The organism is Helicobacter sp. MIT 03-1616 (assembly GCF_000765685.2).
Taxonomy (GTDB): Bacteria; Campylobacterota; Campylobacteria; order Campylobacterales; family Helicobacteraceae; genus Helicobacter_C; species Helicobacter_C typhlonius.
Genome location: NZ_JROY02000004.1, coordinates 115,343 through 173,013, shown reverse-complemented (window position 1 = coordinate 173,013; position 57,671 = coordinate 115,343). Strand labels below are relative to the sequence as shown.

The 57,671-nt window shown below is 38.1% G+C and carries 52 protein-coding genes (1 of these 52 cut by a window edge); 12 read left to right on the top strand and 40 right to left on the bottom strand.

Going from position 1 to position 57,671, the window contains the following annotated elements; genetic code table 11:
• Positions 1-432: 432 nt before the first annotated feature.
• The 14 genes from LS67_RS04390 to LS67_RS04325 all read right to left on the bottom strand — a co-directional run bounded on the left by LS67_RS04390 (position 433) and on the right by LS67_RS04325 (position 11,865).
• Positions 433-762, bottom strand: a complete 330-nt coding sequence (locus LS67_RS04390) for a YraN family protein (RefSeq protein WP_034327209.1) — start codon at positions 760-762, stop codon at positions 433-435.
• 111 nt (positions 763-873) lie between these two features.
• A complete protein-coding gene (locus LS67_RS04385) occupies positions 874-1,464 on the bottom strand; it encodes an outer membrane beta-barrel protein (protein WP_034327208.1) in 591 nt (196 codons plus the stop codon).
• 244 nt (positions 1,465-1,708) lie between these two features.
• On the bottom strand, positions 1,709-3,001 hold the full coding sequence (locus LS67_RS04380) for a homoserine dehydrogenase (RefSeq protein WP_173644093.1): 1,293 nt from the start codon (positions 2,999-3,001) through the stop codon (positions 1,709-1,711).
• A 7-nt stretch (positions 3,002-3,008) separates the two neighbouring features.
• The gene (locus LS67_RS04375) at positions 3,009-4,217 is read right to left on the bottom strand and encodes an LL-diaminopimelate aminotransferase (RefSeq protein WP_034327206.1); all 1,209 of its coding nucleotides are present in this window, start codon (positions 4,215-4,217) and stop codon (positions 3,009-3,011) included.
• Positions 4,218-4,236: 19 nt separating this feature from the next.
• A complete protein-coding gene (locus LS67_RS04370; RefSeq protein WP_034327205.1) occupies positions 4,237-5,049 on the bottom strand; it encodes a hypothetical protein in 813 nt (270 codons plus the stop codon).
• Positions 5,043-6,161, bottom strand: coding sequence for a hypothetical protein (locus LS67_RS04365; protein ID WP_034327204.1), 1,119 nt, complete (start codon positions 6,159-6,161; stop codon positions 5,043-5,045). Before LS67_RS04365 ends, LS67_RS04370 begins: the two co-directional genes overlap by 7 nt.
• Entirely contained in the window at positions 6,145-6,837 is a 693-nt protein-coding gene (gene rlmB / locus LS67_RS04360; protein ID WP_034327203.1) for a 23S rRNA (guanosine(2251)-2'-O)-methyltransferase RlmB, read from the bottom strand. Before rlmB ends, LS67_RS04365 begins: the two co-directional genes overlap by 17 nt.
• Positions 6,834-7,703: a 16S rRNA (cytidine(1402)-2'-O)-methyltransferase gene (gene rsmI, locus LS67_RS04355; protein ID WP_034327202.1), complete on the bottom strand. Its 870-nt coding sequence runs from the start codon at positions 7,701-7,703 to the stop codon at positions 6,834-6,836. The genes rlmB and rsmI overlap by 4 nt, the downstream gene beginning before the upstream one ends.
• Positions 7,704-7,707: 4 nt before the next feature.
• Positions 7,708-7,911 (bottom strand): 50S ribosomal protein L31, encoded by a 204-nt coding sequence (gene rpmE, locus LS67_RS04350; RefSeq protein WP_034327201.1) that lies wholly within the window; start codon positions 7,909-7,911, stop codon positions 7,708-7,710.
• Between the two features lie 271 nt (positions 7,912-8,182).
• Positions 8,183-8,539 carry a hypothetical protein gene (locus LS67_RS04345; protein WP_231944855.1) on the bottom strand — a complete coding sequence of 119 codons (357 nt, stop codon included), beginning with the start codon at positions 8,537-8,539 and terminating at the stop codon, positions 8,183-8,185.
• A gap of 137 nt (positions 8,540-8,676) precedes the next feature.
• Positions 8,677-9,696 (bottom strand): uroporphyrinogen decarboxylase, encoded by a 1,020-nt coding sequence (gene hemE, locus LS67_RS04340; protein WP_034325771.1) that lies wholly within the window; start codon positions 9,694-9,696, stop codon positions 8,677-8,679.
• 24 nt (positions 9,697-9,720) lie between these two features.
• A complete protein-coding gene (locus tag LS67_RS04335; protein WP_034325773.1) occupies positions 9,721-10,755 on the bottom strand; it encodes an aspartate-semialdehyde dehydrogenase in 1,035 nt (344 codons plus the stop codon).
• A gap of 65 nt (positions 10,756-10,820) precedes the next feature.
• Complete coding sequence (locus LS67_RS04330; RefSeq protein ID WP_034325774.1) at positions 10,821-11,402, bottom strand: YigZ family protein; 582 nt, start codon at positions 11,400-11,402, stop codon at positions 10,821-10,823.
• 1 nt (position 11,403) lies between these two features.
• Entirely contained in the window at positions 11,404-11,865 is a 462-nt protein-coding gene (locus tag LS67_RS04325) for an META domain-containing protein (RefSeq protein ID WP_034325775.1), read from the bottom strand.
• 173 nt (positions 11,866-12,038) lie between these two features.
• Here LS67_RS04325 and LS67_RS04320 point away from each other — a divergent pair, with 173 nt between their 5' ends.
• On the top strand, positions 12,039-12,827 hold the full coding sequence (locus tag LS67_RS04320; RefSeq protein ID WP_034325776.1) for a histidinol-phosphatase: 789 nt from the start codon (positions 12,039-12,041) through the stop codon (positions 12,825-12,827).
• A 488-nt stretch (positions 12,828-13,315) separates the two neighbouring features.
• On the opposite strand, the gene LS67_RS04315 is transcribed toward LS67_RS04320, so the two are convergent.
• A complete protein-coding gene (locus LS67_RS04315) occupies positions 13,316-13,888 on the bottom strand; it encodes an adenylate kinase (RefSeq protein ID WP_034325777.1) in 573 nt (190 codons plus the stop codon).
• A gap of 334 nt (positions 13,889-14,222) precedes the next feature.
• Between LS67_RS04315 and LS67_RS04310 the strand changes: the two genes are divergently transcribed.
• Both LS67_RS04310 and LS67_RS04305 read left to right on the top strand, forming a co-directional pair.
• On the top strand, positions 14,223-14,933 hold the full coding sequence (locus tag LS67_RS04310) for a DUF3943 domain-containing protein (protein ID WP_231944854.1): 711 nt from the start codon (positions 14,223-14,225) through the stop codon (positions 14,931-14,933).
• Between the two features lie 145 nt (positions 14,934-15,078).
• Positions 15,079-17,109 (top strand): ankyrin repeat domain-containing protein, encoded by a 2,031-nt coding sequence (locus tag LS67_RS04305; protein ID WP_034325778.1) that lies wholly within the window; start codon positions 15,079-15,081, stop codon positions 17,107-17,109.
• Positions 17,110-17,271: 162 nt separating this feature from the next.
• Here the strand turns inward: LS67_RS04305 and LS67_RS04300 are convergent, their stop codons facing one another.
• The 9 genes from LS67_RS04300 to LS67_RS04240 all read right to left on the bottom strand — a co-directional run bounded on the left by LS67_RS04300 (position 17,272) and on the right by LS67_RS04240 (position 28,321).
• Positions 17,272-18,129 (bottom strand): DNA methyltransferase, encoded by an 858-nt coding sequence (locus tag LS67_RS04300; RefSeq protein WP_201274017.1) that lies wholly within the window; start codon positions 18,127-18,129, stop codon positions 17,272-17,274.
• Entirely contained in the window at positions 18,122-18,976 is an 855-nt protein-coding gene (locus tag LS67_RS04295) for a DNA adenine methylase (RefSeq protein ID WP_034325779.1), read from the bottom strand. The genes LS67_RS04300 and LS67_RS04295 overlap by 8 nt, the downstream gene beginning before the upstream one ends.
• Positions 18,966-20,051, bottom strand: a complete 1,086-nt coding sequence (locus LS67_RS04290; protein ID WP_052099813.1) for a hypothetical protein — start codon at positions 20,049-20,051, stop codon at positions 18,966-18,968. The genes LS67_RS04295 and LS67_RS04290 overlap by 11 nt, the downstream gene beginning before the upstream one ends.
• A gap of 48 nt (positions 20,052-20,099) precedes the next feature.
• Positions 20,100-20,762, bottom strand: a complete 663-nt coding sequence (locus LS67_RS04285) for a TIR domain-containing protein (protein ID WP_052099814.1) — start codon at positions 20,760-20,762, stop codon at positions 20,100-20,102.
• A gap of 58 nt (positions 20,763-20,820) precedes the next feature.
• Positions 20,821-21,738, bottom strand: coding sequence for a DNA-methyltransferase (locus tag LS67_RS04280; protein ID WP_081953899.1), 918 nt, complete (start codon positions 21,736-21,738; stop codon positions 20,821-20,823).
• Positions 21,735-22,565: a type II restriction endonuclease gene (locus LS67_RS04275; protein WP_034325780.1), complete on the bottom strand. Its 831-nt coding sequence runs from the start codon at positions 22,563-22,565 to the stop codon at positions 21,735-21,737. The genes LS67_RS04280 and LS67_RS04275 overlap by 4 nt, the downstream gene beginning before the upstream one ends.
• 5 nt (positions 22,566-22,570) lie before the next feature.
• Entirely contained in the window at positions 22,571-26,731 is a 4,161-nt protein-coding gene (guaA, locus tag LS67_RS09900) for a glutamine-hydrolyzing GMP synthase (RefSeq protein ID WP_236096342.1), read from the bottom strand.
• 213 nt (positions 26,732-26,944) lie between these two features.
• The gene (locus LS67_RS04245) at positions 26,945-27,334 is read right to left on the bottom strand and encodes an MmcQ/YjbR family DNA-binding protein (protein ID WP_052099815.1); all 390 of its coding nucleotides are present in this window, start codon (positions 27,332-27,334) and stop codon (positions 26,945-26,947) included.
• 183 nt (positions 27,335-27,517) lie between these two features.
• Positions 27,518-28,321, bottom strand: coding sequence for a hypothetical protein (locus LS67_RS04240; RefSeq protein WP_034325782.1), 804 nt, complete (start codon positions 28,319-28,321; stop codon positions 27,518-27,520).
• 174 nt (positions 28,322-28,495) lie between these two features.
• On the opposite strand from LS67_RS04240, the gene LS67_RS04235 reads away from it, so the two are divergent.
• Positions 28,496-28,852 carry a methionine-R-sulfoxide reductase gene (locus tag LS67_RS04235; protein WP_034325826.1) on the top strand — a complete coding sequence of 119 codons (357 nt, stop codon included), beginning with the start codon at positions 28,496-28,498 and terminating at the stop codon, positions 28,850-28,852.
• Positions 28,853-28,873: 21 nt separating this feature from the next.
• Here LS67_RS04235 and LS67_RS04230 read toward each other — a convergent pair whose 3' ends face one another.
• Positions 28,874-31,792: a DUF2339 domain-containing protein gene (locus LS67_RS04230; RefSeq protein WP_034325783.1), complete on the bottom strand. Its 2,919-nt coding sequence runs from the start codon at positions 31,790-31,792 to the stop codon at positions 28,874-28,876.
• Positions 31,793-31,795: 3 nt separating this feature from the next.
• A complete protein-coding gene (trpA, locus tag LS67_RS04225; protein ID WP_034325784.1) occupies positions 31,796-32,611 on the bottom strand; it encodes a tryptophan synthase subunit alpha in 816 nt (271 codons plus the stop codon).
• A gap of 125 nt (positions 32,612-32,736) precedes the next feature.
• Between trpA and trpB the strand changes: the two genes are divergently transcribed.
• Entirely contained in the window at positions 32,737-33,996 is a 1,260-nt protein-coding gene (gene trpB / locus LS67_RS04220) for a tryptophan synthase subunit beta (protein ID WP_034325786.1), read from the top strand.
• Positions 33,997-34,301: 305 nt separating this feature from the next.
• Here trpB and LS67_RS04215 read toward each other — a convergent pair whose 3' ends face one another.
• The 5 genes from LS67_RS04215 to xseA are packed head-to-tail and all read right to left on the bottom strand — an operon-like array spanning position 34,302 to position 39,609.
• Positions 34,302-35,570, bottom strand: coding sequence for a CCA tRNA nucleotidyltransferase (locus LS67_RS04215; protein WP_052082132.1), 1,269 nt, complete (start codon positions 35,568-35,570; stop codon positions 34,302-34,304).
• Positions 35,570-36,388 (bottom strand): outer membrane beta-barrel protein, encoded by an 819-nt coding sequence (locus LS67_RS04210; RefSeq protein ID WP_034325787.1) that lies wholly within the window; start codon positions 36,386-36,388, stop codon positions 35,570-35,572. The genes LS67_RS04215 and LS67_RS04210 overlap by 1 nt, the downstream gene beginning before the upstream one ends.
• Positions 36,389-36,397: 9 nt before the next feature.
• On the bottom strand, positions 36,398-37,081 hold the full coding sequence (locus LS67_RS04205) for an outer membrane beta-barrel protein (protein WP_034325789.1): 684 nt from the start codon (positions 37,079-37,081) through the stop codon (positions 36,398-36,400).
• A gap of 45 nt (positions 37,082-37,126) precedes the next feature.
• Complete coding sequence (locus LS67_RS04200; protein WP_052099816.1) at positions 37,127-38,302, bottom strand: FAD-binding protein; 1,176 nt, start codon at positions 38,300-38,302, stop codon at positions 37,127-37,129.
• Positions 38,303-38,304: 2 nt separating this feature from the next.
• Positions 38,305-39,609: an exodeoxyribonuclease VII large subunit gene (xseA, locus tag LS67_RS04195; protein WP_034325791.1), complete on the bottom strand. Its 1,305-nt coding sequence runs from the start codon at positions 39,607-39,609 to the stop codon at positions 38,305-38,307.
• A gap of 114 nt (positions 39,610-39,723) precedes the next feature.
• Here xseA and LS67_RS04190 point away from each other — a divergent pair, with 114 nt between their 5' ends.
• The 3 genes from LS67_RS04190 (at position 39,724) to LS67_RS04180 (ending at position 42,176) form a co-directional block, all read left to right on the top strand.
• A complete protein-coding gene (locus LS67_RS04190) occupies positions 39,724-40,575 on the top strand; it encodes a biotin synthase (protein WP_034325792.1) in 852 nt (283 codons plus the stop codon).
• A gap of 8 nt (positions 40,576-40,583) precedes the next feature.
• On the top strand, positions 40,584-41,471 hold the full coding sequence (locus tag LS67_RS04185) for a YihY family inner membrane protein (protein ID WP_034343003.1): 888 nt from the start codon (positions 40,584-40,586) through the stop codon (positions 41,469-41,471).
• Between the two features lie 243 nt (positions 41,472-41,714).
• Entirely contained in the window at positions 41,715-42,176 is a 462-nt protein-coding gene (locus LS67_RS04180; RefSeq protein ID WP_034325793.1) for an acyl-CoA thioesterase, read from the top strand.
• Between the two features lie 289 nt (positions 42,177-42,465).
• Here LS67_RS04180 and LS67_RS04175 read toward each other — a convergent pair whose 3' ends face one another.
• From LS67_RS04175 to LS67_RS04135, 9 genes are all read right to left on the bottom strand, one after another.
• A complete protein-coding gene (locus tag LS67_RS04175) occupies positions 42,466-44,499 on the bottom strand; it encodes a hypothetical protein (RefSeq protein WP_034325795.1) in 2,034 nt (677 codons plus the stop codon).
• Positions 44,500-44,508: 9 nt separating this feature from the next.
• Positions 44,509-45,198 (bottom strand): hypothetical protein, encoded by a 690-nt coding sequence (locus tag LS67_RS04170; RefSeq protein ID WP_034325796.1) that lies wholly within the window; start codon positions 45,196-45,198, stop codon positions 44,509-44,511.
• A 17-nt stretch (positions 45,199-45,215) separates the two neighbouring features.
• Positions 45,216-45,554 carry a DUF6394 family protein gene (locus tag LS67_RS04165; protein WP_034325797.1) on the bottom strand — a complete coding sequence of 113 codons (339 nt, stop codon included), beginning with the start codon at positions 45,552-45,554 and terminating at the stop codon, positions 45,216-45,218.
• Between the two features lie 10 nt (positions 45,555-45,564).
• Positions 45,565-46,536: a protein translocase subunit SecF gene (secF, locus tag LS67_RS04160; RefSeq protein WP_034325798.1), complete on the bottom strand. Its 972-nt coding sequence runs from the start codon at positions 46,534-46,536 to the stop codon at positions 45,565-45,567.
• Entirely contained in the window at positions 46,536-48,227 is a 1,692-nt protein-coding gene (gene secD / locus LS67_RS04155) for a protein translocase subunit SecD (RefSeq protein ID WP_407081056.1), read from the bottom strand. Before secD ends, secF begins: the two co-directional genes overlap by 1 nt.
• A 130-nt stretch (positions 48,228-48,357) precedes the next feature.
• On the bottom strand, positions 48,358-48,657 hold the full coding sequence (gene yajC / locus LS67_RS04150; RefSeq protein ID WP_034325801.1) for a preprotein translocase subunit YajC: 300 nt from the start codon (positions 48,655-48,657) through the stop codon (positions 48,358-48,360).
• A gap of 46 nt (positions 48,658-48,703) precedes the next feature.
• A complete protein-coding gene (gene nhaA / locus LS67_RS04145; protein ID WP_034325802.1) occupies positions 48,704-50,029 on the bottom strand; it encodes a sodium/proton antiporter NhaA in 1,326 nt (441 codons plus the stop codon).
• Positions 50,030-50,049: 20 nt separating this feature from the next.
• The gene (nhaA, locus tag LS67_RS04140; protein ID WP_034325804.1) at positions 50,050-51,579 is read right to left on the bottom strand and encodes a Na+/H+ antiporter NhaA; all 1,530 of its coding nucleotides are present in this window, start codon (positions 51,577-51,579) and stop codon (positions 50,050-50,052) included.
• A gap of 266 nt (positions 51,580-51,845) precedes the next feature.
• The gene (locus tag LS67_RS04135) at positions 51,846-54,797 is read right to left on the bottom strand and encodes a RecB-like helicase (protein WP_236096341.1); all 2,952 of its coding nucleotides are present in this window, start codon (positions 54,795-54,797) and stop codon (positions 51,846-51,848) included.
• A 161-nt stretch (positions 54,798-54,958) separates the two neighbouring features.
• On the opposite strand from LS67_RS04135, the gene LS67_RS04130 reads away from it, so the two are divergent.
• The 4 genes in view from LS67_RS04130 to LS67_RS04115 are tightly spaced (at most 9 nt apart) and all read left to right on the top strand, a layout consistent with a single transcriptional unit that may run on beyond the window.
• Positions 54,959-55,846: a DnaJ family protein gene (locus LS67_RS04130; protein WP_034325805.1), complete on the top strand. Its 888-nt coding sequence runs from the start codon at positions 54,959-54,961 to the stop codon at positions 55,844-55,846.
• A 9-nt stretch (positions 55,847-55,855) separates the two neighbouring features.
• Positions 55,856-56,218 (top strand): heat shock protein transcriptional repressor HspR, encoded by a 363-nt coding sequence (locus tag LS67_RS04125; RefSeq protein WP_034325806.1) that lies wholly within the window; start codon positions 55,856-55,858, stop codon positions 56,216-56,218.
• 9 nt (positions 56,219-56,227) lie between these two features.
• A complete protein-coding gene (locus tag LS67_RS04120) occupies positions 56,228-57,472 on the top strand; it encodes a replication-associated recombination protein A (protein ID WP_034325807.1) in 1,245 nt (414 codons plus the stop codon).
• Positions 57,462-57,671: the beginning of a hypothetical protein gene (locus LS67_RS04115; protein WP_052082144.1), read on the top strand. It continues 675 nt past the right edge of the window; only the first 210 of its 885 coding nucleotides appear in the window; it begins with the start codon at positions 57,462-57,464; its stop codon lies off the right edge, out of view. Before LS67_RS04120 ends, LS67_RS04115 begins: the two co-directional genes overlap by 11 nt.

Here is a 57,671-nt window from a genome sequence, read left to right as displayed (position 1 = left end):
TACTTAAAACTTATAAATTCTATTTTGTAAGCTTTTTTAAACCTCTATTGCAAAAAACCTTTTAGTTTTTACTTTATAAAAGAGGGTTAAAATGTAGCAAAATCAGCCATTACATCTTACTCCTCCCCCTTATTAAATGAGGTCGTGCCCTCTTGATGCCTTCAAGGAATTTGCGCTTTGTATATTGATTGTGGATAGAGATATGCCCTATCCCAACAGAGACTTCATTCGCTTCTCACAAAAATAGTTATTTTATTTTGTGAGTTTTAAACTTGATTCTAAGAATTGAAACTCATTATCTTTAAATAGTTTTGCGTGGAACTTAGGCTAGGAATTTCTCAAAATGATAATGACTAGCCTAATGAATGCAATCTTTTAGAAGAATAGGCGAGACTAAAGCACAAAAAGATTCCATTCTATAAATTTTAATTTTTAACACAAGGTAATATTTTCTAAAAACTCTATCTCCTCACCCTTAATAATCAGCGCATCAAGGCAATAGGCTTTTGTGATATTATGCGTGGAGAGATACAGCCCTATGGCTTTTTGAAGCTTTTCAAGCTTATTTTGCGTAATGTTATAAATAGGTTCAAAGTTCTTGCCACTTTTGACTTCTATGAAATGCAAGATAGAATCTTTATTGGCAATAATATCAATCTCGCCATATCGTGCAAAAAAATTCCGCTCTATAATCTCAAAACCTCTCTCTTGCAAAAATACACAAGCTCTCTCCTCCGCCCGAGTACCCTTCTCCCTACTCATAACGCTCCTTTAGCCTTGTGAATTTGTGCTGATTCTAATATGATATTTTTAACATATGCTCGGCTTGCTAGATTCAAAAAAACAAAAGGAGCGTCCTCAAAAAATTAAGACTTAGAAACTCAAAATATAACGTGCACCAACATTATAGATATGCGAGCCTGTTTGTTCTTCACCTGTTATCCTATTATTTTCCAATTTCGTATCTACAAAAGGCACACGAGCAACAATCTCTATGCCGTGATGTTTGCCAAATTGAGTTCTTAAGCCGGCATTTAAGGCAGCACTAAAGCCTGTTTTTGCTTTGAAATCTTCATTATTTTTTGCAGCCCAAGTATTTGCACCAGCTCCTACACCCACAAATACACCAAAATTTGCATTTGCATTTGCAATCACATTATAAAGTGCATCAATATTTAACCCATAATTCATTATAATTTTTGGCTTTAAGTCATTTTCTGCTTCCGCATTTGCATAAGCAAAGTTTATGTAATAGCGCAAACCAAAAGCAGGAGTAAAAAATGATTTATATCCAACAATAGTTTCAAAACTTACACCATCAAGTTTTTGTTTTGTGCTATCAGTTTTGATTTCACTTTGCCCATAACCTGTCCCAATACCTACAAACAATCCACTTTCTTCAGCCATTAAAGCGGAGCTTGTAAGGACTAAAGCTGCAACAGAACTTACCAAAATCTTTTTCATTGTGAACCACCTTTATTATTATTTTGCGTCAAATGCGCTCCCGAGATTGTAGCCGCCCCCCCCTCCTTTTGCTTAAAAGTAAAAGAAATTTAGAATATTAATATACATTTATACACAAAAGGTAACAATTTTTGTGTATAAAGAGATGATGCTAGTTGTGTATTTTCAAATGATAAAAACTCATTAGAATCTAACTTTGGGCTATCTTTGAAGTATTGTGTTTATAAGTTTCTATGTAAAGTTTTTATTCCAAGCGCATTTTATAGGGCTTTTGCACAATATTTTCTATCTCGCCTAGCTCTGCAAACGCGCTATTAATATCTCTTTCATAGCAATGATGTGTAGAGAAAAGCATTTTTGCGACATTTTTAGAATCTGTCTCTTTTTGCAAAAATGCTTTAATAGAAATATGATGCTTCCCTAAAATCTGCGAGACCTGCCCTAAAACGCCGGGCTTGTCGCTCACATACAATCGTATATAATAACGCGCAAAAATCTCATCTCTATGCTTAAGTCTAATGTGCTTATCGTCTAATGTGCGCTCAAAGCCAAGCATTGCGGCACTCTCACCTCGAGCAATCGCGATAATATCACTTATCACGGAGCTTGCAGTCGCGTCCCCTCCAGCCCCTGCGCCATAATACATACTCTCGCCCAAGCAATCTCCTACCACGCTAATGCCATTCATCACGCCATCAACCTTACTTATCATCGCTTCTTTTTTAATCATACAAGGATGAACACGCAACTCCACCTCGTTGCCCTGCTTCTTAGCGATACCCAGCAGTTTAATCACATAGCCAAACTCATCAGCAAACTCTATATCATCAGGCGTAACACCCTCAATCCCCTCAATTAAAATATCCTCGGGCATAGCGTGGATTCCATACGCAAGAGAAGCAAGGATAAGGAGCTTATGCCCCGCATCGCCACCGCTTATATCAAGTGTGGGATCAGCTTCTGCATAACCAAGATTCTGTGCATCTTTTAGCGCGGTTTGAAAATCCTGCTTGTGTTGCTGCATTTGTGTGAGAATATAATTACTTGTGCCATTTAAAATCCCAGCAATGGCATTAATATGATTTGCGCTCAAGCCATCTTTAAGCACACGAATAATTGGAATCCCACCACACACACTTGCTTCAAAACCTACGGGCAGCCCCTTAGCAAGAGGAGCAATATCATAACGATGATAGGCTAACATCGCTTTGTTTGCGGTGATAAAAGCCTTCTTTGCAAGGAGTGTCTTTTTTGCGATTTCATAGGCGAGATTCACACCACCCATAAGTTCGATAACAACCTCAATCTCACTATCTTGCAATATATCATTTATATCTGTGCTAACTTTGACTTCAGTCGCATTTAGCTCTTTAAGTTTTGCGTGGGCTTTTGCTTCATTGCGCACAACAACGCGCCTCACCACGATTTCCTTACCGGCTCTTGCATTGATGATAGCGTGATTATTAAGCAGAGTTTTTAGCACACTACTTCCCACTACACCAAAGCCAATCATACCCACAATGAGCTTAGACATAATAAACTTCTTATTGAAATTGTTTCAAAAATGTTTTGAGATTCCGAGCGGCTTGACGAATACGCTTTTCATTTTCAATGAGTGCTATCCTCACATAACCCTCGCCATACTCGCCAAATCCCACACCCGGACTCACGGCAATCTTTGCTTCTTTAAGCAATCTCTTTGAAAATTCCAAACTTCCCATATCACCCACGCATTCGGGCAATTTCGCCCAGATAAACATACTCGCCTTTGGCTTCTTCATCTCCCAACCAGACTCGCCAAAGCTCTTAATCAGCACCTCCATACGCTTTTCATACTTACCTTTAATCTCCTCCACGCAAGATTGGTCGCCTTCAAGCGCAATAGTTGCGGCAATTTGCAGAGGCGTGTAGATTCCATAATCAATCCAGCTTTTAATCTTTTGCAAGGCTTGAATGATTTTTTTATTCCCCACAACAAAGCCCACGCGCCAACCCGCCATATTGTAAGTTTTACTCAATGTATAGCTCTCAACTGCCACATCTTTAGCACCCTCAACTTCAAGGACACTAGGTGTTTTGAATCCATCAAAGCACAGCTCCGCATAGGCAATATCCGAAATAATATAGAATCTCTCTTGTTTCGCCATAGCTACCAAACGCTCGTAAAACTCCCTATAAGCGACAATCGTGGTAGGATTATGCGGAAAATTCACAACAACAAATTTTGGACGAGGCATTACCTCACGCAAAACGCGTTTGATATTCGCAAAAAAATCATCAATATCAAGCTCCATATTTTCATTCCACTTGAGCCCAAAAGTAGAAACATTCGCACCATTCAGGATAAACGCATAATAATGTATAGGATAGGCTGGTTCAGCAACAATGGCATTATCACCCGGATTTGTGATTGCCTGAACGAGATGCACATAGCCTTCCTTACTCCCCATTGTTACACAAGCCTCGCTCTCTGGGTCGAGTTCCACACCATAAGTGCGCTTGTACCAATTACAAATCGCTAAACGCAATTTGTAGATGCCACGACTCACAGAATAGCCTTGATTCTTGTCTTTTTGTGCAGATTCACAAAGTTTTTGGATTATATGTTCTGGTGTCTTGCCATCTGGGTTACCCATAGAAAAGTCAATCACATCTTCGTTATTGCGTCTCATCTCTAGCTTAATCTCATTAATTGCGGCAAAAACATACTTTGGCAGACGCTTTATTTTATTAAATTCAATTTCATCAAACATAATACTATCCTTTCATCTATCAATTCAGATTCACAGAAATGCCATTCTTTAAGCTCTCTGGGCTATCATAATCTGTAATCATCACAAACTTTACACCCTGCGGAATCTTTACTTTCAAATTCGCGCTCGAGCCTGTATCATTCACCATATCCACTATGCTAAGATTCCTATCATAGAGTACCACGCGCGGATTCCACTTGGGCATATTTATGGGTTGAATCGACAAATCCCCGCCCGAATTAATATTAAGCCAATATTCACCCGAAGTATTGCGTAGATCTAAATTCGCACCTTTAGCTAGAAACTTTGTGTTCGGCAAGCGTGGTTCATACACTTCTAGAGTATATTCCCACGCATATGTGCCTACCCGATTGATATCAAGACATACAAAGCCTCTTTTACTCAATTCATTAATGATAATCCCCATATCTGGGCTATGCTCTGTATTGAAAGAAAATTCTATGCTTGACAAACCGCTACTTAGTTCTGCTTTACTGATGACAAAATAAGAATACCCCATTGATGTGAGGACATTATTACCAATTTTGGTCAGCAAAATCGGGCTAGTGCGTGCGCTTAAGCTTAGTTTCACTTCATTTGGCTGACCAAAACGCGATGTGAGTAAGCCATTCTCCTTAAGCACATACACGATTTTTGCCATATCAAGGCGTCCGCCCTTGTAATACATATTTTTATTTGCAAAGATTCTATTGATAAAATTCACATTGACTTGATAGTTTTGCTCTCCCATAAGATTGCGTATTTTATCATCAAAGGTGTCAGCCCACGCACAAATACTTAATAACGTGAGTAAAAGGCATTTTTTTACCATTCTAACCCACCATTAAGCTGCTTAAAAGTCGTGTAATTCACATCTTTCAAACTCTCTCCATCATAATACATTCTTACCGGATATTTCGTGCCATGTGAAATCTCCTCGCCATTCAGTGTAAGATTAAATGTGCTATGTCCCATTACAAAAAGCATTCTGTGTGTGAGCTTAATATCATATTCTTTTTTGTAAGAAAACTGCTCTTTTGTGCCTGTTTCTAGATTTATCACACCAAGCCACAAATCATAGTTTGAAGTAATATGCAAAATATTGTCTTTCACGAGTTGTGTTTGTGTAAAATGCGTAATTGGTGCATTTTGCGTAGATTTTAAATCTTGGGTGCTTTGCACATTATCATTTTGTGTAACTTGTGAATTGCCAAAAAAGAAATTTTGCTCCACATTGCTCTCCTCTGCTTGAGGCTTTAGCTCATCACCTATTGTATGCTCTGGGGTAGATTCTATTTCTCCTTGTGAATCTGTCTCGCTCTCTTGTGTTTTTGTAGGGTCAAAAAATATCCCATCATATCCATCTTCTCCCTCATTACTCGTTTGTGTTATAGTGGCAACACTAGGTTTTACTTCATTATCTTTATAGTCTTTCACAAAAGCCTTATATGCAAAATATCCCATTAAAGCCAAAAGGATAATAACTAAAATCATATAAAACCAAGTATAAGATTCTGAATCTGTCTTGGTAGCACTTTCACTCTTGAGCGCGAGATTTAATACTTGATGTTCGCGACTTTTTTCCTCTTTTTTTTGCTGCTCCTTTTCCTTCTCTTTTTGCTTCACCTTAGCGACATTCTCCACCAACCTCTGTACCCGCTCTTCCTCATCCTGCTTACTAATCACCTGCGAAACGCTTTTGACGTTATCTTTTTGACTTTCCTCCCATAGCATAATCCAATCACGCAAATCTACATCGTATTCCCGCTCCAAAATCGCGATAAAACCTTTCGCCCTTACCTTATCTATTTTATCAAACCGCTTTTCTAGCACATCTTCAATCTTTGTACTCGCAAGTTTTGTATTCTTACTGAGCTCTTTTAAGCCAATAGCCTTGAGTTTAGAAAGCTCATTATCAAGTTGAGTATTAAAATCTTTTTGCATTATTTATCCTATCTATTAAAATTCCTGTCGCCACAGATACATTGAGAGAGTTGAAATCGTGCGCCATTTTGATGGAAAGCATTGTATCAAGTTTGTGCTTCAACCGACCTGATAAACCTTGAGATTCGCTCCCCAAAAACAAAGCCCACTTTTTTTCTATTTCACAATGCTCTTGTCCCTGCATATCCGCGCCCAAAAGCATAAAATTTGCATTTTTCAGCTCGTTTATTATATCAAATATATGTGAAAATACGCCATAAGGCATATGCAAAAATGCACCACTTGAAAGTCGCGCTATACTTTCTAAGGCTTTTTGACTAAGACTAGGCAAAGAAATTATTACTCCCCCAACGCCAAGTGCGTAAGCTGTGCGAAAAATCGAACCGATATTACCAACATCACTTATCTCACATAGCACAAGCAGAGAATCTTTACTCTTTAATTCCTCGAAGCTTGCGGGTTTTGGGGGCGTGATACGCGCTAATATACCCTGATGATTCCCACCACGTGCCAAAGCTTGAGCCTTTTTAGAATCAAGTCTCTTTATAGGCTTATTGAGTTTTGCGCATTGTGCGAAAATCTCCTTTGGGACTTCTTTAGCCAAGTAAATCTCCTCCATGCGCCACGCGCAAGTCTCTAGCGCATACAGCACCGGTTGCTTACCATAGATTATCATCGCCCTGCCCCATTTTGTAGTAAATCCTCATAGCATTCTTTCACGCTCTTACCATTCATTTTACTAAGAATCTTAGCCTTTATTTTTGGTGGAATATCAAGTAAAAGCACCTCCTCATAGCCTAACCCCACCTCCTCATTAGATTCTTGAAACTCAAAGACAATCACCCATTCCCCACGCACAGAACTTGATTCTATTTTTTGCCTTATCTCCTTTGCATTACCATAAAATCGTTGTTGATGAAGTTTTGTAAGCTCCTTTTGCACACTAAGTGCTATGTGTGGCGAAATAGAATCTATATCATCTAAGGCTTCCAAGATTCTATGAGGGCTTTCGTAGCAAATCACACTATATGCGCCTCCTATGCGAAGTTTAGCAAATTGTGCGATTGCCTTTTTACGCTCTAGGCTTTTATGCGGTAAGAATCCCGCAAACACAAAAGGTGTAGATTCTATACCACTGCCACAAAATGCGACATTAAGCGCACAAGAGCCGGGCAAAATATCAAAGGGAACATTATGCTTTATCGCATAGGATACGAGTTTTGCGCCCGGGTCGCTAATGCAGGGAGTCCCCGCATCACTCACATACAGCACATTGGATTCAAAAAAACTGCTTTTTAGTGAGATAATAAAGTCTTTTTCATTATGAGAATGAAAGGAGATAAAATGTTTTTTGGCGATAAAAGATTGTGAATCTTCACCGCTGGGTAATGTAAGGAGATTGCGCGAGATGAGAAGCTCAAAAAGTTTCTTTGTAACCCTCGTATCCTCACACAAGATAACTTCAGCTTGTTTTAATGCCTCTAACGCCCTAAGCGTAATATCACTAAGATTCCCTATGGGCGTAGGCACAAGCGTCAGCACGAGATTATTTCATATTATATTTTTGTCTAAATTTTTCAACGCGCCCTGTGATGTCTGTAATCTTATCACTACCGGTATAGAATGGGTGGCAAAAGCTTGAAATATCAATACGAAGCTCACTTTTTGTGCTAAGCACCTCAATTTCTTTGCCACTTGTTACGCAGGTTACTTTGCAGGGAACATACTCTGGGTGAATGCCTTTTTTCATCATAAATCCTTTTTCAGTTTTAGTCAATAAAGGCGCGGATTCTATCACATTCTGCTTTAAACGCACTTTAAGAGAGCAAAAATAAGCATAGGATTCTATAAATTTTCACAATGCGGCATTTTTTAGAATCTAGTTTTTTTAAATCTTAGAAACTTGGCTACAAATTAAAGGAATGATTTGTCTTGATGAAAAGCGGATTTTAGAATCCAAAGCCCCTTAGTGTACTAACGCCTTGGGACTTTAGATACTTTTAGAATTAAGAAGTTTGAGCTTACTTAACCGTTACAGGTTGTCCTGTAGCGGTGTAGCAATTACGTCCAAATAAAACAACACTCCAAGTAGAATATGAAATATTCACATTTTGAAGTGCATCAGATGGAAGCCCTTGCTTTGCAGCTACATCAAGTGCATTTGCCACAGCACCACTAATACGATTTTGTGTATTACCAACATCCCAGAACAAGATGCTTGTGATACAATCTTTCCCCTTTACCGTCTTGTCGGTTTTTTCCATTTTTACAGGAAGCGAACCTGTCGTAGCAACAGAAAAACGAGCGACATTATTAGAACAGCCTGCCAACAGCACAGCACCAAGCAATGTGCCAAAAAGTAATGATTTTGAAACCATTATTTCTCCCTTATGAAGTAGTATTTTGCTAAAAAAGCTTTAGAATACTACCCCCCCCCCCCGCTTAAATGTCAATAAAGGTAAAGAAATTTGTATATAAATTAACAAATGCAATTTTAAGTGAGAAAGAGAAAAATTTATCGTTGTGAGAGTTCGCGCACGATTTTTACAAGCTCTATGGCATTTTCTCGTGGTAAATCAGGGAGCATTCCGTGCCCGAGATTAAAAATATGTCCGGGCTTTTTACCCATCACTTCTAAAATATCCTTTACCCCTTGCCTCATAGATTCTACATTATAAAGCCTCGCGGGTTCTAAATTCCCTTGCAGGACATACTTTGCACCAAGCTTTTCCTTAGCAAGATTCATAGGCGTCCCCCAATCCACGCCAAACACATCAAATTCCCCATCAAGCTTATCTAAATATGCGCCAATGCCCTTAGGAAAAAGCATTACAGGGATATGCGGATATTTGCCCTTGATATATGCGGCAATATCTTTCATATATGCCCAGCTAAATTCCACATACGCCTCGCGCTCTAACGCCCCAGCCCAGCTATCAAAAATCTGCACCGCATTTGCCCCCGCTTGAATCTGTCTTTCCAAATAGATTTTAAGCTCATCGCTCAAACGCTCTAAAAGTGCTTTGAGAATCTGCGGCTGCTTATAAAGCATTGCTTTGCTTTTGGCATAAGTCTTACTCCCCTGCCCTTCAATCATATAAGTCGCAAGTGTCCAAGGAGAGCCACAAAATCCTATAAGTGCCTTATCTTTTGGCAGTCTCGCGCGAATACTACTCACGCTCTCATACACATAGCCGAGTTTATCCGCTCCGTTTGTGAGGCTCTGCACATCGTGCAAAGATTCTATCGTGCGTTTAAAATGTGGTCCCTCACCTGCCAAAAATTCAAGCTCTAGCCCCATTTCCATAGGAAGCACCAAAATATCGCTAAACAAAATAGCCGCATCTACATCTAAAATTTCGATGGGCTGCAGCGTTACCTCTGTGGCAAGTTCTACATTTTTGCATAAATCTAAAAAACTCCCCGCCTTTGCTCGTGTCGCTTTATACTCGCTCAAATACCGCCCAGCTTGACGCATAAGCCAAATAGGCGTATAAGGCGTTGGTTTCCTAAAACACGCATCGATAAAAATCATTTTTGCTCCTCTACTTTGCTTTTATTATTTCTCATTTTCTTGCATTTCTATCCATTTTTGCGCGATACGCACCGCGTTTGTTGCCGCACCCACGCGAATTTGATCCGCACAGCACCATAAATGCAAAATATGCTTATCAAAATTATCCTCTCTCACCCTGCCTACATATGTTTGATCAGTTTCTGTAGTAAAAATAGGCATAGGATAGAGATTTTCTTGTGGAACATCACATAGCACGACACTTTCAGCCTTAGAGAGAATATCTTGGGCTTGTTTGGCGCTTACCTCATTTTCAAATTGAATCGTAAGAGATTCACTATGGCTACGTAATACAGGCACACGCACACAAGTCGCACTCACCGCAAAATCCGCGTGCATAATCTTATGTGTTTCATTAATCATTTTCATTTCTTCTTTTGTGTAGTCATTAGGCATAAATACATCAATATGTGGAATCACATTCAGCGCCAAGCGGTGCGGGAACTTCACTGATTCTACTTCATCAAGCTTGAAAGCAAAAAATGCTTGCATTTGCATTACAAGTTCCTCCATTGCGCTTTTGCCACCACCACTTGCCGCTTGATAAGTGCTCACATCAACGCGTTTGATTGCAAATGCCTTGTGTAAGGGGGCGAGAATATGCACCATTTGGATTGTAGAGCAATTAGGATTAGCGATAATCCCTCTCTTGTGCCAATGCGTGATGTCCTGCGGATTCACTTCTGGAACAACAAGCGGAATATCCTCTTGCATACGAAAATGACTTGTGTTATCAATCACCACCGCACCGGCTTTTGCCGCACTTTCTGCGTATTCTGCACTCACGGAGCCACCCGCGGAGAAAAAGGCAATCTCTATGCCCTCTTTTGCAAATACATCGTGGGTTGTCTCTAGAATCTTATAACTTCTCCCTTCAAATTCTACCTCTTTACCTACACTGCGCGCACTCGCTAATGGCACGACTTTGCCCACAGGGAATTTACACTCCTCCAACACACGAAAAATCTCTTCTCCTACTGCTCCACTCGCACCCACAACGCCAACAACATACTTTTTCAAATCCTGTCCCCTTAAGTTTAAAATAAGATGCAGTGTAGCAAGTTTTTTTAATATAATGGCTAATTTTAGAATCCTCTTATGTACCCTTGGGCTAAAAATGTTTCTAAAATATCCCTGTCTCCCTCGATTCGTAACTTTATACTTTGGGCTAGAAATTCGTCTTTATACACGCGCAACCCTCGCTTTTGTGCCTCATATTCACAGATTGAGAGTTGATTATAGGCAATTTCTAGCTCCACACAGCTACTAGACACAAAATCTTGCAACAAACTATGTGCCTTAGCACATTCTATGGCACTCTGCGTAGCAGCAGTATAAGCTCTCACAAGCCCACCAACGCCAAGAAGCTGCCCCCCAAAATAACGCACAATCACAATGCCAACATTGATAAGCTCCTCCCCGCGCAATACATTGAGGCTAGGCATACCGCTACTTCCGCGCGGCTCTTTATCATCATCAAAAGATTCAACGATGTGATTAAATTCATCAAAATGCCTACTCGCACTCACAAAATGCACCGCCTTTGTGTGCTTAGTGCGTAAAGTGTCTTTTATAGAGATAAATTCGGTAAAAGGCACGATGAAACTTAAAAACTTTGAGCCCTTAGATTCAAAACTACCCTCTGCTTGGGAAATAAGCATTCGCATTCTATTCTGCAAGTTTAAGATAATAGGTCATTTCCTTACCTTTGATTTCCATAAACTTACCTTTCCTATGTATAACAAAGTCGCCATTTAACCCACGAGTAAAGAAAAACTCATACGACATACTTTCAGCAGGGCTACACATACGGCGAGATGAGCCACTATCACTCATTTTGAGCTTTTTGCCCTTGAGTGTAAAACTCGCAAAGTAATTATTACATACACTCACGCCAAAAATACGATTTTCATCAATATCAAAAATCATTGAGGACTGAACTCCCTCCCAAATAGGCTCAAATTCGCGCCCATTTTTTAGGACAAATTTATACACATACCACTTTTCATCTCCTAAAAGCTGCTCCTCATTTTCCCGCTGCAAAACCTCAAGGAAGCAGCCGTTCATAAACACCAATAACAACACACAAATTAAACTTTTTTTAAATATTATTTTCTTATTTTTTTCCATTCTCCGCCCTAATCTGCCTCATCGCATTTTGTGATTTTGGTTTTGCTTTTCTTACAAACTTGAGGACTCTAAAGCACTTAGATTCTAAGCTGTTTGTAAGAAAAGCATTATAGAATCTCATTGCAAACAGCAAATAAAACTTGATGAAAATATCACATTTTAAAGGCTCCTAAGTGCATATTGATTTGCATAATCACACAACCCTTTGTCACCACGCCACAGGCACGATGGACGATTACATAGCACACGCTATACAGCAAAATATAAATGTTTTTGGATTTTCTTGCCACGCGCCTATGGCATTTGATGAAAAATATCGTATGAGTATGGCGGAGGTAGATATTTACTGCGCGAATATTAGGGAACTGCAAGAACGATACAAGGGTTGCATTGAGATTCTAAGCGCACTCGAAATGGATTATATCTTGCATAGGGAGGACTTAATAGAATCTAGGCTATTAACGCTCCCTTTTGATTATTTGATTGGCTCGGTGCATTTTTTGGATACTTGGGGCTTTGATAATCCCACCTTTATCGGCGAATATGCTAAACGCAACATAGGACAATGCTGGGACGAATATCTGGATTCTATTACTGCTATGGCACAAAGCGGGTTGTTTCAAATCGTGGGGCATTTGGATTTATTAAAAATCTTTGGACATACGCTTCCCGCGTCCGCTCTGCCAAAACTTGATAGGGCTTTAGAATCTATTGCCGACAATCATCTAGTAATCGAACTAAACGCCGCTGGGTGGCGCAAACCAATCAATGAATGCTATCCTAGCGAGATGATTTTGCAAAAGGCATTTGCAAGGGGTATTGAAATTACCTTTGGCTCTGATTCCCATACGTTAGAACATATTGGCTTTAGGTATGAAACCTTATGCGCACTCGCTAAGAAAGTGGGCTACACACAGGCTGTATATTTTAAGCAAAAAGAGGCGATAAGGGTGGAGTTTTAGCCCAAACGCCTAAATTCTGGCTAAGCCTAAAACGCCTCCCAAAATGCCTAATAGCCCTTAAACCCTATCAAACACAAAGTCCGCTAAAACTTGCAACCCTAGCCTAAAATCTACCGAGTCTAAAGCCAAAAGCAAAACGATTTGGATTCTTAAAATCGTGTATAGATTTTATTCTGTAATATTCTGTGATACTTTTCTTAGAAGTGTGTCAATTGCCAACTATGCGCCATTTAGAGACATTGCAAAATCGGCAAAAAGAATAGGCTTAGCGAGGAATTATCGAATCTCACTCTAATCTTTTGCCCCATAAATATTTATAGAATCTAATGGCACTAGCTTAAGATTCTACTTGGATTCTAGTATGTCTTTTGCCATTTTTATTCTTGCTTTTTATTCGTATATGAATCTTCACTCAAACACCCTTAGCTTCCGCGCAAGTGTCGAAATTTCACAATTTGCTTCGCTTATAAATCCTTGCTAAAGCAACCCTACATCTTGCTTTTTACAAAGGCTTCCATTTCACTAACAATCTCCTCGATACTGCGCTCACCATTAATATTATGAAGCACTTTAGTCCCTGTGTAAAAGGCTCGTATATCCTCCAGTGGCGCGAGATATACCTGCATACGATTATTAAACACCTCGACATTATCATCAGCCCCTCTCGCGCGTCCCAGCACACGCTCACGCGCCACAGCCTCGCTTACCTGCACTTCTATTACACTCACAAGCTGCACTTGAGTTTGGGTTTTGAGCTTTTCATCTAGGGCTGTCATCTGCTCCACACTGCGCGGATAGCCATCGATAATAATTACATCTTTTGGCGCGTGAGATATGGCATTCACAATCGTGCTTACCACGATATCAAGTGGCACAAGATTGCCCTTGCTAATGAAGCTATCAATAATTTTGCCTTGCTCACTACCGCTTGCAACCTCCTCACGCAACAAATCTCCTGTAGAATAATGCACAATAGAATCTGTATTATTTTTTGCGATAAATTGCGCATCTGTAGTCTTACCAGAGCCGGGCGCACCGATGATTAGAAACAATTTTTTCATTTTCTCTCCTTGGGGTAAAATACAAAATTAAGCAGGATTATACTTTATAGAATCTTAAGAGAATATACGAATACCAAAGAGAAATAAATTTATAGAAATACTACCCCAAATACACAAAAATTCTAAACCTAGTGCAACTTTAGTAATTTTAAAGTAAAAAGATACGAAAATACGCCCCTTAAAATCCATAAAAGGCTATAAAAATGAAACAATTACAAGATAATTCTATTAAGGGCTTCGGTTCTCTCCTCTCGCACTTCAAAATTTCTCATTTTAAGTGTTTTGGATACTAGAGATGTTTGCACACATACACAAATGGCATCTAATTCTTGCCTTGTTAGCGTCTATTGAGCTTTTTGCCGATGAGTTTGACTATACTCAACTAGAACCACAAAGCACACAATCTTACTTTTATCAGCCCAGCAACAGAGCAGCATATCTAACTATTAGCACGGGTGCAGTGCTTGGTGGCACATTAGTGGGGGCTGGCGCACTTTATCTTATGCCCGAGTCTTTCACAAACTGGGATAGGTCTGAAATTGTAAATCTTAGCGCAAATTGGCGTAGAAAAACCGCACAGGGACCAGTTGTTGATGCCGATGATTGGTTTTTAAATTGGATTACACATCCGTATTGGGGTGCGGTGTATTATATGCAGCCGCGTGTAGCAGGGTTTAGCTGGGCTGAATCTACCCTATATAGCGTCCTCGCCTCTGCATTTTTTTGGGAATATGGCGTGGAAGCTTTCGCTGAAGTGCCTTCTTGGCAGGATTTAGTTGTTACCCCTGCGATTGGCTCGATTTTTGGGGAACTTTTTTATCGTGCCACACTCCACATACACGGAAATCAAGATAGACTTTTAGGCTCGAGGATACTTGGTAAAACTACCCTGCTCCTTATGGATCCAGTGGGGTTTTTAATACAAAATACCGGCTTGACGCGCGCCTTTGGTGTGCAAAACAAAAATGATATGCAGGGTATAATTGTGCCGCTTGGCGGTAAAAATGGCACGGGCTTACAAATGCAAGTAGTAATGAGATTTTAGGTGAGATGATAAATAAAATTTGCAAAGTGAGCTTTTCTAAAATGCTCCCACGCTTGAAATTTGGTTTTTGAATAGTTTTAAAGTAGCCTAGACAAAAAATGTCTTAAAGGTAAAGCCGCATATTATGATTTTAAAAGGGTAGAGATTGAAAACACTTATAGTTACTTCTTTAATCGGTGTCGCTATTGGGATTATTCAGTTTTTAGTAGTGCTTGGTCTTACGCTTAATATGGAAACAGGCGGTGCAAGTGGGATACCGCTTGCACTTTCTTTTCTCTTTGGCATACCCTTTTGCACTGCTGTTGGGCTTGTATTGGGCATATTTTTTCAAATTATTGTGAGTATAAGTTCCAAACAAAATCCCTTTAATGCGTTAAAAGATTATCTTGTGCTTATTGATTCCCAAAAGAGACTTGTTATTTTAGCCTCATATTCTCCATCTAATATGTCAAATCTTGTCCAATTTACCATAGAAAATAAAAAGAATGAAAATGAAAAAAGTGAAAATATCACTACCACAATGTATCAAAACGGAATCTGGGTAAGATGTGATTATAAGCTCTCTCCTAGTATTTTAAAAGCCGCTTTAAAGCTACAAACAGATATGGAAGATTTGCAATTACAACTTAAAAACCCTAAAAAAGATACAAAATCTATGCAAGATTCTATGCCTTCATTACATTTAGATTCTAATAATATAGAATCTATCCTTAGTCCTAATGAAAAGATTCTTAATATTATAAAAAATCAACAAATCCTACCATTTATAGAAAATAATATGAATACAACCCTACAAAATTCTATCTATACCCTTAAAGCACAATACACGAGTAATGTATCTATACAAATTATTAAAATCCTACTTGGCGTTATACTTTTTGCAATCCTTCTTTTTAATGGCATAAAATTCTATGAAAAAAGCAATTGGAGCGAGAATGCACTTGTCAATGCTGTGTATGAAAATGACATTCAAAGAGTAGAAAAGCTACTAAAAAAAGGAGCAGATATTAATAGAAACTATACAAAACCGCTCATTAGCAGTTCTTATGAATATGAAAAAGATTTTATTAAAAATAATACTAATGCACTTGATGTTGCCCTCTACAATCAAAATACAGAGATACTTTTGCTCCTTTTAAACTCGGGGCAAACCCCAAAGATTCACGAAACAAGCATACAGAGTATTGTTGAGGTGCAAAATCTCCCAATACTACAACTTTTAGAAGAAAAAAATTTGCTTGATATTCAAAATGCTTACACATTGCATTCAGCAATGCGCAAAGAAAATGCAGAGATAGCAAGGATTGTCCTCTCACACGCTACAAAAGAGCTTATCCACTCAAGCAATCTCGCATACTATGCAACAAATAATTATAATGATGATGTAGAGATTCTTGCTTTACTTGTAGAATATGGCATAGATATCAATAAGGCAGATGATAAGCGCAATGCGCCTTTGCTTAATACTGCAAAACATCATCTTATCAATAAAATGCAATTTTTACTTCAAAATGGCGCAGATATTAATGTTCAAAATGAATATGGCGATGTGATTGATAATGCACTTTATCGTTTTTATAAAGAGAAAGAAAAGCAAAAAGCAAAAGCTATTTTAGAGATTCTTAAAAGTTATGGTAAAGTGCCAACTAATGATAATATAAGTAATGCAATACTTAGTCGTGAATCTACTTTTAGCACACTTGAGCGACTTAAGTTTTTTCGCTCCTTTGGCTTAGAATATAATATGGATAATCTCATCGCCGCTGTTATGGCAATAAAAGAATATGATACACCTAGAAAAGAACTTATAGAAGAAGTGCTTAATAACTCCAAGCTAAATCTTAATATGCCCGATAAAAATGGAGACTATCCGCTGCATTTTATAGGTGAATATTATGCCAAAGAGCGTGTAGAATTTCTACATCAAAAAGGTGCTAATCTCAATGTGCAAAATCACCTAGGTGAAACAATATTAATGAAATTTCTTAGAACAAATACTAGTGATAAGGGCAATATTATTCTCTATCTTTTAGACAATGGTGCAGATGTAAATCTTAAAAATAAAGAGGGGAAAACTGCACTTGACATTTTTAGAGAATCTTATAAGCCAAATGAATATTATCAAGGCTATAAAGAGCGAATTAAAACGAGACTTGAGGAGCTAAGTGAAAAGTAACTTAAGTAGTTTATAGGTGTTAAATTACTACTTCCATTTGAATCTATCCCGAGGTTTTATTTATGATATCACAAGGCTTATACAATTAATGCCCTTTACCTCGTTGATTATTTTGTTAATGATAATTCTATTGGATTCTGCTGTATCAATTTGATTTTATGCTCATTCCAAAAAGCTACATTTGCATTTGATAAGATGTTGTTTATTATATTCTTTTATCCATTTTTGATTAATCTTAATTGCTTCTTTGCTCTCATCAATGCCTATAAAGTTTCGCCCAAGCAAAAAAGATTCTCTCAAAAATCCTCCGCTTCCACAAAAGCAATCCATTACTAAGGAATCCACATTGGAGGACATTTGAATAATTCTTTTTAACATCGCATTATTTTTCTGTGTAGGATACATAGGGCTTTGCGTGTCTTTAAACTCCCAAATATCTTGAATCTTTTTACCCTTGCAATCTTTTGCATACACCTTTTTCCTAGGCACTCCATTTTTGCTCCACTCAATCAGTCCGGCTTTTTCTAGCTTGTCTAATTCACTTAAAGAGCAACGCCAATGTCTGCCCTCTGGAGGTTTTAAGCCATTCCATTCTTGTCCGCTTTCTCCCTTTTGTGTAACTCCGGGTGCGTGAAGCGGAATCGTAGTATAGTATCCTCTTTCATCTTGCTTTTTAAATCGTTTATGTAAATCATTTTTTGTGATTTCCTCACAAACTTCATTCCAAACATATTGATTGCTTTTTACATAAAATAAGATTCTATCTTTGATATTTCCATAGGCTTTGCGTTTGAAGTTTTTGGGATTGCATTTAATACGCGCAATATCACTAATAAAATGCTCTCTCCCAAAAATCTCATCACATAAGATTTTGACATAATGTCCCACCTTATCATCAATGTGTAAATACAAACTCCCCTTTTCGCTCATTAATTCTTTGATTAATATTAAACGATAGTAGAGAAATTCCAAATAAGATTCTAAATTAAATTTGTCTTTAATTGAAAAAATCTTACGCACTATGCAATAAATTCTGTTTGCTAAGTTCAAAATTACTAATTAAAAGTTCCGCTCCTTTTGCTGCTTGTGTTTGTTTATAATTATTCATTCCATATTGCAAAGAGTATTCACATACATAAAAATCCTTATAAAGTTCTCGTATTAACTCACTATCATCATAAGTGAGTAAAAATTTATGTTTTGCGTTTTTGAGATTCTCACAAAGCTTTTGATGATTAAAACCTGTATGCAAATCCCCCTTTTTACCATAGAGCTTTGATTTTGTGGCAGAATAATAAGGTGGGTCTAAAAAGATAAAGACATCTTTGCCCTCTTTTTGTAAGAGATTTTCATAACTTTCATTGCTAAAAATAAAATTTTGCAAAATTGTATCCATATTTTTAAGCCTCTCAATAGAGCTTTGTGTAAAGCGAGTTTCAAAGGCTTTTTGTGAATATCCACCACAATCAACTACGCCACTAAAAGTAATGCGATTGAGCACAAAAAAATCCACAGCCCTTTGAAAATCATCTAAATTTTCATTTCTACGATTTAAGATAATCTCATAAAGTTTTCTGCCATTTTTATAATATTTTTTAATATTTTGAATTTCATTGATTAAAGTTTGATTTTGCGTCTTTAGGATATTCCAAAAACAATACACATTTTGATTAAAGTCATTTGCGAAAAATTGAATTTGTTTGCGGTGTAAAAGATTTTGAGCAAGATAAATCCCTACACTCCCACCACCAAAAAATGGTTCTCTATACTCATTAAAACTTTTCGGAAAATAATCTTTTAAAATTTTAATTGCCCTACTTTTGCCACCGGGATAGCGAAGCGGTGATTTATAGAATCTAGCGTTCATTGTTTATCCAAATTTCAAAATGATTCTGCTTGGATTCTATATTTAAAGCTTCTAGGGTAGTAATTTGAGAGCTTGAAAAACCATTGTTTTTGATAAAAGAATCTAAATTTTCATTTGGTAAAATAATGCTATCTTGCAAAATACTTGAGGTTAATCTCAAAACAATTTTGAAACTATCGTAACTTTGAATTTTTGAGAGATTATTATAAAGCATAAGCTTTAAAAGCCCGTCTTTTATATCCTCATTGCTTGGTAGTAATGCGTTTTTGCTATGTTTGCTTTCACATAAATATAATATGCCATTTTCAAAAAGAATATCATCAATGGTAAAGAAATATTGTCCGCCCAAATAGTTTTCTATAACAATTTTTGATTTTTGCCCTATGCCTATATGTTCTTTAGGTTGTAAAGTCAAGCTTTCTCTATTTTGAGCTTGTTTCGCCTTAAGCCTTGAAAACTCCATAAAAGATTCTCTGCTTTGTGAAATTTTTTGTATAAATTTATCTATATTTTGGGGATTATGAAGTTTAATATTTAAAAAACGAGAAATATTTGCATAGGCATTTTTTGTAAGATTTGCGAGTGTTGTAAGATTTTTATTGCTTAGCTGATTGAGATTCCAATGTAATGCAGATTGATGATAATTAACAAGTTGGGTAAGCTGCCCTAAAATATATTCATTATTGAAATGCTGATTGGTAATTTTGTCAATCCTACTTAAATGAGGTTGTGCTTCATCATAAAATCCTATAATCACATAAACATTTAAAAGACTCATTAATGAAAGTGTATCCCATTGCAAATAATCCATATCCCCATTGATACCTTCATCTTTGATGAGTGGAATGATTGTTGCAACCTTGCTTACTCCACTATCAAAAGTATCATATACTCTTGCATAAGGGTATGAGCGTGTGCGTTTGGGGCTAACCCACTTACTTAAAGCTAAGGCTTTATTTTTAAAATTAATCAAACATTTACTAGGCAAAGTATTAATATTCTCAAAAGTGAAACTTTCTAAGTCTTCTCTCCATATTTTTTGGTAAGAAAAATTTTGTATTGTTGCTTGCAACATAATATTCCCTTACGATAAACTCTGTATTAGTCCATAGCTTTAAAGACATTATTTTTTATCTATTATAAAGCCACATTCTTCCAATCTCTCTACCAACTTTTTTAATATTTCTGTTGGGTTTTCCTTAAATTGAAGTCTAAAAATACCATCTATATCCGATGGTATCTCAACTTCTCCTTTGCTTAGAATAATAGTATTTTTTCTGCCTAGTTTTGCCATAATCATGCCCATTTCAAGTATAACATTTTGTCTTGCTCGTGTGTGAATATAACCCTCAATATTATCTTTGTGTTCTTCATAATCTTTTTTTGACAAAGAAATATCATCTGGAGTAAGCAAAATTATACCCGCATGAACACAAGATATTTCTTTTTCCAAAGCTTCAATAATAGTCATACCTGTGTTATTAGCAATTTGGTTTGTTTGAATATCAAGTTTTTCAAGTATATGTTCAAGCTGTTCTTTAGCTATTTTATCATGCCCATAGACTATAAATAATTGTTTATTATTTTTACATATTTTTTCTTTTCCTAATATTTCATTTATTTCTTGTTCTATTTTTTCCTTATTTTTACCCTGAACCTGCACATTGCCATTTGTATGAATAGTAATTGTTGCATTATCTTTTTTTGCCTTATAACTATTATTACCACTTTGAGAAAAATTTGTATAATTTTTTAATTTTTCCAATATTTCTTGTTGCTTATTCATTTTCACCCCTTTACAATCTATCTAATTTTATAACAAAAATCACAACATATTATACTTCCTACTCCCACTCAATCGTGCCCGGGGGTTTAGAAGTTATATCATACACCACGCGGTTAATATTTATTGCAAATAAGCCCACACTTTCTAAAAACCTTAAGTCATTAATTTTATTTTTTATTGTCTCAATATTTTTTTCTAACTCTATCTTTCTATTCATTGATATTTTTATAAACTCATTTTCTTTTTCTATGCCAATAAATCTCCTATTTAAAAGATTAGCGGCTATTCCTGTGGTAGAGCTTCCACTAAAAGGATCGCAAACAACAGAATCTCTGTCGCTTGCCATTAAAAGCAATCGTACCAAAAGGGCTAGAGGCTTTTGTGTTGGATGTTTGCCAAAGCTTTTCTCCCAAGGTGCAATGGCTGGAAAACTCCACACATCACGCATTTGTTTGTCTCCATTAAGTTTTTTTAAAATTTCATAATTAAAAATATGTTTATGTTTAGGGCTTTTTCTTGCCCAAATGATTTGTTCTGTTGAATGTGTGAGATAACGACAACTAAAATTTGGAGGAGGATTTGTCTTTTGCCAAGTGATGATATTTAAAATTTTAAAATCAAGTTTTTGCAAGATGCCACCTAAAGAAAAAATATTGTGATAAGTTCCGCTAATTAAAATACTCCCCGTATTTTTTAAAGCTTTTTTTGCATTGCTTATCCATTGTAAATTAAATTCATCAATATCACTGATATTTTCTCCCTTATCCCATTCGCCCTTATTCACACTTACAATTTTTCCACTTTGTATGCTTAAACCATCATTGGAGAGAAAATAGGGAGGATCAGCAAAAATTAGATCAAATTTATTTTCAAATTGAGGCAAAATCTCATTACAATCTCCTTGATAAAGCTTAAAAAGTTTATCTTCACTCATAAAAATAGGGTGAAAAACTTTGCTAGAATATGGTGTTTTCATTTTCTAACCTTTTGTATAAAATTACCTATATTGCTTAAATTATAGATTTCTACATATTTATAAGCTTCTTGAAGTTTGTTTTTGGCACTCAACCAACCTTTGCCATCAGTTATCCAAATAAATTCATAATTTGAAAATATTTCAAATTTTGGAGCTAAATCTTGATAGGCTCTCGCTACTTCATTAAGCTTACTTCCACCACCTGCATAAAAGTTAGATTCTATAAAATAATTTGTATCTTTGCCAAAAATAACAAAATCAAACTTTTTAATATCATCTCCAAAAGCTTGGTGTAAATCCTTAAATTTTCTAATATCAACTTGTTCTTCGAAACTTAATTGAGCATTAGCAAAAAGACTGCCAAGATAAGTTTCCATAGCCTTTCCGCTACGATTTTTTCTCGCATTACTATCAAGCCCAACTTCTATACCAAAAACGAAATCATTTAAATCTTTAATATTTCTATTGCAAAAAATTTGCTCCAAACCTGTTTGACAAATGAACTCATAAATTTTTTCACAATTTTCAAAATAAGAATTTAAAGGGTAAAAATTACCATCAACATCAAGCACCAAATCATTTCTATCTCTCACAGCAATGAGAATATTTAAAACACTAAAAGCTTTGGGATATTCTTCAAAAAGGCTTTTAATATAAATTTTTAGCTCTTGTGTATCTTTTCCAAGTAAAAAATTCAAATGATTTAAAGCTATGCTTATCTCATTTTTATTTTTGAGACATTTTTGCCAATCTACAAAAAAATCCAAAGTTCTATTGCTTGTTTGAAGAGTCTGTAAAAATTTATCAAAGGGTAAAGTATTTATCATTCCACTCACTCCCACTCAATCGTCCCCGGCGGTTTGCTTGTGATGTCATAAACCACGCGGTTAATGCCCTCTACTTCATTGATGATTCTATTACTTACAGATTCTAAAAAATCGTGGGGCAAATGCGCAAAAGTCGCTGTCATTCCATCAATCGCTTCCACCGCACGCACACAAATCGTATTATCATAAGTGCGATTATCGCCCATTACACCCACACTCCGCACATTGAGCAGCACACAAAACGCCTGCCATACTTTATCATAATAGCCTTGTTTATGTAGCTCGTCTATAAAGATAGAATCCGCCTCACGCAGCAAATCCAAGTCTGCCTTATTCACCTCTCCCATAATGCGTATGGCAAGCCCGGGTCCCGGGAATGGGTGGCGCATTAGCATAGATTCAGGCATTCCAAGCTCTCGCCCTAACGCCCTCACTTCATCTTTAAATAGCTCTCGTAATGGCTCAATGAGCTCAAACTTCATCCACTCCGGCAGTCCGCCGACATTATGGTGGCTTTTTATCGTCTTAGATGGACCTTTGACGCTCACAGATTCTATCACATCAGGATAAAGTGTACCTTGCGCGAGGAACTTTATCTCGCCTTTTGTATTATGCTTTTTCGCCTCTTTTTCAAAGACTTCAATGAAGGTCTCGCCGATAATTTTACGCTTAATCTCGGGGTCAATCACACCTTTAAGCCGACTTAAAAATAACTCACTTGCGTCCGCAGTAATCAGCGGCACTTTGAGATTTTCTCTAAACATTTTCTCCACTGCCTCTCTCTCACCCTTGCGCAAAAGTCCGGTATCCACAAACACCGGAATAAGATTCTCCCCAATGGCACGATAAAGCAACGCTGCAACGACACTAGAATCTACCCCCCCACTCACCGCACACAACACTTTACTCGTTGTCTCTTTGGTGATTTTAAGAGAGTTTGCTACTCCACTTCTGTCATTACCCTCAAGGTAACTCCCTCGTGTCGCACCTTCACAACTCTTAAAATCCCTCAAAGATACTGCCGAACCTGAATCTGCACCAGATTCTAAATGATTTTGCCCTTTAGTGTCGCTAGATTCTGTATGTTGAGAATCCACAATTCTAGTGTTTTGCAAGTGTGGGTTTGTAGCTTTGCCACTGCACGCAGTATAGCTGTGTAAGTTTTTTGGATTTTTTGTAAGGTTAGCGGACTTGGTGTCCATGCCTTGCGAAAAATCCAAAACCTTATCGCATTGCATACCCAAAGACGAATTGCGCTTAAAGCACGAGGTAAGGTGGTCATTTACAATCCCCACCGCCTGCATAAACGCATATACAATCGTGCTGCCTACGAATTTAAATCCACGCTTTTTTAAATCCTTGCTAATTGTATCGGATAATGGCGTAGTAGCGGGCAAATCTGCAATGCTCTCAAAGGTATTGATAATGGGCTTATGATTGACAAAGCCCCAAATATATTTATCAAAGCTCCCAAACTCCCTTTGCACAGCCAAAAATGCCTTAGCATTAGAAATTGCAGATTCTATTTTAGCGCGATTCCTAATAATCCCCTCATTGTGCATTAAAGATTCTATTTTACTTTCATCATAAGTGATGATTTTATGATAATCAAAGTCATCAAACGCTGCCCTAAAATGCTCACGCTTTTTAAGGATTGTAATCCAAGAAAGTCCTGCTTGAAAACCCTCTAGCAAAAGGAACTCAAAAAGCTTCTTATCCTCGTGGAGTGGCACACCCCATTCGTTATCGTGATAGTCCTCATAGAGCTTACGCGCCGCCTCGTCCTTATCGGTCGCCCAAGGGCAACGCACCTTTTCACGCACGCCCTCATTTGAATCTTGCGCCTCAAGCCCCAAAGACTTTTGCAAACTCTCACGCGTAATATTTAGCGGGATAAGCTCGGGTAAAAATGCGCCAGCACCCTCCGCAGGGATAGGCTTTTTCCCTGTTTTTGCAAACCCTAAAGCCTGATAGAATCCTAAAGCCCACTCAAGACTATTAACCTTTATCACTTCAAATGCACTTAAATACCGCATAAATGCCTCTTTGAGCAGTGCTTTGCCCACACCCTTTCTAAAAGCTTTTGGAGCGACAAAAAGCATTGCGATTTCATTTTTTTCTATCTCAATAAAACCTAGCCATTCTTCATTTTTTTGCGCTATAAGTAAATTTTTAGATTTTAATATAGCCTCCCGTATTTCCTCTCTCATACCCGCAATTTCTTTTTCGCTTAAATCTTTGTGTGTAGCCCTTGCACCTTCCTCCCAGATTTCAATAAGTCTTTGTATGGTTTGTGCTTTGCCAATGTGCTTAAAGGCTTCTTTAATCTGCATAAAACTCATAGGATTTTCACAATGTGCCTTGCCTCCATAGACGATATGGCGCAATTTTTCAATCTCATTTTGCGCGAAATGACGCATATTCCAAGATGTATCCGCGCCGCAAATCCCTATTGCAAAGTTTTGCAACATTTGCCCACCACATTCACTATGCACAACTTCAGGGTGAAACTGCAGGGCATAAATCTTGCGTTTAGAATCCGCAATCGCGCAATAATGCGTATTTCCAGACTTTGCGAGTTCTTTAAAGCCCTGCGGGATAGATTCTACCTTGTCCGCGTGGCTCATCCATACGATAGAATTTTGCTTCACACCTTTAAAGAGTGAGCAAGATTTAAAACCTTGCGTGGTGCTATTTTCTAATTCTTGCCATACTTTTTTTTCAAGCCTAAAGACAAGATGATTGATTTTTTTGCCCTTATAGGGTTTAAGATATTCCCCCACTTTTTGCATTTCAAGATTTTCTGCTACCTTGATTGAAGCTTTATTGTCCTCTTTGATGAGGCAATACACTTCCTCTAATCCTAGAGTTTCAAACCCATATTTTACACACATTCTAGCCACTTCGCTTCCATAGCCTTTGCCCCAAAAATTGCGGTGCAAAAGATAGCCGATTTCTACAATTTTTTGAGTTTTGCCCTTTAGACTTATCTCCGTATGATTTAGCCCCGCATTGCCGATAATTGCGCCGCTTTGCTTCTCTATAATCGCCCAAATTCCAAAGCTATATTGTTGATAATGCGCTAATTGCTTATCCAGCCATTCTTGGCTCTGCTTTTTGCTAAAGCCCTGCCCCCACGCATACATTGTTTGCTTATCGCTCACAATTTTATGCAATGCCGCAAAATCTGCCTGCGTGTAAGGGCGCAAAAAGACGCGCTCACTCTCGCACACAAAAGCATTTGCCACAGAATCGCTAGTTTCTCTTTCAAGTGCTTTTTTTAATATCGCTTTGCTCACCTTTAAATGCACGATGGGGAAGTCTCTCCCTGCGGAATCTTTTTCACTCATTCCTACTTTTTCAAAGCCCAAAGACTTATAAAATGCCAAACCTTGCGTATTTTGTTCATTGCAATCTACTAAAATGCAAGGATAGTCTTTCAAATATCGCTCCAATGCTTCTTTTAGCAATGCCTTGCCCACACCTTTTCTAAAGGCACTTGATGCGACAAAAAGCATTTCAATCTTATTCTTTTCCACACCAATAAAGCCCAAAAAATCCTTTTTATCTGTCGCAGTGATGATATTTTGGGAGCTTTTGAGTGCTGCTTTGACTTCTGGCTTAATCTCTGCAATGTCTTGCTTAGTTAAAAAAGTGTGGCTTACTCGCACAGAATCTTCCCATAAATCAAGCAGGGCTGTGAGCATTTGAGGAAACTTGCGATGAGAAAAAATATCAAAAGAGAGCGTCATCGGTGCTTGTATGCTTTGAGAAGCACCTTGAAATGCGGAACAAGATGAATCTTTAGAATCTTGAGAGGATTCCATAATCTCTAGCACCGCCTTACCAAATTCTTGTGCGTCCGCCTTGATGACGCGTCCGCCAAAATGTTGGGCGATGAGCTGCATACCATAGCAGATGCCAAGAATGGGAATCCCTAGTGTGAAAATCGCACTATCGGGCTTGTAAGCGTCCTTTTCATACACGCTTGCAGGTCCGCCACTTAGGATAATGCCTTTAGGATTTTTAGCTTTAATAGAATCTAGCTTTTCAAAGTAAGGGACAATCTCGGTATAAACGCCATATTCACGCAACCGCCGCGCGATAAGCTGCGTGTATTGACTCCCAAAATCTAGCACTAAAATTTGGACATTGCTTGTATTCATAGGCTCTCCTTGCCTTGTAAGAGTTTGACTAGCAGATATTTAATTCTACTCTCATATTTAAAATAAAATCTTAGCTAAAAATTGCTTGAGAAGTCGGCTTGTATAAATATTTTAATGAAGATATAATGTTGGCGCAAAAGATTGAAAACAAAAACACAAAATGGCTTCAATGTTAAATATTATTCACACATTCTTAAAGCGAAATTTAAAATACTAGCCTCGCTTTTTTGCAAGTAAATAACTCGCATCGATTCTCTCGCAAAGCTCCTCAAAATCCACCGAGCCATCAAGGCAAATCGTTACCCAATGCTTCTTATTCATGTGATACCCCGCAAAGTATTTTTGACAATCCACAAGAAAATCAATCTCCGCACAATCCACTTTTACATTCAAAATCTCAACGCATTCATTAGAAACAAGCCCCAACTTGCTCTTTGGAATCTTAAGCAAAGCCGCATACCATTTGCGATTATCCTTGCGCCTCCAAATTGCATTATTTGGAAACTTTCTCCACAAATACTCTAGCGTGTCGCCATACTTTTGCTCAACATATTCTATATTTTTTTGTGCGTTTTCGCTCTCAAAGAGGGCTTCATCTATCATACGTATCGCCTCTCCTTTGTAATAGCTTTAAGTTAGCTTGGCTTTTTCCTTACCTTAAAGATTCTAAAGAGGCTAGATTCTGCCCTGCACTTCAAGCTATGCTACTTCAAGTATCATTCATTAAAGCACAGAGGCATAAAAGGGGCAAATAGGCTTTTCAAGGCAGCCCACCGCAAATGCCTCTTAGAACCAAGGCATTACATCGTTTTCTGTGCGTTTGCGCACCTCACGGAATTGATACACGCCTATCACAAACAACACAAAAGCAACAAAAATCAAAATATAGCCGATAAAAAGCACCGCAAGCACAACACCAACAAGGTTGCACCAGAATGAGTAAAGAATAAATTTTTGCTGCATCACAAACGCCATTTCGCGCATATAGAAAGCATGGAATACAAACGAAGCAATAAACCCAACAACAAGTATCGCCACTGCCACAAAGAATAGCACACCCATATCATCTGCACTACCACGAACCAGCATTGAAATCAAAGAAGCGCCACCAAGTGCACCAGCTACAACGGACGCGACTATACCGATAACGATAGAATAAAGAAAATTCTTAAATAAAGTCCTACTTTCTGCAAGGCTATTGAGCCGCAAAGCCGCTAAAACAAAAATCACAATCGCCGCAATCGAACAAATAGGCGTTACGATAAAACCAAGGAATGGTATAAATGCAAACAAAGCACCAACAGCATAAAGCACAATAGCCATTAGAAACTTGAAGCGCACACCTTGCGCGTCATTTGCACTAAATCTTTCCTTGATATCATTCACATCAAGATTAACAGAAAGATTTGTGCTTGTAACAAAAATCGACTTTGCACTTTTGCTATCCTCTACAACCTCAAAATCTACTTCAGCCCCGACAAGCTGCTCCTGTGTCTTGCCATTAAGATTCTCAATATCTGCAATATCAAAATCATAACGATTGCCGTCTGCGCCACTAATTGCACCAGCGCCTAAAATCTTACCTTTCATTTCTGTCCTTTTTGTAAAATAAAGGGTGAATTATGCAAAAAAACATATTATGCCTTACTTAAATAAGTTTAAAATTTAAGAATGAGCTAGATTATCCTAGCCCAAGAGGTGAAGTAAAGAATATAGACGAAACATTGCAAAAATTTATATCTCAAAGAAAGGATTAATATGAAAATGCCACCATTAAACGAACAAGAATGCGCGGTTCTTTTGCATAAAGCCACAGAAGCACCTTTTAGCGGAATCTATACTGATTATTTTGAAAATGGAAGCTATCTTTGTAGGCAATGCGGCACACCTCTTTATGAATCAAGTGCAAAATTCCCTAGTCATTGCGGTTGGGCGAGTTTTGATGATGAGATTCAAGGTGCAATAAAGCACATACCCGATAGTGATGGCGTGAGAACAGAAATTATATGCGCCAACTGCGGCGGACATTTAGGGCATATTTTTAAGGGTGAAGGTTTCACGCCAAAAAATACGCGCCATTGTGTTAATTCGCTCTCGCTTAGCTTTCGTAAAAACTCATAAGGCAATAGAGAATCTATGTGCTTATGTTGTTTTGTTTTTGACTTGTTCTTTGTTAATATAGCGTGAATAGATATAAGAGAGTAAGAGAAAAACAATGCCCATAAAGATAAAAAGCACAATCTTAGCAATTCCACCAAAAGAGCTTGTATCAAGTAAAAAGACTTTTGAGGTAGCAAGGATAAATAAGAGAAGGGAGTAGATTCTAAAAATCTTTATATGCTTTTTGATGTAGAAGTATAAAAGTATTACTCCACTTAGCACTAAAGTTACCGAATAAGCGTAGTTTTGCAAAGGAAACATAAGCCAAAAATCCCAATTAATTGTGCTATCGGGTATGTGTATCAAATCTCCTAAAAAATGATATACATAGAATCCGTAAGCTACTCCAAAAAATAGCACTATAAGCCCGAGTGCGAAAATAAGGCTATAATTTACATAAAGGATAGCAGAAATGATGTGCTTATAATCTTTTTTAAACATATAATCTTGTGTTTGAAAATATGTAAATATGCTTTGGAAGTGCCACGCGATAAGAAGGCAACCTATTAATCCAACAAGTAAAAGAGCCATATCATAAAGATTCCAATGAGGGATAAGCATTATAAGTGGATTATACGCAAATATACCAAGAATAACCACATCATAATAAAACTTCACACATAAAAAGCCTACTATAAAAATATAAGCCTGTTGTGCCTTTATGCTTAATGTGTTAATTGCGTATAAATATTTTCCCATAATAAGTGCCAAAAGCCCAATACACAATGTGCTAAGAGGATATGAGGTAAGATGATTCCCAAAAAGAGACATAGAACATAGGTTTTGCACCATTAAAATTGCGCTTATGCAACAAATACCGAGCAAGATAATATTAACATAAGTGTGAAATGCGTAAGATTTATTTTTTAAAATAAAAAGCAAAATCGCACAAGAGCCAAGAGAGAGTAAAAGAGTGCTAAAATGATAGTGCATAGTTTTTCCAAATAAGGCGGATAATGTAATAAATATATTTGGATTTGGAGAGTAAATACTTACCGAATCAATATAAAACAATCCCTCTTTTGAGAATACATTTGCTAATATCCCAAGAGTGATAAAAATATATTCAAAATATGCAATATTGCGTTTGAGAATCTGCCCACCTAGATATGCAAGTATCAGCCCACTACTTACCCATATCACAAAAGGCATATTACTTAAATTAAGTGCCCCTATAACACATAAAATGCTATAAAACAACAAAAGATAATCAAGGCTTTTTGCCTTTGCCCATTCTGTGTTGATATGTTTGTAAATATAGCTATATGCAAAAATAATCATCGCAAACCATACGCTATATACATACAATACATCTTTGTTATGTATATCCATCATTATGCTAAATCCACATACAACCATAAATTGCAGCCACAGATAAAGAATCTTATGCTTAAATATGAAGAGATACACAGAGATAAAGCTCATAAATATGATACAAAAGGGCAAAAATGGCGCATTGTCTATTTTAATAAAAAGAGCTACGACTGAGAGAAAAGTCACTATCAAAGGAGTATGGAGCACAAATGAACTCAGATTTTTTAGCATACAAGGGATAAGCAATGTCAATACACAAAGCACAGCTAAAAAAGCGTATTCTACAAAGGAAAAAGTTATAGCCATATCATCTCGCCCAAAAAGACAGACCACAAAGCATACAGGAGAGAGAATACTAAAGGCAATAAAGTTATTATACACAGGAGATTCTCTAAGGGTGTGAAATTTTGCAAGTAAGAATATATTGCTTAAAAACATACCGACACAGAGCAAAAATGCTATGAATAAATCACTCTTGCTCATAGTGTAAAATATTATAAAGTGTAAGCTAAAGAGAGCCATAAGGATATTTGCAAGCACTATTAAGTATATAAGTTGAGGCTTAGATTGAGCATATCGTAGCACACAATACATACTTATGATATAAAATATTCCTAAATAGCCAAAGAGAAAAGGTGCGTTATAATATCCACTTGAGAGCAAAATAGGCGTTGCAAAGCCTCCAAGTAATCCAAAAATACCAATAATCACACCAAAACGCACACTTAAGCCTAATCCTATAAGTGCAATGAGACTTAAAGTTATGAGCGTAAAAAAATCACCAAAAAAGCCATAAATCTTAAAGCCTCCATAAAAACTAAAAAATAGCACTACGAGTGAAGAACCAACAAGTGTTTGAGCAATTATTTGCAATGTTAAATGCGGCAAAGAAAAATATGAAGTAGAGGTATTGAGAGGTTGAGGTTGTATGTTAGCAATGCGCCTTAAATGGTGGAGTGCAAGGTTATAGATTCTATAAAAAATGCTATGATGTTGGAGATAGTGTAAAGATATGCCACTTACAAAAAGGATAATGCCAAATCCTATACAAAGGCTTATGCGCACAGCAGGTGTGAGCAAATTATGTTCAAGGCTATAACGAATAAGAAAAAAAGCTGCAAAAATAAAGAAAATTCCCGCTAAAAATACCATTACCCTTTGTGTAAAGAGCCATTCAAAATCAAAAAAATCTTTTTGCTTTAAAGGTTGTGATTGTGTTGATTGCGCTGATTCTAGAGAAGTTGGGGGAATTTGAGATGTTTGAGAATCTGCGCAAAAAGTAGATTGTGGGCTTTGCGTATGTGTTTGCAAAGATTTTTCCACTACTTTATCCGCCACAGGAGCATTCAAATGACTTTGTGAAAATATCTGCGAAGTTGGGGCAGATTCTATTTTTTGCTTGATTTGGCTTTTAAAATTATCTCTTTTTGCTTGTTTTAAAGCAGCTTTAAGGGTGGTAATTTGTGCATTGAGTGTGATTAAATGCTCTTGTAGTTTTTTTGTAGAAAAATATGCTATAAGTCCGGCAATACTCCCACATACTAAGAGAATAAGAAATAAGATTGTCAAAAGAATAAGAAGTGTCATTTTTTACTCATTTATATCCCAACCCATTAGCATTTGTGCGTGTGCTTGAAGTTTGTGCATATAATCTTGTGGGCTAAGTTGAGATTGTGTGCTAAGCTCGCTAATAAATCGCACAAAATAACTTCCTGCCACAATAATATCTACTTTATCTTTTAGTACTGCTACTTGTTCGTAGGAATTTATCCCAAAGCCAAGTGCAATAGGTTTTTTGCAGTGCTTTTGAATAAGCCTTATCCACTCAAAAAGTGCTTTATCAATATGTGTTTTTTCCCCAGTAATCCCAGCACGTGCCACGACATATACGATTTCATCGCTGATTTTTGCAATTTTTTTAATTCGTGATATGCTTACTTTTGGAGCAATAAGAGAGATAATGCGGATATGATATTTTTTGGCTAAAATGCGGAGAGATTCATCAGATTCTATAGGTAAATCAGGTGCGATTATACCCCATACACCGCATTTTTTAGCTTCTTTGATGAATGCTTCAATGCCATAATGAAAAATAAGATTAGCATAAGTCATAATAATAAGTCGTGTGGGCTGCTTGTTGTCTTGGTTTATGTGTTGGGAGAGCGTGTGGAGTAGCTTAAAACCTTGAGCAACTTTGAATCCTTGCGCTATGCTTTTATTGCACGCCTCTTCAATAACGCTTCCATCGGCGTTTGGGTCAGAAAATGGAAACTGCACTTCAAGATAGCTCGCTCCGGCTTGGCAAATACCAAGTGCCGCATATAAGCTTGATTCAAAGCTTGGATAACCTGCAATGATATGTCCCATAAGTTGCGTTTGTGGTATTTGCTTTTTACTTTTACTCATCCTTAATGACTTCTCCAAAAAATAAATGTTTATTCTATCATATTTTGTTTATAAAGTGCTTGACTTTAAAGTGAAGCTAATAGTTTTTTGCTTACAATTTCAGCTATTTTTTAAAAGGAGCATAAATGGCTACAATCTTTACAGAATCGAAGAATGGTTACTTTGGTGAAGAAAAAGGCAACAAACACGCCTTTGGAGGACAATACATTCCAGAAATTCTCCTCCCTGCATTAAAGGAGCTAGAAATTGCCTATCGTGATATTTTTAAAAGCAAGACATACAGAAAAGAATTAAAATTTTCACTTAAAAACTTTGTCGGGCGTCCTACTCCTCTTATTTATGCAGAAAATAGCTCTAAGATTCTCAAAAATGATATTTATTTAAAATTTGAAGGTTTGGCAAATACAGGCGCGCACAAGATTAATAACGCACTAGGACAGGTGCTTTTAGCAAAATATATGGGTAAAAAACGCGTAATAGCAGAAACAGGCGCAGGACAACACGGCTTAGCCACAGCGGCAGCGTGTGCGCGACTAGGGCTAGAGTGTGAGATTTTTATGGGTGAGATTGACATCGCAAGACAATATCCTAATGTATTCAATATGGAGCTTTTGGGCGCAAAGGTTCATAGCGTAGGTAGTGGAAGCAAAACACTTAAAGACGCGGTAAATGAAACATTGCGAGAATGGAGCAGACGCAGTGATGATACTTTCTATGTGCTAGGAAGCGCACTTGGACCTTACCCATATCCTGACATTGTGCGTGAGCTACAAAGCATAATAAGCAAAGAGATTAAAAAACAAACAAAAGCTTATTTCAGCGGATTGCCCGATATTATGGTAGCTTGTGTAGGTGGCGGAAGCAATGCAATAGGCTTTTTCACGCATTATCTCAATGAAAAAAAGGTGCGCCTAATCGCCATAGAAGCAGGCGGCACAGGGGATAATCCCGGAGAAAATGCCAAGAGGATTCATAACCCAAATGCAAGTGTGGGTATTGCGCAAGGCTATAAAAGTCTCTTTTTGCAAGATGATGATGGGCAGCTTAATCTCACACATTCTATTTCGGCTGGACTTGATTATGCCGGAATTGGACCACAATTAGCGCATTTATACGAGGTAGGACGCGTAGATTTTAGCTCAGCTACGGATAAAGAAGCACTTGAAGCCTTTAGTTTTTTTAGTAAAAACGAGGGTATTATCCCTGCTTTAGAATCTAGCCACGCCCTCGCCGAAGTATTAGCATTATGCAAAAAGGTAAAGGGTAAAAAAATTATTGTCAATATTTCAGGACGCGGCGATAAAGATATTTTTATCACTACAAAAGCCCTTGCCACAGAGAAATGGAAAAAATTCCTTCAAGATGAGATTGCACGCATTGGCTAGTTGCACGATAATGTATGCAATTTCACACAATAAAAAGTCGCTATTTAGGAATCTAAGGGCGGTTTTTAAGCACTCTCCATACCCCTATGCTTAAAAACAAGCTTATAAGCCCTAAGATTTCCAAAAGCTTTTGATGAAGCACTCTACACATTTTTCGTATGAGTTTTACATTGCTCCTTAAAATAAAAAGCAAACAGTATTACAAGCTTGATACTTTGTATCCCTAAAGAGAATCTCCCTGCTTATGAGCTTATAAAAACAAAGAAAAGCCTAATGTTAAAGCCAAATGCTTAAAACGCATTGCCCTACACCTTAAATTCTTGCAGCTTATTACGCGCTGCTTGGAGCAAATCTCTACGCGTATGAGGGAGTTTATCCTCTAACACTTGATTTAAAAGATATGCCAATATTGCTCCTATTTGCTTCCCCTCTTTTATGCCTATGTGCTTTAAATCTTCGCCATTTATACACAGCTCTTTAAGACTTAGAGGTATGCTCTGCCCCAATACATTTTGCACAATGTGATGAAAGGTTTTGAGATTCTGTGTGTCTGCTTTTTGTATCCCTACCTTGATATGCGCCTCTTTGATACGCGCTATATCTTCAAGTATGCTTTGCGCCCTCTCGCGCCCACCAAGATTCACAACAATATGTCTTAGCTCCACTTCTCCCACACACAAAGGCATATCATAATGCCAAAGTAAAGTGAGGATATGCTCCTTGCTTTTATTGTCAAATTTTAAAGATTCTAGAATCTCCCTCGCATAAGTTTTACAAGGATACAAAAAACACACCCAGCGAACATATTGCGTAGTATCTCTTAAAGCTTTAAATACCCTAAAATCACATTGTGTCGGTAGCTGCGGCACAACTATGCGGATAATAGATAAAAACGCACTAAGCACACTCTCTGCATACATTCCGCTAAGTAATTTATCAAGCTCTAAGCGCACACGCTCTCTCGCCACAGAGCAAAGCAAGGGCGCATTCATATGTATAGCCTCTTGCGTGTGAGATTCTATACTAAATCCAAGAGTAGCACTAAAACGCAAGGCGCGTAAAATGCGTAAAGAATCCTCGCTAAATCGCACTTTTGCCTCACCCACACATACTATGCGCTTATTGATGATGTCCTCCACTCCCCCAACCTCATCAACAAGTCCAATATGTGGCGCATAAGCAAGGGCATTCATACTAAAATCTCTTCTTTTTATATCCTCACTTATAGAGGTTGTGAATCTCACACTATCGGGCTTGCGTGCGTCACTATAAGTCCCATCAAGCCTAAAAGTCGTAATTTCATAGCTATGGGATTGCATAATCACACTTATTGTGCCATATTTTGCGCCTGTGGGGATAGAGTATGGAAAAAGTCTCATCACATCATCGGGCAAGGCTGAAGTAGCTATATCATAATCATTTGGGGGCTTAGAGGTATTATGCAGCTCACATAAAATCATATCTCGCACACAGCCACCCACAATATACGCCTCATATCCCGCACTATGCAAAGTATCCAAGATAAAAAGCACATCTTGCGGAAGAGCAAAACGGCTTGTATCAAAATGCTGCATTAGCGGAATTTTAGGCTAGGCTGCGTGTTTTGTGGAGTGCGCATAGAGCTGTCACCGGAGTTGCCAAATAATACACTTCCTACTAATCCGCCAAAGAAACCACTCATAAAGCCATTGCCACTACTTGAGCTTCCACTATATGTCCTATCATAGCTGTTATTTATATTAGCATTAGCATTTGTTTCCCTCTCTTGCCTTGCCTTAGCTTGAGCGTGTGCGCTTGAGGAGATATTGCTATTATTAAGTGCGAAGACAAAATTGACAAATCCGCCATAATCGCGCATAGACGAGCTAAGCGGTATCTTTTCTTGTGCGGGGCGATTGATGTATTGCCTCACTCCTATATTGATTCCAAAGCGCGGGGTAAAATTGAGAGCTAAACCAAAATGCACTTGAGTTTGTATGCCTTTAGAATCTGCGCTATCTAGCCAATAATATGCGTAATTCACCTCGCCTCCTGCAAAAATCCCCACGCTACTTTGTGATGAGCCGATGTCAAAGAGTATATCACCTCCCATACCAGCGGATACAAATCGCGCTTTTGCCAGGCTATATCCCTCATCAAATTGACTAAATCCACCCTGTATAGGCAAATATAAACGCAAGCCCAAATTATTATTAAAATAATGCCTAGCACCATACTTGATACCGCCTGTATAAAGTGGCACACTTGATGTAGCTGTGTTATTATTTGGTGTTGCTACTTGATATGGGATTTGAGGCGTATATCCTCCTCCTATGGCAAAAAATGCGCCGTTTTTTTCATTGCCCAAAAGTGCGCTTACCACAAACATAAGTAGCAAAGATTTTTTAAACATTATAGCCCCTTAAAAGACATAAATGTAATTAAGGCGATAGTTTAAGAATCCTTGCGCTTCTAGCTTTAAAGATTCTGCTTTTGTGCCTAAGTGAATAAAATCTGAATCATAGCTACTTACAAAATTAGCATATTTAACCTCAAGTTCCACCCTATGCTTTTGCAAAAATGTAAGCGAAAGCCCTGCTTGTGCGCTAAGACCATAGCCTTCTAATGTAGCAGGGCTATTATCTGAGTCTTTATAAATGCTATATCTTGATTTTGGAAATTTGTGTGTGCTAAGTACCAAGCCACCACCGGCAAATATCCCAAACACAGCACTTTGAAATTGCTTAATATCAAATAACACATCAGCATTAAGAGCAAGGCTATAAGCATCCATTTTGCGCTTTGCACCATTTTCATCTCTGTATGTCGCATAGCCATTATTATCGTATTCCACATAGAATCTCCCACCAAATCGCGCATCAGAGCTAAATTTTTGATAACCTATTCGTGCAGACGCACCAAAAGCGTTGTGAGAGTAGTTGCTATGCGGATAATCAGTAGTAATATTGTTTTCTAATGTGCTATACACGCCACTATAAGAAGTGTTGTTAAGACTTAAGCTGCCACCTATAAATACCCCGCTTTCTCCGGCATTAAGCAGATTTGCCACAGCTACAACTACAAATGCAAAAATATGTTTTTTCATTGCAATACTCCCAAAATCTAGCTAAGCATTGTATCGAATCTTTTTTTAAATAATTTTATTTCGTATCATTCCCGAACGGACGCGCAAAATACCGCAAAAGAGTATTATGCGCCTTAAAATTGTGATAAACATAAAAGGATAGCGCACATAATGCCTAAAAAGCGTTTTTAGCACGAGTAATCGTGTGCGTTTTGTATAGACACTATGCAGATTCTCTAAAGTTTTAGAATCTAACTTCACGCCACTTTCTCCTTGATTGTAAGATACTATGCTATTAAGCACCTCACTTAGAATCCTTGAGCTATGCAATGCCCCACTAATACCCTCTAATGTGCTTGCATTAATAAATCCCGCTGCCTCCCCTATCAAAAATACGCCATTTCTCCCACGCACAAAATCGCGCCACCTTTGGGGTTGTAATACCAAACACGCCTCTTGCTTTAGCACCTCTGTAAATATAAATCCTAATCCCTCTAAACGCACTTTTTGTGTATTAAACGCAGCCTTACAATGTGCGTGAGGATATGCCCCTCCAAAAATAAAATAACCATCTTTTGACATACTCCAGCTGTAACTTGGCGTGAGTGTTTTGTCAAAAATACACGAAAGCATAGGTTTATTATGCTCTTTATACCACTGCTGAATACATACGAGGCTTTGCGTCTTTAGATGTGGATAGAGAAATCGGCGGATATGACTTTTTGCCCCATCTGCACCTACCACGATACGCGCTTTACAAGTATAAGATTGTGTGCTAGATTCTAAGCTATCTTGCTCTTGCTTAAAATGCACTTGATAGAATGCTCCCTCTTTTTGTATAGACTTGAAATATGCTCGGTGAAAGCTATGGATATGCGAGGGAATAAGTCCCTTGAGCCATAAATCAAACTTATGCCGCTCCATATTCACATAACCTTTTTGTATGTATGAGGCATATTTAAAGCCAAAATCAATAGTATTAATAGCAAAAATTTGCGGATTAACCAAAACTTCATTAGGGAGATTTAATCCCTGCTTTGCCAAAGCCTTTTGCCCCCCCTCGGAGAGCAACCCACCACAAGGTTTATGAAAATTATCATCAAAGCAATCGCCCTCTTTATCTTTCTTGTCAATAGCAATAACTTTAAGATGAGGTTTAAGATTTGCTGCTAAATTGCTTCCTGCTACGCCTAAACCAATAATCGCCACATCATACACGCCCAAATCTTTACTTTTTTCCACTCTTACTCCTTAAATCCTCTTACAAATACAGAATCTACTTCACTTTTGATTTCATTCTCCACACACAAAGCCTTAATGCTACACTGCAAATCTGTAAGATAAAACTCATCGCCCTTATTTAAATCTGCAAGAGTAATAAGCATATTATCCTTGCTCACTTGTGCGTAACTATGCTCGCATAATTTGCGAGGATTAAGCGCATTTAATGCTTCATAAAGACGCTCATATTTACTCTGTGCGGTGCGGATTTGAGAATGCAAAGAATGCGTAAGAAGAGCGCGTAGATTCTCACATTGCAAAGCCTTATCCTCCAAGATTCGCAAGGTATGCTGCTTTATCATCATTCTAAGATTATAAATCTGCTCTTTTTTTGCATTATATTGGACTTGAAAATTATAATGATAAAAATACTCAAGCATTTGTTGCAACATCTTTTCTTTATGTGTGATATGAGTTTTAAGCGCAAAAATAAGTGCGTTCATCATCTCATCTATCGTGCGCAAATACTCATTTTTATCTGGCAAAAGTATCTCCATAGCTGCTGAAGGCGTAGGAGCTCGCACATCAGCGACAAAATCACTTATAAATACATCAACCTCGTGTCCTACAGCAGAAATAATAGGTGTGCGTGCAGAATAAATGGCATCTGCTACGCATTCTTCATTAAATGCCCACATATCCTCCATACTTCCTCCACCTCTCCCTAAGACAATAACATCAAAGCTTTCAGATGTGCCAAAAAAACTATCAGCTCGTTTTAGATTCTCTACTATAGAATCTTTTGCTCCTTCACCTTGCACAAGCGTATTAAAAAGCGTGATATGGATATTCTCCCATCGTTTTCTTGCAACCTTTAACATATCTTCTTTTGCTGCACCTGTGGCAGAAGTAAGCAAGGCAATGCGTTTAGGGAAACGCGGCAGAGGTTTTTTATGAGTAGATTCAAAATAACCCTTTGCGCTAAGCTTATTTTTCAATGCTTCATATGCCCTAGATAGCTCACCCAATCCTGCAAATGTAATGCTCTTACATAAAATTTGATATTCTCCTTTGGACACATAGACACTAAGTGAGCCCATTATAAGCACACTTTGTCCTACTTCAAGCTTTATTTTTAGAGTGCGTGCATTGCCTTTAAACATCACGCAACGCACGCTTGAATCTTCATCTTTAAGCGTGAGATAAATATGCCCACTTGTATGAATTTTGACACTACTTATTTCACCCTGCACACAAATATCCATAAAGGTAGATTCTAAAATACTCTTAATCTGTACATTAAGCTCACTTACTGCTAAAGCCCTCATTTTTCCCCTTAAGATTTAAAAAATGATATAAAGATGGGGATTTTATCATATTAGAACTTTTAAAGACTTTTTGCTACAATAGCACAATTTATTTCAACACAATAAGGTAAGTTTATGCAAAAGATTAATAATGAAATATTCCTCTGCTCTATTTGTAATGTTAGCTCCGGAGATTGCCCAGAAGACTGCAAATACTGCACTCAAAGCGCACATTATGGCACACAGATTCAAAGATACAAAAACAAAAGTATTGATAAAATTGTGCAAGAAGCGCGGACATTAAAAGAATATGGTGCATTAGGATTTTGCCTTGTAACAGCAGGACGCAGTTTAGAAAACGATAAATGTGAATACATTGCCAAAGCCGCCACTGCGATTAAAAATGAGAATCTAGGTTTGCATATTATCGCGTGTTGTGGAAGTGCTGATGTAGATTCTCTTAAATATCTTAAAGCCAGTGGTGTAGATAGCTATAATCACAATTTAGAGACATCTAAAGAGTTTTTTCCGCATATCTGCACCACACACACTTGGAAAGAGCGGTTTGAAACTTGTGAAAACACTCTTAAAGCAGAGTTAGGATTATTATCTGGAGGCATTTTCGGCTTAGGTGAAAGTTGGGGAGATAGAATAGAACTGCTTAAACATTTACAGATCCTCTCCCCTCATACATCTCCTCTTAATTTTTATATCGCTAATGAATCTTTACCTTTGCCTATGCAAACGCTTACACAAGAAGAAGCACTAGAGTGTGTAACCCTTGCGCGCGAATATCTCCCAAATACGCGCTTGATGATTGCAGGAGGGAGAGAGGCTGTCTTTGGTGATAATCAAAAGCCTCTCTTTGAAGCAGGTATTAATGGCGTGGTGCTAGGTGATTATCTTACAACAGATGGCAAAGCACCAAAAGATGATGTCGCAATGATAGAATCTTATGGCTATGTGCCTGCAACAAACTGCCATTAGGGATTACTATGGATTCCCAAAGTAAAGAGCAATTTTTTAAAATCTTTTTCATCAAAGTTCGCGCAACATTTTTTATCCTATGGAATAAAATAAAAAGCATTTTGGATTTTGTAGCTGATAAGGAGCTAAGCTTTTATGCGGCTTCACTTAGCTTTTACACGATTTTTGCTATCGTGCCACTTTTGCTTATTATATTTTCTATCTTTCTTAACTTGCCTAATTTTCAATCTCAAATTGCACGGATTCGCGACTTTATCCTTTCGAATATCTTACCCACACATACAGAAGTTATCTCACAATACCTTGACACTTTTATGCAAAATAGCTCTTCACTTGGTATGATGGGGCTTGGTTATGCGCTTATAGCTTCTGTGATGTTTTTTCGCAACTATGAATACATCGCGGCAAAAATGTTTAACTCAACACCTCGTAAATTTTTTGATTCTCTCCTAATGTATTGGACAATGATTACACTCTTTCCCGTAGCACTTGCCTTTTCAATTTATTTTAGTGGTGAAGTGCAAAAAACACTTAAAGGCACAGCAAATCTCAATCTTGTATTTGACTTGATACCCTATATCCTCACTTGGGCTATATTTTTTCTACTCTTTAAACTCTCTGCAAACAAGCCCTTAAAGCTCTTATCACTCCTTAGCGCGAGTATACTTACTACAATTATATGGCTTCTCACAAAATGGGGCTTTGTGTATTATGTATTTTATAATCAAACTTATAAAAGCGTATATGGCTCTATCTCCATTTTTCTTTTTCTTATGCTATGGATTTATGTTTCGTGGTTTATTATACTCTATGGAATGCGCTTTTGTGAAGGATTTGGCACAAATTTTGGAAAAACACTCGAGGAAAAATATGGTATAAGCACCACAGAGGTGTAATAACAGCCTAGATTCTAAAGTTGTTTTAGAATCTTAGAATCTTTTGTCTCATTTTGCTTTTGGCAAAGTGCAGATTCTAAAATCTGCAAAGTTTGCTTTAATTAAGTAAGTAATAACTTTATCATTGTATAATTGCGCCTCGAGAAATTTAAAGTAAAACTTGTCTTTTAGTGTGTAAAGGTGCATAGATTCTGTATAAATCTCGTGCAATTTGAAACTTTTAGAATCTTAAAGGAGGAGATTATGGAAGATATTTTTGACCCCAAATGTTTGACAATGAGTGTGCTCGCCTCACCGAGTATGGCAAACTTTAGCGGCGTGATGCACGGCGGAGAGCTAATGAAGCTACTCGACCAAGTAGCATATGCGTGTGCTACGCGCTATTGTGGCTGTGGTGTGGTAACCATAGGTGTTGATGGTATGATATTTAAGAATCCAATTCCCATTGGCTCACTCGTCATTTTTCTTGCCTCTGTAAATTATGTGGGAAGTAGTAGCTGCGAGGTGGGTATTAAAGTGATTAGTGAGGATATTAAAAATCGCTTTGTGTCTCACTGCAATAGCTGCTACTTCACTATGGTAGCAATAGATCCTAGCGGAAAAAAGGTGCAAATTCCACCACTTAATCCACAAACAGAAGATGAAAAAAAACGTTTTGAAGACGCGAGAAAGCGCAAAGAGTTGCGTTTAAAAATGAAAGCGTAAAACCAAAATCCTAATAATCTTGGCGAGATTCTAAAAATATATGACTGCTTAGAATCTCACTAAAACCTGCACGTAACCTTAAAAAAATACAATCCCCAAGCTTTGATAAAGTGAAATTTTTAAGACTTAAGAGTTATAAAACAAGAATTTGCAAGATTCTAAATAATAGTTTTAGAATCTTGCCGTGTAAAAGCTTTTTCAAATATTTTTATTTCGCAATTAGAATCCCTACACCTCACACCCCTATATGCCACCCGCTAAAACTCCTACAAAGGTAGGGTTGCTATTACTAATTATCACAAGATTTTGGCTTAAGTCTGCTTAGAATCTCATCTGTATCCTTTGGCGATATACGATTTTCTAAATATTCCTTGATATATGGAAAAAATGCAAGAAGTGTAGGCAAAAGCTCTCCCAAATACACAGAATCTCTAAATTTCACAAACGCGCTTTCATCATTGTGAAAAATGAAACTATTGAGATATAAATCCGCCATAAGCAAGCGATAATACACATTACCATCAGTGGTGCGCTCTATGACCTGCGAAGGCAAAATCTTGTCCGTTATAAAGCCATTTTCCTTATCAAAAAACACATTGTAGCCATAAATATCTTGCTTGCGTTCAAGCTCACCTAAAATAGTATTGATATGCTCGTTTTGCACATAGCATTGCCTATCTGCCACGCCTAAAAGCATAAATACATCAAAATCAATCAAATGTCTCACAAGCGGACTTTTGTTAAAAGTCTCTATGTCAAAGACTTCGCCCAAGCGAATCTTAAACATCTCCGGTGCCACCCCGCGAAAGCCCTGCGCCTTGTAAGCTTGATAAGTAAGAGAAAGCATAAATTTCACTTCAAGTGGTGTAAGCATTACCGCCTTTCCCTCCTTTTTGCCCACCTGCTCTTTTTGTGCTATGGCATTAAGCTGTGCTATCTCTTGCGGGGAAAGGATAAGCGGGACTTTAGCATACCCTATCTCATCTTTTGGCTTAGAATCCTCAATGCTAATCTGCAAAAACTTGCTCCTATCCACTTGGTCTAAGATAAAAATCGCGTCCTCATAAGTCTCAATATCATCGTGGCTCATCACATCTCGATAATATGCCAACTCACTCTTAGCGGTGCGTAAGAGCTCATTAAAATATGCTTCATTCTCATACAAAGAAGACAAAATATAAGCCCCAAGCACGATAGAAGCTAAGTAGTTTTGATACAAAGATGCGTCAAAGCGGTGCTCGGTGATTTGAAAATACTGAAAATCTTGCTGGAGATACTGAAGTGCTAAAGGCAGATTCTCCTGTGTGTTACTGCCTAAAAATGCCAAAGTAAGATAGTCAAGTCCATAGAGATAATTCGCCATAAGCGTGTCGTTATACATATTTTTGAGTGGATTTTGCGCCACGAGTATAATATCTTGTGCCTCTGTGGAGCGGATATTGTGCGCTTTGAGTAGTTCATACGCGTTTGATATACGCTCAAGGTGCAAATGCACATCATCACTATCGGCTAGAGATGTATCAAATCGCTGATGATACTGCACGAGTTTCATAAAGATTTTATCAATTGGTGCTTGATGCGTGAGAATCTCTGCTTTCAATAATGTAAGGGCTTTTTGATACACTTCATAATGCTCAATTGGCAAAAAATCCTTATAATCGTCCAGCTCCTGCTCAAGTCCCAAACGCACCCTATGACTCGCCAAATGCGACATACTCTGATTTACAAAATTAAGATGATGTAAGCCGTGAATAGCTAAAAGACGCACTTGAATTTGGGATTCTATAATCTTATTGAGCTCACCGCTCTGTTTCGCACTTTGATACTGCCAATCCAGCAATTCGCTTAGTTGCACGCTATCACCCTTTTCATTATTCAAAAGTAAAAGCGCAAGGGAAAGAGAAATTTGCGTATCATATTGTTCAAGTAGGGGTATTTGCATATAGGGCTTTGCAGAGGCGTATAGCAGATTCCACTCCTGCATTAAAATCAATGCTTTTTCGAGCATAGGCACTTCAAACTTATTTGCTTCGTTTTGCTCATAAGCACTCCAAAGCAAATTGGTAATTTCGTCCTTTTTTTGCTCCACAGGCATAAACTTGTGTTTTTGCTCACTCGGTGGCAAGAGAGATTCTAAACTCTCCCTCTTTGGTGCGTAGAAACTTAGAATCTTACTCATCAAACTATGAATATCCTCATCTTTATCAAATGTCAGCGGTGCTTGAATGTGATGCTCACTCGGCTGCTCCTCCACCTTATCACTACACGCCACGAATCCCACACTCACAAGCAATATCATCATATACACATAAACTTTTTTCATCTCTCCCCCTTATTTTTTAAGCTCTAGGATAAAAGTATGCACTTCCTCGCCCACGCGCACAAAAAGCTTTAGCTCCCCTGTCTTTAGAGTAGAGGGCGCATAGAGTATAAATCCACCCTTTGGCGGACTTTTTGGCTCGAGTGTATTCTTTTGTAGCATACTTGAAACAATGATTGACCTTTTTAACTGCTGGGCATCAAGCTCAATTTGTCGGCGCATTCGCTCACGCGCGGAAAAAATCATTTCATCATAAATATAGAATCCAGTAAAATATCCCCGATAAATGAGCGGTATCCCCATAGGTTGGCTTTGTACAGGAACGGGAGGCACAAAAAGATGATAAGATTCTATAATGTAGCCAAAATCAAAATTAGCACTTTTAACCTCTTTATCGCTTAATGTCGCGACAAGCTTATCATTTTGATAAAGCGACACACTCTCCCTATCAAACATCACATTGCGACTAGAGAGATTAAGGGCTGAAACAAAAAGTGCCAATGGAGCAGTATTTACCCCGCCGACAATCTGCTGCCCTACCTCAAGGCGCACCTTGCTTTGTGATTTTACAGAATCCACAATCTGCACACCCTCGTTATACAGCGACACATTAGCTACTTCTAGCTTATAACTCGCACAAGCGGCAAAAAAGCACATAGACATAAAGCCAAGAATAGAATAAATACTTACGCTATGCCTCATACTAATGCCTTGAAGATCTAATCATTCTCCTTGCTTTTTGCCCCACCGATACAAAGCAAAATCACAGAAAATAAATTCGCAACCACAGCACCTATCACAAGTGAAGTGGCAATCTCAATCTCGCCAAAAATTTGCAAAAATATAAAAGCCGGTATCAAATGAAAATCAGCTACGAGGGAACTTGCGAGAAGTTCAGGTGCAAGGGAGCTTTTCACGCCTATGCGCAAAGTCGTGGCGATAAAATTAATCGCAGTAGCAATAAAAAGTATAATAATATTGCTTTCAAACAAAAACCCCAATGTGAAAGTCAAACTCATCAAACTAAAAAATACAAATAATACTCTACCCCAATCCATTGCCTACTCCTTATAATGTTCCTTGCTCATACATTGCACGCAAACGTTTCTTTTCCTCTTGCCTTTTGAGTTTCTTGCTCTCTTTTTTGTAATATTCATCAAGGCTAAAGCCAAAGAGCAAGGCGAGACGAGGTGCTACAAACATTGAACTACAAGTCGCAGCAATCACGCCAACAAGCATAGGAAACGAGAATCCTATAATAATCTCCCCACCAAAAAGATAAAGTGTAAGCACCACAAAAAACACCGTGAGCGAAGTGAGAATTGTGCGTGAAAGCGTGCAAGAAACCGCTTCATTTATCACATATCGCATATCTTTTTGTCGCCTACTCATCATCTGTTCTCTAATTCTATCAAAAATAATAATCGTATCATTGATAGAATAGCCAATAATCGTAAGGAGCGCGGCTAAAACATCAAGATTAAAATCTATTCCGGCAAGTATTACTGCACCAGAAACGATAATCACATCGTGCATAAGTGCTAAAACTCCAGCGAGAGAAAAGCGCCATTCATAGCGAAACGAAATATAAATCATCATCGCGCTAAGGGCAAATATAAGCGCAATAATACCATTTTGCTTCAACTCATCACCCACTTTTGGACCTACCGAATCCATTCTACGCAGCTCAAAGCTGCCACTAGATTCTAAAAGTTTAAGAATATCTTGCGCTATATCCTCATCAACATTTGTGGGAATATATGGAATCTTCAAAAGCACTTCTTCTTTTGAGCCAAACTCGCTTACCTGTGTGTTTTTAAATCTCTCATCTTGTGCTAAAAGTGCGCGAATCTGCGCTAATGGTGCGGCTTCCTTGTATTGTAGCTGCACCACAGACCCCCCAGCAAAGTCAATCCCTAGATTAAATCCTTTCACTGCTAAAAGTGCGAATGAAGCGATGATAAGCACTATAGATATTGCTAATCCATAGGAGCTATACTTCACAAAGTCATACACTCTAACTTTTTTTAGAATCTCCATTACCTTGCCCCCTTTAGCGCTTTCGCTTGTTTTGGCTGTGAATCTTGCAATGCTGTATTTTGGGGAGATTCTAATTTTATACCAAACCACAAAGAAATATTTCCACTCTTACTTATACGCGAAACAATCACCTGATAAATGCCGTGTGTACCAATAATCGCCGTTAATATTGAGGCACTAATACCAATTCCCATAGTAATGGCAAAGCCCCTAATTGCACCAGAACCAAAAGCATAAAGCAAAACTGCAGCAATGAGTGTGGTAAGATTAGAATCAAAAATTGCCCTTGAAGCATTTGCATAGCCCACCTCTATGGATTTTGCTATACTTAATCCCTCTCGCAGAGCCTCACGGATTCTCTCATTAATGATAATATTCGCATCAACTGCCATACCAACGGTGAGCACAATTCCAGCCATACCCGGTAAAGTCAAAGTCGCGCCAAAAAATGCCATAACCGCCACGATAAGCACAATATTGACAAAAAGTGCAATGATGGCAATCACACCAGCAAGTGAATAATACATTATCATAAAAATAATCACAAGCAAAAAGCCGCTCACTAGCGCGATAAGCGAGGCTTTTATGGAATCTTCTCCAAGACTTGGTCCCACGCTGCGCTTTTCTAGCACCTCCATAGGCGCGGGTAATGCCCCGCTTTTTAGGGCGATGGCTAAATCGCTTGCCTCTTCTACACTAAATCCACCACTGATTTGCCCACTCCCACCGCCGATTCTTTCTCTTATCACAGGCGCGGAATACACTTTGCCATCAAGCACGATCGCCATACGCTTACCAACATTTGTGCTAGAAAAATCGCCAAAGATTTTTGCCCCTTTCGCGTCAAGACTAAAACTCACGATTGGCTGATTGTTTTGGTCAAAAGCGGCTCGTGCATCTGTAAGCATTTCGCCATCAAGAATAGGCACGGCTTTAAGTAAAATGACCTGCTGTGATTGCATCTTTTTCGCACGGATTTCCTGTTCAAGTGAAGTGATTTTATCCTCTAACTGCTGATATTGCGTAGATTCAGGCTTTAGATTTTTTACATCTTCTTTCAATGTAGAGAGGTTTTTTTCAAGACTTTGTAATTCTCTTGAGCTCACAAAAGGCAAAATAATATCATTATATTTTTGCGCCTCAAGCTCACTCATTGTGCTAACGCGCGCATTACGCTCCTCATCAACTGCCATCATCTGCAAATGCGCAGGCTTTGCGATGAGGTCTCGCGCTCTTTGCTCCTCTTGCAATGTCTTAATGCCCGGCAACTGCACGAGGATATTATCTACTCCTTGCTGCGTAACGCTCGGTTCACTTAAGCCAAATTCATCAAGTCTATTTCGTATTGTGTCAATGGCTTGTTTTAGCGCATTTTCCTTAACTTCCTCTTCATATTCTTGTGTGAAACTAAGGGTATATGTGCCATTACTCTCACTTATGCGTAGTCCGTTGATACCTGATAGAATCTTATTGAGTTTATTTTTTTCATCACTATCGAAAAGCTCAAAACTCACGTCGTGCTCGGTCGCTTTAAGATTATCGATAAGAATCTTCTCACGTTTAGTATCAAAACTAATTTGTGAGGCAAGAGATGAAAGCCGCGCCCTTATCGCTTCCTCTGTCTTTACACCCAAAAGTAAATTCAAACCACCTTGCAAATCAAGCCCGAGTGAGATTTTACGCCCACCCATATCGGTAAAAGAAGGCAGACTAAGAGCAATGCCAAGCACACTGGCGATAATGAGCACCCATAGCCTATAATTGAGGCTTTTGGTTGGGGTGGGTTTGATGTGTTGCTTTGCCATTTTAAGATAATATCACTTATTCTTGTGCGAGATCATTTTCATCGAGTTTATAGGCAATAAACTCTCGCGAAAGGCGCACAATTGTATCATCATTTAAACGCACACTAAAAAAAGTCTTTTCGGGCTTTACAATTTCTACAATAAGACCACCGGTTGTGATAATCTTATCGCCCTTTTGCAATGCATCAATCATCGCTTGATGTTTTTTACGCTTCACATTCGCTGGACGAATGAGAAGTAGATAAAAAATCGCAATAAAAAATACAATAGGAAGTAATGACATCATCACTTCTTGTGCTCCACCTTGCCCTTGCATAGTAATCCTTTATGTTAAAATAAGCGCGGATTCTATCTTAGAATAGTTAAGATTTAGCTTTGCTGATTTGATGATTAATAATCAAATACAACGAGCCAAGAATCCCTGCAATACTTGAAGCAAGCAAAATCGCTACCTTTGATACATCAGCAGAATGCACATTATCAAAGGCAAGATTTGATACAAACATCGACATCGTAAATCCAATACCAGCCAACATTCCCGCACCAAATATATGACTCCAAGTTACGCCTTCAGGACGAGCAGCAATTTTGAATTTCTCACACAAAAATGTGAGTCCCAAGATTCCCACAGGTTTGCCTACTACAAGCCCAAGCATAATACCAAGCATAATATTGTCAATATTGAAATTTACCTCCGCACTCACATCTACGCCAGCATTTGCAAAGGCAAAAAGCGGCATAATGATGAAAGCACACAAAGGTTGCAGGGCGTGCTCTAGGCGCAGAAGCGGATTTTGCACCTTACTAAAGTCCTGTCCTGCCTTATTAATGGCACTCATCTGCTCTGCATCAAGCAAAATATTTTTGCGCTCCTTATCTTTACTCTCAAAAATTGTTATCATCTGCTGCACGACCTCAACAAATTCCTTGCTCTCAATCTTTGGCTTCACCGGGATACAAAATGCCAATATCACAGCGGCGATAGTCGCGTGAATCCCCCCGTGATGCACGCAAAACCACAGCAAAATACCTATACCGATATATACGCCCAAATGGCGCACACCAGAATAATTCATAAAACCCAATATGCCAACAATCCCTACTCCAGCGAGCAAAAACGATAAATGCAATCCTTCGGGCGATGGATAAAAAATTGCAATTACAGCAATCGCGCCCAAGTCATCAGCCACAGCGAGAGTTACGAGAAATACTTTTAGAGCCAAAGGCACTCTTTTTCCAAGCAATAAAATCACACCCAGAGCAAAGGCAATATCCGTTGCCATTGGGATTCCAAAGCCGTGATATGAGGGAGTATTCATATTGAGCGCATAATAAATCACGCCCGGGACAATCATACCACCAATAGCACCAATAACCGGAAAAGCCGCCTTTTGAAAGCCTGACAAATCCCCAAAGAGTAATTCGCGCTTAATCTCAAGCCCCACCATAAGGAAAAAAATCGACATCAACACATCATTAATCCAATCGTGTATGCTAAATCCATAGAATCCCCCAGCAAAGCTAAAGCCAAAGGGTTGCTCCCAAAATTCCTTATAAATATGCGATAATGGTGAGTTTGCGACTATCATTGCGCTCACTGCACAAAAAAAGAGAAAAATCCCACTAAAAGATTCTGCGCGGATAAAGCTATTGAGGGCATACGAGACTTTGTTTACTCTATTTTTCATTTCTACTCCTTTTTGTAAAATTAGATAATGCTCTGCATATCCTTGAGCTTTTGAATTTCATCTTGCACTTTTTGATGCTCGTCTTGTACACTAATATTTTCTGCCTGCTTTTTCTGCTTAGATGTGCTCAAATACACTGCTAAAAGCCCAAGCACGACCGCAATAGAACTCGCAATAAGAATAGAAATCTTAGACATATCAACACTTATCACATCATCTTTATACGCTAAGTTTGCCACAAAAATAGACATTGTAAATCCAATCCCAGAAATCACACCCACAGAGAATATATGTGCGTAATTCAAATCCTTAGGACGCGTAGCAAGATTCAGTTTTTCGCCCAAAAAGCAAAACAAAAGCACACCAATAGGCTTACCTACTACTAAACCCAAAGTCGTGCCAAGCATAACGCTATTAAGATCAACTCCACCATTGATAGCCACACCAGCATTTGCAAAGGCAAAAAGCGGAACAATAAAATACGCACATAATGGCTGCAAAGCTATTTCAAGACGTATAAGAGGATTCTGCGCGTAGCGTGAATAAGTCCCTATGGTATCGAGCATATGGACGAGTTGAGAAGTCTTTGCCATATCAATCTTTTTTTCCACATCTTGCGCACTCGACATAAAATTTTTGATATTTTTTATACTACCCTTCCAAAAGCTCGTTTTTTCAACATCTTTCGCGTGTATCACATCATTCCAATCGTTTGTTACGACTTTCATATGATCAAACTCTTTTAGCATATTGATAAAATATCGCTTATTCACGCGTGTGCGCCCGGGGATAGCCATAGCGAGAATAACTGCTGCTATGGTTACGTGAATCCCGCTGTGATACACACAAATCCACAGCAAAATACCCACCAAAACATACAAAGAGATGTATTTTGTATCACGATAATTGAGGTAGATAAGCAGCGCAATCAACACGAGCGAAGCATAAATCCACTCCATATTGATAGAATCAGAATAAAAAATTGCAATTACAGAAATCGCGCCCAAGTCATCAGCCACAGCGAGAGTTACGAGAAAAATCTTTAGAATCTTAGGTACTCTATCACCAAGGAGCATAATCAGCCCCAGTGCAAAGGCGGTATCTGTGCTCATTGCCACACCAAAGCCATTTTGATACGCCGTGCCCATATTAAAGTATAGATAAATCATTACAGGGCAAATAATCCCCCCAAACGCCGCGAGGAAAGAGAAGCTCACTTTTTTGAATCCTGCAAGTTCTCCATAAAGCATTTCACGTTTCATTTCTAAGCCCACTAATAAAAAGAAAAACGACATTAACACATCATTGATAAACTCCTGCAAACTCATCTTTAACGTGGAATCACTAAAAAACACGCCGAGTTCGCTATGAAAAAATGAAAAATATATCTCCGCATAAGAGGAGTTTGCAACAAGCATAGCCGCTATCACACAAAAGGCGAGTAAGATTCCACCAAAAGATTCGTGTGTAATAAAGCGATTTAAGCCTTCTTGCAATTTATCTTTGACATAGGAATGTCGGCTCGGTGTGATTGCCGCTTCAATAGCCATCTTAAAAACTCCTTTTTATAACATAGACTTGATTTTTTTGTGAGCGGGTTAAAATCGCGCATTATACTGACAAAATGTTACAATTAAGTAAGTGCATTTAAGAAGCTAATTCTCTCTTTTATGCGACATATTTGTGTGAGATAAATCATCTAGCAAGACAAAAATTGTATGTTTTTAGAATCTACCTTTTCAAAATCAAAAAAATCTTTATGCGATACAGAAATCCAAAACTTATGACAAGTGTAAATATTTAAATCTTTAAAAAACTAGACTTTCTCTCCCAAACTTACCTCAAGAATCTGCTCGTCCTGCTTTTTTAGCGGATAAATAATAAAACCGCGAATTTTTTTGCTCTCGCCATAAAACGAATCTAAAAATCGCATATAGTTTCTTACCTGCGCTTCTTGCGCTTCTTGCTCCCTTGTGCCACTTTTGTAATCAAGCACGAAACATTCTTTCTCATCTTGCAATAGCGCGTCTATGCGATACAGGCAGGACTGCACGATATATCCCACTTCGCACAGAATCTTCTTATTCTTCATAAGTGCAGCAAAGCGAGGATTATTGATACACGCAAAAACTATGTTTATTACCTCTTTGATATGCTCCCTATCTAGCCCAAAACCATAGCGATTAAACAAAATATGCCCAATATCCTCCCTATCTAGCCCAAAACTAAAATACAACTCAAACGCGCTGTGGATAGCCTCTCCAAAATGGATATTGTGCCATTTTGCAGATTCAAGAACACTACTATGCCGCTCTTGCCTGATAAAGTCATTTTGTCGCCCAAAGTGTTGCATAGATTGAAGCACATTAATGGGTTTAGACATCTGCAAATCCTGCTGAAAAGAAGCCTCAAAACGAGGAAGTGCGTCTATCTCTTCGCTTAGATTCAAAATCTCAAACTCGCTTGATTTTTCTTTTCTTATCACGCTTAAACCATATCGTGCGCGGGTAAAAGCCACATAAAGCACATTATATTTTTCTTGCTCGTATCGCTTTTTATGCTCCTGCAATGCCTTGTTATATTCTTCATCAAAGCTTTCACGCGCCTTGCTTTTATAATATACGCGAGAGATGTTGAGCTTGTCATACTCGTATATAAATTTATCCATATCACCTTTAGTGCCACCGATTCTATCACACACAATAAGATATTCAAACTCCAAACCTTTTGACTTATGAATCGTCATAATTTTTACACCCTTGTTGCTTTGGGCAGGAGCATTGCATTGGGCTTTAGATTCTAAATCCAGCACTTCATTAATACTCTTACATTCACTTGCTAATTCCAAAAAGCGTAGGGATACGCTATTTGCGATGTTAAAAGTCTCAATCATAGAAAGGACGACATTAGCGGGAGATGAGGCAATATCTATAGCACTAATCCTTGCTACTACCTCGGCAGATTCTATATAAGCCCTACCCCACAATTTGCCTATCTGTTTTTCATATAATCGCAGAGCATTACTTATCTCACACATATCTGCGCTCGTTTTGGTATTTTTAGAATCCTTATTAGAGTTTTTAGAATCCGCTTGCAATTTTAGAAGACTGATATATCTCAAAGCATTGAGGATTAATACCACCTCTTTTTTGGCAAAAAGCGAGGAACTCGCCTCTGTAACGATACTTATATGCGGATTTTGCTCGTTTATATAGTCTTTAAGCAATGTAGCGTCATTGTTTTTAAACACTAAAATCGCAATTTGATTTTCATCTGCACCATTTTGCACTAACGCTTCTAGCTCGGTATAGACTTGTGCGCCTAAAGATTCAGAATCTTGCACGGCTTTAAGAACGCGCACATATCCACCCTGTGCATTCTCATCGGGGCTTTTACTCGGTATATAATCCTTGTAACATTCTTTAAACAAGCGATTATTAAATTCAATCACGCGCGGTTTTGAGCGGAAATTATAGGGGAGATTCTCTTGTGTTAAACCTTTCGTAGCCTCCTTAAATACCGCAGAAAAGCTCCCACGAAATCCATAAATACTTTGCTTCTCATCGCCCACGACAAAAAGGCTTTTTTCATCAATTTTTTTGCGCGAATCACCTGATTTTATTTCATCAATAATTGGCTTTAGAATCTGAAATTGCATAATACTCGTATCTTGAAACTCATCAAGCAAAATATGTGTGATTTTATCATCAAGGCGAAAGTAGAAAAAATCTCTATCAATATTACGCATAAAAAGTTCATAATTCTTAAGCGTTACATCATTATAATCCAAAAAGCTTTGGGAGCGAATTTGAGCCTGTTTAGACTTATCATAGCGCACAATATAGTTTTTAATCAAACTCAATACTTCTTGTTCTTTCTTTACATAATAAATTTTGATAAGGCTTAGAATCTCATTGCGCGTTTGGTCTAAAGTATCTAGTTTATAGTTTTTTAGCTCATTATGTGTGCTCCATTTAAGAAGATAACTCGAGCTTTGGGCGATACTCTGCGCGGTGATTTTTTGCGCAAAGTATGTTTTTGCGCGTTTGGTCTCGCTCATAATTGAATCTATATGTTCATAAATGCGATTCATTCTCTCCTTGATTGCACTATCAATGTCCTCATAGCTTAAGTTTATAGATTCTAAATCCTCCCCCAGCGCGTGTTTTACATCCCTTGCTGGAAAGGCACAAAGTGAGGATAAAAATCTCAAAAAATCCATTATTTTTATGCGATTAAAAAAGCAAAATCGCACAATTTTATCCATATCCTCCGTGCTAAAAGAGCCTAAAAAGCGTTCATTTATCGCCCCTAAATCCACATTGCCAATCTCAAAATACGCCGATACACCCACATACCAACAAAATTTTTTAAGCACATTATGAAAAAACGCATCAATAGTCGTAATACGCGGATTAGTCTGCATAAACTCCGCATAAATTTTATTGATATTTTGACTAATAAACTGATAACTTAGCCCCCTTTTCTCGCATAAATCCTGATAGATAATGTTATTTTGGTAAGTATTATCCGCAATTGATTGTTTAAGTGAGCGCAAATACTCGTAGATTCTGTGTCGCATTTCATTTGAAGCTTTCTTGGTAAAAGTAAGGGTAAGAATCTGATGAGGATTTGCCCCGCAAAAAAGTAGATAGATAAAGCGCAGAGCAAGGTTAAAGGTCTTGCCACTCCCTGCTGAAGCCTTGAGGGCTAGAAATTGTGCTTGTGCGAGTTTGGTTTGGTCTTGCTTTATTTGTGTATGTTGCACTCTCTTATCCTTTGTAAGCTTTGTGAGGGGTAATTATATCTTAAAGAAAGCAGTGAGAAGCATAAGATTCTACAAAAACCAAACCTTGATTGCACTTTACTAAACTTTTATGATACAATAACGCTTAAATTTATTTTTATACAATCTATGAGGAGCTATATATGTCAAAAAGTCTTTATGATACACTCGAAATTAATGAAAATGCCTCAAGCGAGGAGATTAAAAAAGCTTATCGCAAACTTGCGCGCAAATATCACCCAGATATCAATAAAGAGCCGGGTGCAGAGGAAAAGTTTAAAGAAGTCAATGCTGCCTATGAAGTGCTAAGCGATGAAAATAAAAAAGCGCAATACGACCGCTTTGGCGATGCGATGTTTGGCGGACAAAATTTCCACGATTTCTCACGCGCTCAAGGTGCAAATGTCAATTTTGATGATTTAATATCTTCAATCTTTGGTATGGGTGGCTTTAGCAAAGGCAATGGAGGCGCATTCAACTTTGGCAACTTTGGTTTTGGCAGTGGAGGCGGTGATGACTTTGGATTTAGCACACCAAGCCTTGATTTGCAGGATAATATCAAGATTCCATTTGAGAGTGCCGCACTCGGCGGAAGTTACCACTACAATGGGCGTAGTGGTAACTTTGATATAAAAATCCCTGTGGGGATAAAAGATGGCGAGACTATCCGCCTCAAAGGCAAGGGAAATTCACACAATGGACGCAGCGGAGACTTACTCCTTAAGGTGCAAGTCGCTTCATCACAAGAATACACGCGCGATGAAGATGATTTGTATAAGAATCTTGATGTGCCGCTTGTTGTGGCACTTTTTGGTGGTAAAATCACTCTACCTACGCTCTATGGCGACATAACACTTACCATTCCAGCAAATACCAAAAACAACCAAAAATTTCGCATTAAAGGTAAGGGTATCAAAAATCGCAAAACAAGCATTCTAGGGGATTTATATGTGAAGGCAAATATCATTTTACCTCACACAGACAGCCTTAGCCAAGAATTACAGACAATGCTAAAACAACAACTTACATAAGGAGGGCATATGTATAGCTATGATGAGCCGGTTTATCTTATTAGCGTGGTGGCAAAGATTCTAGAGATTCACCCACAAACACTAAGACAATATGAAAAGGAAGGACTTATTCAGCCCGGGCGGACTGATGGCAAAATGCGCCTTTATTCCCAACGCGATATTGATAAAATCAAGACGATTTTAAAACTCACGCGTGATATGGGTGTGAATCTCGCAGGAGTAGATATTATCTTGCGACTTAAAGAACGACTTGATGAGCTTGATAAAATGACCGGCGACTTACGCGAGGACCTCGCCAAACATCAAGGTAGAAGCAATGTTTTGCAAACTTACCAAAGCTCGTATGAAATCATTTTATTTCAAAAAAAATAAAGTTGTCTCTTGTTAAATCTCGCTTCTTTACTCCGCCCTACTGCACTAGAGGATTTTATCGCACAGGAGCATATCCTCTCGCCTCAAAGCACTCTTTTAAAAATGCTAAAAAATAATGCCTTGGCACATTGCTTTTTTTATGGACCACCCGGCGTGGGTAAAACCACACTCGCCCAAATTATCGCGGAGACACTCAACAAACCATTTGCTTCCTATAATGCAACTTCCTTTAAAATCGAGGAGTTGCGCCAATTTGTTAAAGGCTATGAGGGAAGTCTGTATCAGCCACTTGTCTTTATTGATGAAGTGCATCGCCTCAACCGCGCACAGCAAGAGGTATTACTGCCGATTATGGAATCTTATAGTGCCATTGTCTGTGGCGCAAGCACCTACAATCCCTTTATCTCCCTTACAAATGCCATTCGTTCGCGGAGCTTTCTTTTTGAGCTTAAGCCCCTCACAAATCAAAGTTTAAACAAGATTCTAACCCGCGCACTAGCATATATAGAATCTCATCTTTGCATAAAGGTGCAAATCACGCAAGAAGCACAAACTTATCTCATCACTTCAAGTGCAGGGGACGCGAGGGCATTATTAAATCTCCTTGATGCGGGAATTTCCACGGGAGAGGATGAGATTACACTCGAGCTACTCCAATCCCTGCGTCCTTTTGCTCTGCATGATGGTGCGAGTGAGGCAGAGAGTCATTATAGCCTTATTAGTGCGCTTATCAAGTCCATACGCGGAAGTGATATAGAGGCGAGTATCTACTATTTGGCGCGACTTGTGAGCGCGAATGAAAATCCCGAGTTTATCGCGAGACGGCTTGTGATTCTTGCGAGTGAAGATATTGGTAATGCAAACCCAAATGCACTGAATCTCGCTACAAGCACATTACTAGCAGTGGGGAAAATCGGCTATCCTGAATCTCGCATTATCCTCTCTCAATGTGTGATTTACCTCGCAAGTTCACCCAAAAGCAATACTGCCTACAAGGCGATTAACCAAGCAATGGAAGCAATCAAAAATGGGCTTATACTCGAAGTGCCAGAAAATATTATGCCCCATTCTACAAATTATCTCTATCCGCACGAGTTTGGGGGCTATGTCGAGCAAAACTATTTGAGCGAGGAGCTCAAAGATATACATTTTGTAGAAACTACCACTAAGGGCTTTGAAAAGACTTTGAATGAGTGGCACACAAAAATCACACAAAAAGACAAGCAAGATATGGATAAAACAGATGAAAATTAAATTTTATCTTATAAGTCTTGCATTGTGGATTCTAAACGCTTATGGGGCAGGGATTGATGTGAATCCTGATAAGCGTGGGTGGCACATCGAGCTAAAACGCATTTCGACAAATATCAGCTCCGCTTCGATAAAAGGGCAAGACCAATATGTAGATTTTTCCGATAGTCGCGTAAGCGGGGATTCTCAATTCATTGCGCAA

Coding starts and splice junctions, on each gene's coding strand:
- LS67_RS04175 (WP_034325795.1), bottom strand. CDS start 44,499: ATGAAAAAAGTTTATGTGTATATGATGATATTGCTTGTGAGTGTGGGA.
- LS67_RS04375 (WP_034327206.1), bottom strand. CDS start 4,217: ATGTTTGATGAAATTGAATTTAATAAAATAAAGCGTCTGCCAAAGTAT.
- nhaA (WP_034325802.1), bottom strand. CDS start 50,029: ATGAAAAATAGAGTAAACAAAGTCTCGTATGCCCTCAATAGCTTTATC.
- yajC (WP_034325801.1), bottom strand. CDS start 48,657: ATGCAAGGGCAAGGTGGAGCACAAGAAGTGATGATGTCATTACTTCCT.
- LS67_RS04180 (WP_034325793.1), top strand. CDS start 41,715: ATGGAAGATATTTTTGACCCCAAATGTTTGACAATGAGTGTGCTCGCC.
- LS67_RS04325 (WP_034325775.1), bottom strand. CDS start 11,865: ATGGAAAAAAATAAGAAAATAATATTTAAAAAAAGTTTAATTTGTGTG.
- LS67_RS04205 (WP_034325789.1), bottom strand. CDS start 37,081: ATGAAAAAACATATTTTTGCATTTGTAGTTGTAGCTGTGGCAAATCTG.
- LS67_RS04130 (WP_034325805.1), top strand. CDS start 54,959: ATGTCAAAAAGTCTTTATGATACACTCGAAATTAATGAAAATGCCTCA.
- LS67_RS04290 (WP_052099813.1), bottom strand. CDS start 20,051: ATGTTGCAAGCAACAATACAAAATTTTTCTTACCAAAAAATATGGAGA.
- guaA (WP_236096342.1), bottom strand. CDS start 26,731: ATGAATACAAGCAATGTCCAAATTTTAGTGCTAGATTTTGGGAGTCAA.
- LS67_RS04345 (WP_231944855.1), bottom strand. CDS start 8,539: ATGGTTTCAAAATCATTACTTTTTGGCACATTGCTTGGTGCTGTGCTG.
- LS67_RS04165 (WP_034325797.1), bottom strand. CDS start 45,554: ATGGATTGGGGTAGAGTATTATTTGTATTTTTTAGTTTGATGAGTTTG.
- trpB (WP_034325786.1), top strand. CDS start 32,737: ATGGCTACAATCTTTACAGAATCGAAGAATGGTTACTTTGGTGAAGAA.
- LS67_RS04330 (WP_034325774.1), bottom strand. CDS start 11,402: ATGCGAATGCTTATTTCCCAAGCAGAGGGTAGTTTTGAATCTAAGGGC.
- secF (WP_034325798.1), bottom strand. CDS start 46,536: ATGGAGATTCTAAAAAAAGTTAGAGTGTATGACTTTGTGAAGTATAGC.
- LS67_RS04315 (WP_034325777.1), bottom strand. CDS start 13,888: ATGAAAAAATTGTTTCTAATCATCGGTGCGCCCGGCTCTGGTAAGACT.
- LS67_RS04275 (WP_034325780.1), bottom strand. CDS start 22,565: ATGATAAATACTTTACCCTTTGATAAATTTTTACAGACTCTTCAAACA.
- rpmE (WP_034327201.1), bottom strand. CDS start 7,911: ATGAAAAAAGGCATTCACCCAGAGTATGTTCCCTGCAAAGTAACCTGC.
- LS67_RS04125 (WP_034325806.1), top strand. CDS start 55,856: ATGTATAGCTATGATGAGCCGGTTTATCTTATTAGCGTGGTGGCAAAG.
- LS67_RS04390 (WP_034327209.1), bottom strand. CDS start 762: ATGAGTAGGGAGAAGGGTACTCGGGCGGAGGAGAGAGCTTGTGTATTT.
- nhaA (WP_034325804.1), bottom strand. CDS start 51,579: ATGGCTATTGAAGCGGCAATCACACCGAGCCGACATTCCTATGTCAAA.
- LS67_RS04370 (WP_034327205.1), bottom strand. CDS start 5,049: ATGGTAAAAAAATGCCTTTTACTCACGTTATTAAGTATTTGTGCGTGG.
- trpA (WP_034325784.1), bottom strand. CDS start 32,611: ATGAGTAAAAGTAAAAAGCAAATACCACAAACGCAACTTATGGGACAT.
- LS67_RS04285 (WP_052099814.1), bottom strand. CDS start 20,762: ATGAATAAGCAACAAGAAATATTGGAAAAATTAAAAAATTATACAAAT.
- LS67_RS04230 (WP_034325783.1), bottom strand. CDS start 31,792: ATGACACTTCTTATTCTTTTGACAATCTTATTTCTTATTCTCTTAGTA.
- LS67_RS04295 (WP_034325779.1), bottom strand. CDS start 18,976: ATGAACGCTAGATTCTATAAATCACCGCTTCGCTATCCCGGTGGCAAA.
- LS67_RS04240 (WP_034325782.1), bottom strand. CDS start 28,321: ATGAAAGGTAAGATTTTAGGCGCTGGTGCAATTAGTGGCGCAGACGGC.
- LS67_RS04185 (WP_034343003.1), top strand. CDS start 40,584: ATGGATTCCCAAAGTAAAGAGCAATTTTTTAAAATCTTTTTCATCAAA.
- LS67_RS04245 (WP_052099815.1), bottom strand. CDS start 27,334: ATGATAGATGAAGCCCTCTTTGAGAGCGAAAACGCACAAAAAAATATA.
- LS67_RS04215 (WP_052082132.1), bottom strand. CDS start 35,570: ATGCAGCATTTTGATACAAGCCGTTTTGCTCTTCCGCAAGATGTGCTT.
- xseA (WP_034325791.1), bottom strand. CDS start 39,609: ATGAGGGCTTTAGCAGTAAGTGAGCTTAATGTACAGATTAAGAGTATT.
- LS67_RS04170 (WP_034325796.1), bottom strand. CDS start 45,198: ATGAGGCATAGCGTAAGTATTTATTCTATTCTTGGCTTTATGTCTATG.
- LS67_RS04280 (WP_081953899.1), bottom strand. CDS start 21,738: ATGAAAACACCATATTCTAGCAAAGTTTTTCACCCTATTTTTATGAGT.
- hemE (WP_034325771.1), bottom strand. CDS start 9,696: ATGATTTTTATCGATGCGTGTTTTAGGAAACCAACGCCTTATACGCCT.
- LS67_RS04210 (WP_034325787.1), bottom strand. CDS start 36,388: ATGTTTAAAAAATCTTTGCTACTTATGTTTGTGGTAAGCGCACTTTTG.
- LS67_RS04365 (WP_034327204.1), bottom strand. CDS start 6,161: ATGCAAAAAGATTTTAATACTCAACTTGATAATGAGCTTTCTAAACTC.
- LS67_RS04190 (WP_034325792.1), top strand. CDS start 39,724: ATGCAAAAGATTAATAATGAAATATTCCTCTGCTCTATTTGTAATGTT.
- secD (WP_407081056.1), bottom strand. CDS start 48,227: ATGGGTGGGCGTAAAATCTCACTCGGGCTTGATTTGCAAGGTGGTTTG.
- rlmB (WP_034327203.1), bottom strand. CDS start 6,837: ATGATAATCTATGGTAAGCAACCGGTGCTGTATGCGCTAGAGACTTGC.
- LS67_RS04385 (WP_034327208.1), bottom strand. CDS start 1,464: ATGAAAAAGATTTTGGTAAGTTCTGTTGCAGCTTTAGTCCTTACAAGC.
- LS67_RS04235 (WP_034325826.1), top strand. CDS start 28,496: ATGCCACCATTAAACGAACAAGAATGCGCGGTTCTTTTGCATAAAGCC.